Source organism: Kribbella orskensis (genome assembly GCF_004342085.1).
GTDB classification, from domain to species: Bacteria; Actinomycetota; Actinomycetes; order Propionibacteriales; family Kribbellaceae; genus Kribbella; species Kribbella orskensis.
This window is the reverse complement of sequence record NZ_SLWM01000030.1, coordinates 1-57671: the sequence shown is the minus strand read 5'-3', so window position 1 is coordinate 57671 and position 57671 is coordinate 1. Positions and strand designations below refer to the sequence as shown.

The 57671-nt window shown below is 68.9% G+C and carries 50 protein-coding genes; 33 read left to right on the top strand and 17 right to left on the bottom strand.

Annotated elements, in window-relative coordinates:
* Nucleotides 1-54: 54 nt before the first annotated feature.
* The 3 genes from EV644_RS39755 to fdhD form a co-directional block, all read right to left on the bottom strand.
* On the bottom strand, nucleotides 55-798 hold the full coding sequence (locus EV644_RS39755; RefSeq protein WP_132196147.1) for an anti-sigma factor: 744 nt from the start codon (nucleotides 796-798) through the stop codon (nucleotides 55-57).
* 5 nt (nucleotides 799-803) lie between these two features.
* On the bottom strand, nucleotides 804-1367 hold the full coding sequence (locus EV644_RS39750) for a sigma-70 family RNA polymerase sigma factor (protein WP_132196145.1): 564 nt from the start codon (nucleotides 1365-1367) through the stop codon (nucleotides 804-806).
* Nucleotides 1368-1471: 104 nt separating this feature from the next.
* Complete coding sequence (gene fdhD, locus EV644_RS39745) at nucleotides 1472-2299, bottom strand: formate dehydrogenase accessory sulfurtransferase FdhD (RefSeq protein ID WP_132196143.1); 828 nt, start codon at nucleotides 2297-2299, stop codon at nucleotides 1472-1474.
* A gap of 182 nt (nucleotides 2300-2481) precedes the next feature.
* On the opposite strand from fdhD, the gene EV644_RS39740 reads away from it, so the two are divergent.
* Nucleotides 2482-3099 (top strand): trimeric intracellular cation channel family protein, encoded by a 618-nt coding sequence (locus tag EV644_RS39740; RefSeq protein ID WP_241999360.1) that lies wholly within the window; start codon nucleotides 2482-2484, stop codon nucleotides 3097-3099.
* Here the strand turns inward: EV644_RS39740 and EV644_RS39735 are convergent.
* Entirely contained in the window at nucleotides 3082-4002 is a 921-nt protein-coding gene (locus EV644_RS39735; protein ID WP_132196141.1) for a MerR family transcriptional regulator, read from the bottom strand. The genes EV644_RS39740 and EV644_RS39735 overlap by 18 nt on opposite strands.
* A gap of 91 nt (nucleotides 4003-4093) precedes the next feature.
* Nucleotides 4094-5293 carry an MFS transporter gene (locus EV644_RS39730; RefSeq protein WP_132196139.1) on the bottom strand — a complete coding sequence of 400 codons (1200 nt, stop codon included), beginning with the start codon at nucleotides 5291-5293 and terminating at the stop codon, nucleotides 4094-4096.
* A 46-nt stretch (nucleotides 5294-5339) separates the two neighbouring features.
* Between EV644_RS39730 and EV644_RS39725 the strand changes: the two genes are divergently transcribed.
* The 4 genes from EV644_RS39725 (at nucleotide 5340) to EV644_RS39710 (ending at nucleotide 8881) form a co-directional block, all read left to right on the top strand.
* On the top strand, nucleotides 5340-6473 hold the full coding sequence (locus EV644_RS39725) for a ferrochelatase (RefSeq protein ID WP_132196137.1): 1134 nt from the start codon (nucleotides 5340-5342) through the stop codon (nucleotides 6471-6473).
* Entirely contained in the window at nucleotides 6470-7270 is an 801-nt protein-coding gene (locus EV644_RS39720) for an inositol monophosphatase family protein (RefSeq protein WP_132196135.1), read from the top strand. The genes EV644_RS39725 and EV644_RS39720 overlap by 4 nt, the downstream gene beginning before the upstream one ends.
* 278 nt (nucleotides 7271-7548) lie before the next feature.
* On the top strand, nucleotides 7549-7848 hold the full coding sequence (locus EV644_RS39715) for a DUF4193 domain-containing protein (RefSeq protein ID WP_132196133.1): 300 nt from the start codon (nucleotides 7549-7551) through the stop codon (nucleotides 7846-7848).
* Nucleotides 7849-8059: 211 nt separating this feature from the next.
* Complete coding sequence (locus tag EV644_RS39710; RefSeq protein WP_132196131.1) at nucleotides 8060-8881, top strand: DUF427 domain-containing protein; 822 nt, start codon at nucleotides 8060-8062, stop codon at nucleotides 8879-8881.
* Here the strand turns inward: EV644_RS39710 and EV644_RS39705 are convergent.
* Both EV644_RS39705 and EV644_RS39700 read right to left on the bottom strand, forming a co-directional pair.
* Nucleotides 8878-9180: a DUF4235 domain-containing protein gene (locus EV644_RS39705; RefSeq protein ID WP_132196129.1), complete on the bottom strand. Its 303-nt coding sequence runs from the start codon at nucleotides 9178-9180 to the stop codon at nucleotides 8878-8880. The genes EV644_RS39710 and EV644_RS39705 overlap by 4 nt on opposite strands.
* Before the next feature lie 30 nt (nucleotides 9181-9210).
* Nucleotides 9211-9690, bottom strand: a complete 480-nt coding sequence (locus tag EV644_RS39700) for a DUF3093 domain-containing protein (RefSeq protein ID WP_132196127.1) — start codon at nucleotides 9688-9690, stop codon at nucleotides 9211-9213.
* Between the two features lie 52 nt (nucleotides 9691-9742).
* On the opposite strand from EV644_RS39700, the gene EV644_RS39695 reads away from it, so the two are divergent.
* From EV644_RS39695 to EV644_RS39670, 6 genes are all read left to right on the top strand, one after another.
* On the top strand, nucleotides 9743-10300 hold the full coding sequence (locus EV644_RS39695) for a PaaI family thioesterase (protein ID WP_132196125.1): 558 nt from the start codon (nucleotides 9743-9745) through the stop codon (nucleotides 10298-10300).
* Nucleotides 10297-10749 (top strand): dUTP diphosphatase, encoded by a 453-nt coding sequence (gene dut, locus EV644_RS39690; RefSeq protein ID WP_132196123.1) that lies wholly within the window; start codon nucleotides 10297-10299, stop codon nucleotides 10747-10749. The genes EV644_RS39695 and dut overlap by 4 nt, the downstream gene beginning before the upstream one ends.
* Nucleotides 10750-10851: 102 nt before the next feature.
* Nucleotides 10852-11544, top strand: a complete 693-nt coding sequence (locus EV644_RS39685; RefSeq protein ID WP_132196121.1) for a DUF3710 domain-containing protein — start codon at nucleotides 10852-10854, stop codon at nucleotides 11542-11544.
* A gap of 54 nt (nucleotides 11545-11598) precedes the next feature.
* On the top strand, nucleotides 11599-11988 hold the full coding sequence (locus EV644_RS39680; protein ID WP_132196119.1) for an OB-fold nucleic acid binding domain-containing protein: 390 nt from the start codon (nucleotides 11599-11601) through the stop codon (nucleotides 11986-11988).
* Nucleotides 11981-12871: a DUF3159 domain-containing protein gene (locus tag EV644_RS39675; RefSeq protein ID WP_132196117.1), complete on the top strand. Its 891-nt coding sequence runs from the start codon at nucleotides 11981-11983 to the stop codon at nucleotides 12869-12871. The genes EV644_RS39680 and EV644_RS39675 overlap by 8 nt, the downstream gene beginning before the upstream one ends.
* A gap of 344 nt (nucleotides 12872-13215) precedes the next feature.
* Entirely contained in the window at nucleotides 13216-16896 is a 3681-nt protein-coding gene (locus tag EV644_RS39670) for a S8 family peptidase (protein ID WP_199240286.1), read from the top strand.
* A gap of 357 nt (nucleotides 16897-17253) precedes the next feature.
* Here the strand turns inward: EV644_RS39670 and EV644_RS39665 are convergent, their stop codons facing one another.
* Together EV644_RS39665 and EV644_RS39660 are read right to left on the bottom strand one after the other, a co-directional pair.
* Complete coding sequence (locus EV644_RS39665; protein ID WP_132196115.1) at nucleotides 17254-17928, bottom strand: potassium channel family protein; 675 nt, start codon at nucleotides 17926-17928, stop codon at nucleotides 17254-17256.
* Entirely contained in the window at nucleotides 17928-18590 is a 663-nt protein-coding gene (locus tag EV644_RS39660; RefSeq protein ID WP_132196113.1) for a potassium channel family protein, read from the bottom strand. The genes EV644_RS39665 and EV644_RS39660 overlap by 1 nt, the downstream gene beginning before the upstream one ends.
* A 98-nt stretch (nucleotides 18591-18688) precedes the next feature.
* On the opposite strand from EV644_RS39660, the gene EV644_RS39655 reads away from it, so the two are divergent.
* The 7 genes from EV644_RS39655 (at nucleotide 18689) to EV644_RS39625 (ending at nucleotide 31652) form a co-directional block, all read left to right on the top strand.
* Entirely contained in the window at nucleotides 18689-20716 is a 2028-nt protein-coding gene (locus EV644_RS39655; protein WP_132196111.1) for an APC family permease, read from the top strand.
* On the top strand, nucleotides 20713-21882 hold the full coding sequence (locus EV644_RS39650; RefSeq protein ID WP_132196109.1) for a class I SAM-dependent RNA methyltransferase: 1170 nt from the start codon (nucleotides 20713-20715) through the stop codon (nucleotides 21880-21882). The genes EV644_RS39655 and EV644_RS39650 overlap by 4 nt, the downstream gene beginning before the upstream one ends.
* Nucleotides 21883-21992: 110 nt before the next feature.
* The gene (locus EV644_RS44955) at nucleotides 21993-26282 is read left to right on the top strand and encodes a hypothetical protein (RefSeq protein ID WP_158293077.1); all 4290 of its coding nucleotides are present in this window, start codon (nucleotides 21993-21995) and stop codon (nucleotides 26280-26282) included.
* 10 nt (nucleotides 26283-26292) lie between these two features.
* Nucleotides 26293-27225, top strand: a complete 933-nt coding sequence (locus EV644_RS39640) for an LLM class F420-dependent oxidoreductase (protein ID WP_132196107.1) — start codon at nucleotides 26293-26295, stop codon at nucleotides 27223-27225.
* A 256-nt stretch (nucleotides 27226-27481) separates the two neighbouring features.
* Nucleotides 27482-30256, top strand: a complete 2775-nt coding sequence (acnA, locus tag EV644_RS39635; RefSeq protein WP_132196105.1) for an aconitate hydratase AcnA — start codon at nucleotides 27482-27484, stop codon at nucleotides 30254-30256.
* Between the two features lie 61 nt (nucleotides 30257-30317).
* Nucleotides 30318-31034: a sulfite exporter TauE/SafE family protein gene (locus tag EV644_RS39630; protein ID WP_132196103.1), complete on the top strand. Its 717-nt coding sequence runs from the start codon at nucleotides 30318-30320 to the stop codon at nucleotides 31032-31034.
* A gap of 60 nt (nucleotides 31035-31094) precedes the next feature.
* The gene (locus tag EV644_RS39625) at nucleotides 31095-31652 is read left to right on the top strand and encodes a HEAT repeat domain-containing protein (protein WP_132196101.1); all 558 of its coding nucleotides are present in this window, start codon (nucleotides 31095-31097) and stop codon (nucleotides 31650-31652) included.
* A gap of 4 nt (nucleotides 31653-31656) precedes the next feature.
* Here EV644_RS39625 and EV644_RS39620 read toward each other — a convergent pair whose 3' ends face one another.
* Together EV644_RS39620 and EV644_RS39615 are read right to left on the bottom strand one after the other, a co-directional pair.
* Complete coding sequence (locus EV644_RS39620; RefSeq protein WP_132196099.1) at nucleotides 31657-32073, bottom strand: HIT family protein; 417 nt, start codon at nucleotides 32071-32073, stop codon at nucleotides 31657-31659.
* Nucleotides 32073-33980, bottom strand: coding sequence for a Na+/H+ antiporter (locus EV644_RS39615; RefSeq protein WP_132196097.1), 1908 nt, complete (start codon nucleotides 33978-33980; stop codon nucleotides 32073-32075). Before EV644_RS39615 ends, EV644_RS39620 begins: the two co-directional genes overlap by 1 nt.
* Before the next feature lie 151 nt (nucleotides 33981-34131).
* Between EV644_RS39615 and EV644_RS39610 the strand changes: the two genes are divergently transcribed.
* Nucleotides 34132-35625: an alpha/beta hydrolase gene (locus tag EV644_RS39610; RefSeq protein WP_241999359.1), complete on the top strand. Its 1494-nt coding sequence runs from the start codon at nucleotides 34132-34134 to the stop codon at nucleotides 35623-35625.
* Between the two features lie 38 nt (nucleotides 35626-35663).
* Here EV644_RS39610 and EV644_RS39605 read toward each other — a convergent pair whose 3' ends face one another.
* On the bottom strand, nucleotides 35664-36158 hold the full coding sequence (locus tag EV644_RS39605; RefSeq protein ID WP_132196095.1) for a ribonuclease FAU-1 family protein: 495 nt from the start codon (nucleotides 36156-36158) through the stop codon (nucleotides 35664-35666).
* A gap of 53 nt (nucleotides 36159-36211) precedes the next feature.
* Here EV644_RS39605 and rfbB point away from each other — a divergent pair, with 53 nt between their 5' ends.
* The 4 genes from rfbB (at nucleotide 36212) to EV644_RS39585 (ending at nucleotide 40305) form a co-directional block, all read left to right on the top strand.
* Nucleotides 36212-37210 carry a dTDP-glucose 4,6-dehydratase gene (gene rfbB / locus EV644_RS39600; RefSeq protein ID WP_199240285.1) on the top strand — a complete coding sequence of 333 codons (999 nt, stop codon included), beginning with the start codon at nucleotides 36212-36214 and terminating at the stop codon, nucleotides 37208-37210.
* A gap of 392 nt (nucleotides 37211-37602) precedes the next feature.
* On the top strand, nucleotides 37603-38817 hold the full coding sequence (gene fdhA, locus EV644_RS39595) for a formaldehyde dehydrogenase, glutathione-independent (RefSeq protein WP_132196093.1): 1215 nt from the start codon (nucleotides 37603-37605) through the stop codon (nucleotides 38815-38817).
* A 138-nt stretch (nucleotides 38818-38955) separates the two neighbouring features.
* On the top strand, nucleotides 38956-39147 hold the full coding sequence (locus EV644_RS39590) for a hypothetical protein (RefSeq protein ID WP_132196091.1): 192 nt from the start codon (nucleotides 38956-38958) through the stop codon (nucleotides 39145-39147).
* 36 nt (nucleotides 39148-39183) lie between these two features.
* Nucleotides 39184-40305 (top strand): CapA family protein, encoded by a 1122-nt coding sequence (locus tag EV644_RS39585; protein WP_132196089.1) that lies wholly within the window; start codon nucleotides 39184-39186, stop codon nucleotides 40303-40305.
* Here the strand turns inward: EV644_RS39585 and EV644_RS39580 are convergent.
* Entirely contained in the window at nucleotides 40274-41245 is a 972-nt protein-coding gene (locus tag EV644_RS39580) for an aldo/keto reductase (protein ID WP_132196087.1), read from the bottom strand. The two genes, EV644_RS39585 and EV644_RS39580, sit on opposite strands and share 32 nt — an antisense overlap.
* 472 nt (nucleotides 41246-41717) lie before the next feature.
* Between EV644_RS39580 and EV644_RS39575 the strand changes: the two genes are divergently transcribed.
* Complete coding sequence (locus EV644_RS39575) at nucleotides 41718-41951, top strand: hypothetical protein (RefSeq protein ID WP_199240284.1); 234 nt, start codon at nucleotides 41718-41720, stop codon at nucleotides 41949-41951.
* 65 nt (nucleotides 41952-42016) lie between these two features.
* Here the strand turns inward: EV644_RS39575 and EV644_RS39570 are convergent, their stop codons facing one another.
* Nucleotides 42017-42523 carry a DUF402 domain-containing protein gene (locus tag EV644_RS39570; RefSeq protein ID WP_132196085.1) on the bottom strand — a complete coding sequence of 169 codons (507 nt, stop codon included), beginning with the start codon at nucleotides 42521-42523 and terminating at the stop codon, nucleotides 42017-42019.
* Between the two features lie 199 nt (nucleotides 42524-42722).
* On the opposite strand from EV644_RS39570, the gene dxs reads away from it, so the two are divergent.
* From dxs to EV644_RS39545, 5 genes are all read left to right on the top strand, one after another.
* A complete protein-coding gene (dxs, locus tag EV644_RS39565) occupies nucleotides 42723-44636 on the top strand; it encodes a 1-deoxy-D-xylulose-5-phosphate synthase (RefSeq protein ID WP_132196083.1) in 1914 nt (637 codons plus the stop codon).
* Nucleotides 44637-44712: 76 nt separating this feature from the next.
* On the top strand, nucleotides 44713-45966 hold the full coding sequence (locus EV644_RS39560; RefSeq protein WP_241999357.1) for a gluzincin family metallopeptidase: 1254 nt from the start codon (nucleotides 44713-44715) through the stop codon (nucleotides 45964-45966).
* 103 nt (nucleotides 45967-46069) lie between these two features.
* The gene (locus EV644_RS39555) at nucleotides 46070-47449 is read left to right on the top strand and encodes a gluzincin family metallopeptidase (RefSeq protein ID WP_241999356.1); all 1380 of its coding nucleotides are present in this window, start codon (nucleotides 46070-46072) and stop codon (nucleotides 47447-47449) included.
* A gap of 72 nt (nucleotides 47450-47521) precedes the next feature.
* A complete protein-coding gene (locus tag EV644_RS39550; protein WP_132196081.1) occupies nucleotides 47522-49003 on the top strand; it encodes an APC family permease in 1482 nt (493 codons plus the stop codon).
* Nucleotides 49004-49107: 104 nt separating this feature from the next.
* A complete protein-coding gene (locus EV644_RS39545; protein ID WP_132196079.1) occupies nucleotides 49108-50406 on the top strand; it encodes a hypothetical protein in 1299 nt (432 codons plus the stop codon).
* A 63-nt stretch (nucleotides 50407-50469) separates the two neighbouring features.
* Here EV644_RS39545 and EV644_RS39540 read toward each other — a convergent pair whose 3' ends face one another.
* The 3 genes from EV644_RS39540 to EV644_RS39530 all read right to left on the bottom strand — a co-directional run bounded on the left by EV644_RS39540 (nucleotide 50470) and on the right by EV644_RS39530 (nucleotide 54563).
* Nucleotides 50470-52596, bottom strand: a complete 2127-nt coding sequence (locus EV644_RS39540) for a 3-hydroxyacyl-CoA dehydrogenase NAD-binding domain-containing protein (RefSeq protein ID WP_132196077.1) — start codon at nucleotides 52594-52596, stop codon at nucleotides 50470-50472.
* Nucleotides 52593-53792 (bottom strand): thiolase family protein, encoded by a 1200-nt coding sequence (locus EV644_RS39535; protein ID WP_132196075.1) that lies wholly within the window; start codon nucleotides 53790-53792, stop codon nucleotides 52593-52595. The genes EV644_RS39540 and EV644_RS39535 overlap by 4 nt, the downstream gene beginning before the upstream one ends.
* A gap of 135 nt (nucleotides 53793-53927) precedes the next feature.
* Nucleotides 53928-54563 carry a TetR/AcrR family transcriptional regulator gene (locus EV644_RS39530; RefSeq protein ID WP_132196073.1) on the bottom strand — a complete coding sequence of 212 codons (636 nt, stop codon included), beginning with the start codon at nucleotides 54561-54563 and terminating at the stop codon, nucleotides 53928-53930.
* Between the two features lie 120 nt (nucleotides 54564-54683).
* Between EV644_RS39530 and EV644_RS39525 the strand changes: the two genes are divergently transcribed.
* The 4 genes from EV644_RS39525 (at nucleotide 54684) to EV644_RS39510 (ending at nucleotide 57438) form a co-directional block, all read left to right on the top strand.
* On the top strand, nucleotides 54684-55421 hold the full coding sequence (locus EV644_RS39525) for an SDR family NAD(P)-dependent oxidoreductase (protein WP_132196071.1): 738 nt from the start codon (nucleotides 54684-54686) through the stop codon (nucleotides 55419-55421).
* A 110-nt stretch (nucleotides 55422-55531) separates the two neighbouring features.
* Nucleotides 55532-56227, top strand: a complete 696-nt coding sequence (locus EV644_RS39520) for a hypothetical protein (protein WP_132196069.1) — start codon at nucleotides 55532-55534, stop codon at nucleotides 56225-56227.
* A gap of 33 nt (nucleotides 56228-56260) precedes the next feature.
* Complete coding sequence (locus EV644_RS39515) at nucleotides 56261-56941, top strand: dienelactone hydrolase family protein (protein WP_132196067.1); 681 nt, start codon at nucleotides 56261-56263, stop codon at nucleotides 56939-56941.
* A gap of 8 nt (nucleotides 56942-56949) precedes the next feature.
* Complete coding sequence (locus tag EV644_RS39510) at nucleotides 56950-57438, top strand: glutathione peroxidase (RefSeq protein WP_132196065.1); 489 nt, start codon at nucleotides 56950-56952, stop codon at nucleotides 57436-57438.
* Nucleotides 57439-57671: the final 233 nt, after the last annotated feature.

Sequence of the window (57671 nt, the reverse complement as noted above, 5' to 3'; positions counted from 1 at the left end):
ACTCACATCAGGCTTACCCCCTTATCTTCCGGGGGACCCGCCTTATGGCCGAGGTCAGGCCATCGCGATGAGGGCGGCTGGGGGGAGTGTGGGGGTGGTGGCGCCGGGGGAGTTCTCGACGGTGAGGCCGAAGGCGATCTTGTCGGCTACGCCGCCCTGGATGAGTTTGGACTGGTCTGATGCCTTGCCGCTGGCGAGGCCGGCCGAGTGCAAGGTGCGGGACTTGTCCATCAGCCAGAGTTGGTAGAGCTTGCCGTCGGGCAGTTTCTGGAGGCCTTGCAGCAAGACGATGGCGCGGTCCTTGCTCGGGGACATGACCACGGTCGCGCTACCGCCGCCCTTGACGTCGCCGCGGACGGTCTGCGCGTCCGACTCGGCCAGCAGCGCCGCGAGCTCCTCGTTCTGCAGCTTGGTCCGCGAGTTGTCACGGTACTGGTCGATGGCGATTCCACCCGCACCGGCGACGGCGAGACCGGCCGCGGCCAGGCCGAAGAACGAGCGGCGGTTGAAGCCCTTCTTGACGGGCGTCGGCTGCTGGGTAGCTGGTCCGTCCGGTTTGACGAGCGGGTGGAGTTGCCGGGTGGTGGCGATCTCGGCGAGGACTCGCGCCTTCAGCGCGGGCGGCGGCTCGGTAGCGACCGCCGTACCGAGTTTGTTGGCGGCCTCGCGGAGCTCTGCCACCTCCGCGCTGCAGGACCGGCAGTCGGCGAGGTGTGCCTCGAAACCGACCCGCTCGTCCTCGGGCAGTGCATTCAGTACGTAGGGTCCGGTGAGCGCGTGCACTTCCGGTGTCGTCATGGCCCTCACCTCCCCGTCACTCCCAGGCAGTCGCGCAGCCGGATCAGGCCGTCGCGCATCCGCGCTTTGATCGTCGCGAGCTTGGCGTCGAGCAACTCCGCCACTTCCCGGTACGAGTATCCGCCGTAGTAGGCAAGCGTCACCGACTCCCGCTGCAGCTCGGTCAGCGAGGACAGACAGTCCCGGACCTGTTCGACCTCGAGATTCGTGGTCACCGTCTCGGCGACCTCGTCGTACTCCGTGGTCGAGCTGGCCGCCGCGACCGCCTGCTCGCGGTCGGTGGAGGACTGTTCGGAGCGGACCCGGTCGACCGCCCGGCGGTGCGCCATGGTGAGGATCCACGAGGTGAGCGAGCCACGGTCGGCGTCGTACCGGGTCGCGGTGCGCCAGACCTCGACCATCACTTCCTGGGTCACTTCCTCCGACTGGGCCGGGTTGCGCAGCACCCGCCGGATCAGGCCGTAGACGCGGGGCGCCATCAGGTCGTAGAGCTGCGCGAACGCGGTCGAGTCACCGCGGGCGACGCGCGCCATCAGATCAGCCGGCGTACCGGCCTCCGGGTCGACCATGACGGGCCACGGTAGGGCCGTCGACTCCTCGCTCACAAGGCCGGATCCTCCCGTTAGGCGAAACTGGTCGGAGGAAGTTCGGAGCCGAGGCCTGGCCGGATGGGTCAGCGCAGGACGCGTTCCGGTGCGCTGTAGATCACGCAGCGTTCGCCGCGGGTGAAGCCGGCCAGGGTGACGTCGAACTTGCGGGCCAGGTCGACGGCGAGGCTGGACGGCGCACCGACGGCGACGATCATGCCGAGACCCGCAGCAACCGCTTTCTGGATGATCTCGTAGCCCATCCGGCCGCTCACGACCAGGACGAGGCCCTTCCGGCTGCGCTGGTTCAGCACGGTCCAGCCGACCACCTTGTCGACCGCGTTGTGCCGGCCGACGTCCTCCCGCACCACGATCTTGTCCCCGGCAGCGGTGAACAGCCCGGCCGCGTGCAGCCCACCGGTCCGCCCGAACGTCGGCTGGGCCTCCCGCAGCAGATCGGGCAACCGCAGTACGACGTCGAGCGGGACCTCCACCGGATCCACCGGGTCGTAGTTCCGCTCGGCGAGCTCGTCGAGGCTCTGCTGGCCGCACACCCCGCAGGCCGCGGAGGTGACGCCGTACCGCTGGGGTGGTTCGCGGTCGGGCGGCCCGTCGAAGCTGACGGTGACCGTGTTGAACTGCTGATCGCGGGTGAGCTTCACGTCCGTGCAGTAGGCGACCGTCGAGATCGCGCCGGCCCTTACGGCGAAGCCCTCGCCGAGGCAGAACCCGGCGGCCAGCTCGAAGTCGGAGCCGGGGGTCCGCATCGTCACCACGAGCGGCTCCGGCGGCCGCCCGGGCCACTCCAACCGCAGCTCGAGCGGCTCCTCGGTCACCACGACGTCCTCGCGCCGCGACGTCCGTGCGCCGTCCTGCACCTCGACCTTGAACCTGGTGGTGGGCCCTTTGCTCATACCTCCAAGTTAGTTCCTCAGCTCCAGTTGCGCCGGAGCTCGGGGGGTGCAGCCGGGCGGCGGTCGTCGATCCGGTCGAGCACCGGTCATGCCGCGAGCCCTAGTGCCCGGTACTCCACTGCTGCCCCCTGGTTTCGGCGGTGCTGCCCGGGCGCGGCGGGTCGCCCGGTTACGGTGCCAGGGTGAGTGGAGACGTGGCGCTGCGTGTGCTCGATCTGGTCGGCATCTTCGTCTTCGGGATCACCGGCGCGCTGGTCGGCGTACGGAAGAAGCTGGACGTGTTCGGCATCCTGGTGCTGGCGATGGTGACCGGGCTCGGTGGCGGGTTCATCCGGGACGTGCTGATCGGGGCGACCCCGCCGGCCGCGTTGGTCGACTGGCGGTATCTCGTCGTACCGGTGGCGGCCGGGCTGCTCACCTTCTTCCTGCATCCCGGGATCGGGCGGGTCGAGCGGCTGGTGAACATCTTCGACGCGGCCGGGCTCGCGCTCTTCTGTGTGACCGGTGCGCGCATTGCCCTCGACTACGGGCTGCCGCCGCTGTCGGCCGCTCTGGTCGGGACGATCGCCGGCATCGGTGGCGGGGTGATCCGCGACCTCCTGTCCGGCCGCGTTCCGGTCGTACTGCGGAGCGAGATCTACGCGACCCCCGCCTTCCTGGGCGCGACCATCGTGGTCGCCGCGCATGCCGCCGGCTACACGGCTCCCTGGATCGCGATCGCCGCAGCCGCTGTCTGCTTCGTCATCCGGCTGCTCGCGATCCGCCGCGGCTGGAACGCCCCGCTACCCCGCACGCCGTAACGCCTCGATCGTCCAGTCATAGATCGGCGCGAGTGGCTCCGGAGCGGCCCAGCCGTTGATGGTCGCCAGCAGGGTCAGGTACTGCGCCCAGCGGGGGTCGTTCGCGGTCTGCAGGAGTTCCGCGAGACGGGCTCGGAGGTGGTCGTCATCAGCCGCGCCGACCGCAGCCGCGTAGTCCGCCGTCAGGCTCCGCAGTACGGCGTCGGCCTCGGGGGAGCGCGGGTCGATCCCGGCCCGCACCGCGGGGCCAACCTGTTCGCGAATCCTGGCGACCAGGCCCGGCCGCAGCGGCACGCGCCTCGGCCCACGACCCGCCTGGTAGTCCTCAGCCATCTGCCGTACTGCGGAACGGAAGCCGAGGTCCTGGGAGAGTTCGGCCAGTTCCACCCAGGCCTTGAGCTGCACGGTCGTGGGGTGGTCGGGGAGCTCGGCGGTCAGCGTGCGCCGGATCGCGGCGAACTCGGGGTCGTCGCCGAAGACGGTGTCGAGGAAGTCCCCGATCAACCGGTCGCGTTCGGCTTCGGACAGTCGGGCCAATCGGTGCATCAGGTTCAGCTCCTCCGGAGTGGAGCCCCGCTCGGACACCGCGGTGAGGATCGCCCGGCGCAACCGCAACGTCCGGATCTGCACCGTGAGCGCCTCGGCGTGTGCCGCGGCGACGTCGGAGAGCGCGATCTCGTGATCCAGGACCCGGCGGACCGTGGTCAGGTCGAGTCCCAGTTCGCGCAGGGTGCGGATCAGGTCGAGACGGGCGACGGCAGCGAGGTCGTAGCGGCGGTAGCCGGCGGGGCTGCGGTCGGTCGGCGGCACGAGCCCGCGGTCGGAGTAGAACCGGATCGTCTTGACCGAGACCCCGGTCCGCCGCGCCAGTTCCCCGATCGAGTACAGCTCGTCGTCGTTCACGACCACACCCTCCCGTCTCCCCTCACTGGAGACTCAAGTCTCGCCCTGGACCGGACTCAGTTGAAGCAAGCGCCAGCGTTCCGGCCTGGGGTCAGTTGTGGGCGAAGCGGGTGCGGGGGCGGGCGAAGGTGACGGACACGCTGGCGACCAGGGCGCAGGCGATGCCGATGGTGACCGGGACCCAGTACGCCGTCGAGGCGCCCCAGAGGTCGACCGCATGACCGGCCGCCGCGTTGCCGGGGGCAACACCGAGGAGTATGCCGGTGACGGTCCAGGTGATCGCCTCGGTCAGCCGCTGCGGCGGGACCCATTCCTCCACGCACGCCGTCACCGCGACCATCGTCGGCGCGATCGTCAGCCCTGCCCCGAAGAGCACCGCGCCGAGCGCGAGGATGCTGCCGACCCAGGGGAGTGGCGACAGCATGACGGCCAGCGCGATCGTGCCGATCAGCAGCCGGCGTTCGACCGGCGCGCGCCAGTGCACCGACCCGTACCAGAGCCCCGCGAGCAGACTCCCGAACGCCCAGACAGCCAGTACTACGCCCGACATGTCCGGCTGCCCGACCTCCTCCGTGAAGGCGATCGTGACCACCTCGGCGCTGCCCAGCGTGGCCCCGAGGCCCAGGCCGATGAGGCTCAGCAGCAGCAGCGAGAGCCACGGGAGCGGCGCCTTCTCGGCACCCTCGGACCTCCCGCGCCCAGGTGGGTCGGACGCCTTGAGCAGGGCCAGCCAGATCCCGCCGGTGAGGCCGAGAGCCCCGGCGGCGCCCAGCGCGGCGTACGGGCTGACCTGGTTGGCGAGGACGGCGACCAGGACCGGGCCGAGGATGAAGACGACCTCGTCGCCGACCGCCTCGAGCGCGAAGGCGGTCTGCAGCGCGCGGCCCCGGCCGAGCAGATGGGTCCAGCGGGCCCGGACGAACGAGCCGATCTGCGGGCGGGTGCCGCCGGCAACGAACGAGATCAGGTAGAGCACCCAGGCCGGCGCGCCCGCGTTGACGGCGAACAGCAGGCCGGCCAGCCCGATCGTGCAGAGCACCGTCCCGACGAGCAGGAGCCGCCGCTGGCCGAACCGGTCGACGAGCCGCCCCTGGATCGGTCCCGTGAGCGCTCCGGCGACGACAGCGACGCCCGAGACCGCCCCGGCCAGGCCGTACGAGCCCTTCTCGCGGGCGATCAGGATGACGATGCCCAGACCGATCATCGAGATCGGCATACGGCCGACGATCCCGGCGGTGAAGAAGGCGCCGGCACCGGGACGGCGCATCAGGTGTACGTAGGGCTTCAGCATGGGGGACCGTGCACACCGTATCTGCCCGGCCTGAGAACATCGTTGTATGCCCGTCGACGTGTCGCCAGATCCAACCCCTTACGACGCCGTCCTGCTGCTCTCCTTCGGCGGTCCGGAGAAGCCCGAGGACGTGCTGCCCTTCCTGCAGAACGTGACCCGGGGCCGGGGCATCCCGGACGACCGGCTCAAGGAAGTGGGCGAGCACTACTACTCGTTCGGCGGCAAGAGCCCGATCAACGACCAGAACCGCGAACTGCTGGCCGCGCTGCGGACCTCCTTCGACGAGCTCGGCATCGACCTGCCGCTCTACTGGGGCAACCGCAACTGGGCGCCGTACCTCACCGACACCCTGCGCGAGATGACCGCGGACGGAGTACGGCGGGCCGTGGTGATCGTCACGTCCGCCTACCCGTCGTACTCGGGCTGTCGGCAGTACCGGGAGAACCTGGCCGACGCCGCCGCGCAGGTCGAGGGCGCTCCGGTGATCGACAAGCTGCGCCACTACGCGAACCACCCCGGTTTTGTCGGGTCGTTCGTGGAGTCCACGGCCGAGGCGCTGAGCCGGCTGCCGGAGGGAGCCGCGATCGCCTACGTCACGCACTCCATCCCGACCACCATGAACGCCACCAGTGGTCCGGACGGCAACGCCTACACCAGCTGGCACGAGGACGTGGCGGCGGAGATCACCGCCGAACTGCAGCGGCGAACAGGGGTCGAGCGCCGGACGGACCTCGTCTACTGCTCCCGCTCGGGGCCGCCGCACCTGCCGTGGCTCGAGCCGGACATCAACGACCACCTCGAGGATCTCGAGGCCGACGGTGTTCCCGGTGTTGCGGTTGTGCCGATCGGGTTCGTCAGCGACCACATGGAGGTCATCTACGACCTCGACACCGAAGCAGCCGCCAGCGCGGAGAAGCTGCACCTCCCGATGGCTCGCGCGGCTACTCCTGGCACCGACCCGCGGTTCGTGACGATGCTGCGGGACCTGGTACTGGAGCGGGCCGCCGCGGAGCGTGGCGAGCAGCCGGAGCGCCCCTGCGTCGGCAAGCTCGGTCCGGGCTGGGACGACTGCCGGCCCGACTGCTGCCCAGCCCTTCGCCGGCCCGCCGCCCCGGGCTCGACCACCCCCGACGCCGTCCAGGCCTCTACCGCCGCATCGGCACCTAAGGAAACTGCATGAGCTCCGAGAACCCCCAGGACCTGCTGAAGCTGGCCGTCGAGGTGGCCACCGAGGCGGCCCACCTGATCGTCGAGCGCCGCCGCGGCACGATCACGGTGGCCGACACGAAGAGCACCGCGACCGACATCGTCACCGCGGTGGACCGGGAGTCGGAGGAGCTGATCCGGGCCCGGGTGCTGGAGGCACGGCCGGACGACTCGTTCCTCGGCGAGGAGGGCGACGACGTCAACGGCTCGAGCGGCGTGCGCTGGGTGGTCGACCCGATCGACGGCACCGTCAACTACCTGTACGACCTCCCGACGTACGCCGTCTCGATCGCGGTCGAGTGCGACGGCCGGACCGTGGCCGGGGTCGTCGTCGACGCCCCGAAGGGCGAGGTGTTCACCGCGACGCTGGGTGGCGGGGCGTTCGTGGACGGCAGGCCGATCCGGGTCTCGGACTGCCCGGACCTGAGCAAGGCCCTGGTCGGCACCGGCTTCGGGTACGACGCGGCCCGGCGCGAGGTCCAGGCCGAAGTTGTGCAGCACCTGATCACCAAGGTCCGCGACATCCGGCGGATCGGGGTCGGCGCGATCGACCTCTGCTACGTCGCCTGCGGCCGGCTGGACGCGGTGTACGAGCGCGGCCTCAACCCGTGGGACTACGGAGCCGGCGCGCTGATCGCCTCCGAGGCGGGTGCGACCATCGGCGGACTGCACGGAGCGCCGGTTTCGCCCGAGATGTCGATCGCCGCGACCCCCGCGGTGTTCGGCCCGCTGCACGATGCCCTCGCGGCGGCGAATCCGCTCAGATCCTGAAACTGCTCGTTAGTGCGCGTAGTACGCAGTAACGAGCATTCGACTGTTCGGTGCTGTCTCAATCTGCGACACGCGGGCCAGAAGGTGGACCCCGACGCGCGCGAAGGGCCCTTCATAAGGCACAATCCCTGCCTCGGGGGCGGTGTCGATGCCGCTGCCAGCCTGTCTGTCAAGGGTTTCGGGGGACCAGGAGTTCCGGCACGGAATTTCTCGGCCGCTTTACCCGTTCAAGGGCTCAGCAGGCAACACCACGGGTACGAAGAGGGCAGGGAAACACCATGGCGACTGATTACGACGCCCCGCGCAAGACGGACGAGGACTCCAGCGAGGAGTCGATCGAAGAACTGAAGACTCGCCGTCACGACAAGAACTCCGGCAAGGTCGACGAGGACGAGGCCGAGGCCGCCGAGAGCTTCGAGCTGCCCGGTGCCGACCTGAGCCACGAAGAGCTGGCGGTGCGGGTGCTCCCGCGCCAGGCCGACGAGTTCACCTGTTCGAGCTGCTTCCTGGTTCACCACCGTAGCCAGCTCGCGAACACCAAGAACGGTCAGCTGATCTGCCGCGACTGCGCTGCCTGAGAACGACAGCACTCTCGCCCTGCTCGGCTGAGTCCGTACCGGTTGCACGGGACCGTCCCCTTCACGGGGCCGGTCCCGTCGTCATGTCCGCCCACGTTTGTCATGTCTGCCCACGTTTGTCCGGCTCCGGGAGACTCCGGGCCGAAAGACAGGCAATCGGGAGCGGGTTCTACCGATGTCCACGAGGCCGGTCAGCTCCTAATCTCGCAGTATGAGTACGAAGATGCGGGACCTCTGGTCCGAAGGATTGTCCTTGTTGCGCTACGAGCCGACCGAGATGCGGATCCGGGTCCGGCACGGCGGGCGGGTGATCGCCGACACCACCCGGGCCGCGCTGGTCTGGGAGCCGCGGCGCGTGGTTCCCTCGTACGCCGTACCGGTGGCTGACCTGAGCGTCGACCTGACCCGGTCCTCGGGTGAGGCCGTGCCGGCGCCGGACGGCATCCTGCACCCCGGCATCCCGTTCACCGCGCACTCCAGCGACGGCCAGAGCGTGGACCTGCAGGTGGGGGAGGACCGGTTGGCCGGCGCCGGGTTCCGGCCGGACGACCCGGAGCTGGCGGAGTACGTCGTACTGGACTTCAACGCCTTCGACGAGTGGCTGGAAGAGGATCAGCCTGTCCTCTCGCACCCACGGGAGCCGTATCACCGGGTGGATGTCCGGCGGAGCTCCCGGACGGTCCGGATCGAGCTGGACGGGGTGGTGCTGGCGGAGAGCTCGCGGCCGACCTTCGTGTTCGAGACCAGCCTGCCGACGCGCTTCTACCTGCCGCGCGAGGACATCGTCGCGGAGCTGGAGCCGAGCGAACTACGGACCACTTGCGCCTACAAGGGCCGGGCGATCTACTTCTCGGCCGGGGGACGCAAGAACCTCATGTGGAGCTACCCGGACCCGTTGTCGGACGCCCGGGATCTAGCTGGGTTGGTGGCCGTCTACGACGACCTCGTGGACGTGTACGTCGACGGCGAACTCCGCGGCCGACCGAGTGGACCGGTCGCGCAGGCACTCCAGCAGGAGTTCGGCCTCGTCTAGGGCGTGTCCAGGGCCTTCGTGAGCGAGTCCTCCTTCTCGTAGCCGGGCGGGAGGGTGCCGGTGGACTTCAGCCAGTACTGCGCTGCCCTGTCCTCGGCGAACCGCTTGGCGACGGCCGCGGCGGCTCCGCTGGCCACAGCCCAGGTGACCACTTCGACGTAGCCGGCCTTGTTGCCCTTCGGCGGCTCGCCGCCGGAGCCCAGCTTCCAGGCCTCGGTGACCGCCCTGTGGGCAACCAGCGACACCACGGTTGTGAATGCCATCAGTACGAGCTTCCAGCCGATCTTGGCTCCCACCACAACAGCCTCCTAGCTACTGATCCCCGACATTCAGGATCTTGCCACGCTGTCGGTCGTCAGAGCTGCTGCCAGCCGCTCCGGGTTCCTCGTGGCGATCAACCAGTACGGCGCTGGGTCCCGCGGGTCGGTGAGCTTCACCCGGACCGCCCCGGGCAGGTAGCTCCGCAGTACCAGGTATGCCGCGGGGTCACAGTCGCGGCCGAAGGCGTTCCGGGCGTCCTCGCCGGTCAGGGGCTCCGCCTGACCTAGGTAGGTCCGCTCGATGGAGGCCCGGCCGGCCCGGAACTGCTGGGCGTCCACCTCGACCACGGCACCGCCGTACCGGATGAAAAGGACTAATAGGAGGACCGCGGCGACTCCGGCGACCGCGAAGCCGGCGATGTTGCCGGCCGGTACCGCGGTGATGACCCACAGCGTCAGGACGGCGACGGCCGCGATGATCCACCAGCGAACCGGCACGCTCAGCCGCTCCCGGTAGCCGGCTCCTGCGTCAGCCCTCGCGTCACCCACAGGACCAGCCTGGCACGCGGCCTGTCGGAGTCCGTCGGTAGGGTCGCCTCTCGTGATCGAGCCACCGACGCGTACGGCGACGCCGAAGCGCGACCTGGAATCGCCCGAGCGGCACCCCGACGCTCCCGGGCCGGGCACGGTGCTGCCGTCGCACTACGAGAACTGTGTGGCCTGCGGGCCTTCCCACCCGACCGGGCTGCGGCTGGTGTCGACAGCCGGGCCCGGCGTGACCATCACTGGTGAGTTCACCGTGACCGCGGAGCATCAGGGAGCCCCCGGCCTGGCGCATGGCGGCGTACTGGCGATGGCGCTCGACGAGGCTCTAGGTGGTCTGTCCTGGTTGCTGCGCCGGCCGATGGTCACCGGGCGGCTCGAGACCGACTACATCCGGCCGGTGCCGGTGGGAGCCACGCTGTCGCTGCGGGCGGAGTGCCTCGGCTTCGAGGGACGGCGGATGTACGCGAAGGCCATCGGGCGGCTGGGCGGTCCCGAGGGAAGTGTGGCGTTACGGGCGACAGCTGTGTTCGTTGTAGTGCCGCCGGAGCATTTCATCGAGCACGGCACCGACATGACCGCCGAGAAGGTCCACGACTACGAGGTGAACCCATGACCGAGGTACTGATCCAGCGACTCGACCCGGACCTGCCCGTCCCGGCGTACGCACATCCCGGCGACGCCGGCGCCGACCTGCTCGCGACCAGCGACGTCACGCTGAAGCCGGGGGAGCGGGCCGTGGTCGGCACCGGGATCGCCATCGCGCTGCAGGACGGGTACGCCGCTTTCGTCCACCCACGCTCGGGTCTGGCCGCGAAACACGGCGTCACGCTCGTCAACGCGCCGGGCACGGTGGACGCGGGATACCGTGGCGAGATCAGGGTTTGCCTGATCAACCTGGACACCTCCGCCGAGGTCACGCTGCGCCGCGGCGACCGGATCGCGCAACTGGTGATCCAGCGGGTCGAGAAAGCCCGGTTCGTCGAGGTGGAAAGGCTGCCCGGCTCGGCCCGCGGCGAGGGTGGATACGGCTCGACGGGCGGTTTCGGTGGTGTGACACGCTGATCAGGTGCACTCCGTTGACCTGCGGAATACGCGAGACTGCGGCGGCTGAAAATCTGCCGGCCCGGTAGCCATGACTCACGAACGAGGAAGTAGGCAAGAGCAGTGATCTTCCGCCGCAAGGCCAAGAACGACGACGCCGAAGCGACCGGCCCGGCCGGCAGCGACGACGTGGTCGAGGCCCCTGTCGAAGATGAGGGCGCCGAGGAAGCCGGTACGCCGGAGGGCCGCAGCGCGGGTCCGTACGACTCCAGCGAGGTGGACGCCTCGGAGCTGGAGGCCGAGGACCGGATCGACCTGGGTGCGCTGGTGATCACCGGCATGCCGGGCATGGAGCTGCGGCTGCAGGTCGACGAGCAGAGCGGTGACGTACAGGCGATCCTGCTGGTGCTGGAGGACTCCGCGCTCGAGCTGCGCGCCTTCGCCGCACCGAAGACCTCCGGCATCTGGACCGAGGTACGCCGCGAGATCGCTGCCGAGGCGACCCGGATGGGCGGCACCGCGTCGGAGACCGACGGCCCGTTCGGTACCGAGCTCGTGCTGGTGGTCCCGGTCGAGGACCCGGACGGCCAGATCTTCAGCCAGACCTCCCGGGTGATCGGCATCGACGGGCCGCGCTGGCTGCTGCGCGCCACCGTGCTGGGCCGCGCCGCGGTCGAGCCCGAGGCCGCGCCGCCGATGGAGCAGTCGCTGCGCAACGTCATCGTGGTCCGTGGCAGCGAGCCGATGGCGCCGCGCGAGTCGCTGGCCCTGCGGCTCCCCCCGGGCGCCCAGCCGGCCGCCGAGGAAGAGGCCTGAGGGACATGTCCGGATACCGGCCGTGCACGTTCGCGAGCGGATTAGACTGTGCTCATGGGTAGCGAGAAACCCGCGGGGTTGTGGAAGCGTGCGTTCAAGGGGCTGGCGGGTGACCGCGACCAGCAGGACGCCGAGGTGCTCCAGGACTACGCGCACGACTGTGGCGCGCGGTCCATCACCGGTTGTCACGACCGCGAGATGGTGACGCTGTACGGCACGCTGCGCACGATCACCTTCAGCCCGCGGGGCGGCGTACCGGCGCTGGAAGGCGAGCTGTACGACGGCACCGGCACGGTCAAGCTGATCTGGCTCGGCCGGCGCAAGATCGCCGGCATCCACCCCGGATCGGAGCTGATCGCGTCCGGGCGGATCGGTGTCGTGGACGGGGACCGGGTGATGTTCAACCCGAAGTACGAGCTCCGTCCGACGGCCGCGCATGGCTGACCAGAACCAGGACAGCCGCCGCGACCAGCTCGACGAGGACCTGAACGAGAAGCTCGTCGAGATCCTGAAGCCCGAGTTCGAAGCCGCCGAGGCGATGGGCCCGGATGCCGACGTCTCTTCATCCGCCGGCGACGGTTCGCCTTACGCTGCGGGTACCGCGGGTACTGCTGCGTCGGAGGACGCGCCGGCTGGTGCTGACGAGGCCGAGTCCAAGACCGACGAGAAGCCGGCGACCACCGACAAGGACTTCTTCCAGGCGCTCGGTGGCTGGGGCGCGCTGCTCGACATCGGCCTGCCGTGGATCGCGTTCCTGATCGTCTACGGCGCCAGTGACCACAACCTGAGGCTGGCCCTGCTCGTCGCCGTCGTCTCCGGCGCCGCGGTCGCCCTGCTCCGGCTGGTCCGCAAGCAGCCCCTCCGCAACGTGGCCGGCGGCTTCGTCGGCGTCCTCATCTCCGCCTGGGTGGCGAACCGCAGCGGCCGGGCCGAAGACGTCTACCTCCCAGGCCTCCTGATCAACCTCGGCTACGGCCTCCTCTATCTGCTGACGGTCCTCTTCCGCTGGCCGCTGTTCGGCGTGCTCTACGGAGTCATCACCCAGACCGGCACGGCCTGGCGCAAAGACCCAGCCATGCTCAAAGGCTTCAGCCGAGCCACCCTGGTCTTCGTCGGCCTCTTCGCCATCCGCCTGGTCGTCCAGGTCCCGCTCTACCTCGCCGGCAGCCTCAACGCCCTGGGCATCGCAAAGGTAGGCATGGGCCTCCCCCTCTACGCCCTGGCCCTCTGGCTCGCCTACGCAGTCCTCCGAGGCTCCCTCCCGCCTGACAAATGGGACGAAGCCCGAGACCACGTAACCCACCTCCTCCGAGGCAACAAGAAGTAGTACCTCCCACGCGAGCGGCGTACGGAGTGACAGGTAAGTACTGCGTTGTCTGTGCGGCTCAACCGCCTGGGTAGGTGCGGAGGTTCTCGTCGCGGGCGACGTCCTCCTGTCGCTCAGTACACGGAGCTGGTGTGGCGGCGCGGAGTGGACTTCTGGTGAGGCCAGCCGGGCCGCCTGACCACCTCCCAAGCGAGCCGACGGGCTGACTACCTCGCGGCGGCCTGGGGTGTACCACCGGTGTCGCAACAGTGACGTGGCCAAAGTGGTCAGGGGAAAGTGTTAGTTGCGGGTGTGAAGGAAGCCTACGATTTCGCGACCCTTCGTCGACACCCTGTGAGGCATCCGTGACACCACGCTCTGGCCGCGGTCGGAGGCTGACTGCCTTCTCGGCGGCTGTTCTTGCCGTCGCCGCGTCCGTGACCGGCGGTTCCGCCGCTGCGTCGCCCCCATCCGCTCCGCCCGGCTCGTACGACGTCCTGGCTGGGCAGGTCGCGCCGCAGACCATCACCCTGATCACCGGCGACCAGGTGAAGGTCACCGTCGGCGCCGACGGCAAGAAGAACTACACAGTGACCGGTCCGGACGGCCGCCTGGCCGATCACGATCTGCGGGTCAAGGGAGACGACACCTATGTCTACCCGCGGTCCGCGAGCCGGTACCTCGCCGCGAAGTTGCTGGACGAGGATCTCTTCAACGTGACCCGGTTGCTCGCCGACGGCTACCGCGGCGACCTCCCGTTGATCGTCACGTACACGGACGCCGCCACCCGCTCGCGCCAGCAGCCCGTGCCGGACGGCGCCCGCAAGCAGCGCACCCTGAGCAGCATCCAGGGCGCCGCCCTCAGCACCAGCGACACCGCTGACTTCTGGCGTTCACTGACTGCCGGGAGCACCGCCCGCTCGACCGGCGCGGCCACCTTCACCGGTGGTGTCGCCAAGGTCTGGCTGGACGGCAAGTTCAAGGCCGACCTCGCCGACAGTACGGCGCAGATCGGCGCGCCGGAGGTCTGGCGGGGCGGCAACATCGGCCAGGGCGTCGACGTCGCAGTACTGGACACCGGCGTCGACCTCGAGCACCCGGACCTCGACGACCGGGTGACCGCGTCGACGAGCTTCGTCCCGGACCTGGACGTCACCGACCGGCACGGGCACGGCACCCACGTCGCGTCCACCATCGCCGGCACGGGCGACGCGTCGGGCGGAGTCGAGCGCGGTGTCGCGCCCGGTGCCCGGCTGCACATCGGCAAGGTGCTCGACAACGAGGGCAGCGGCCAGGAGTCCTGGATCATCGCCGGGATGGAGTGGGCCGCCCGCGACCAGCACGCCAAGGTCGTCAGCATGAGCCTCGGCGGTGGACCGACCGACGGCACGGACCCGATCAGCCAGTCGCTGAACGAGCTGTCCGCCGAGACCGGAGCTCTCTTCACGGTTGCCGCCGGCAACTACGGACCCGGGTACTACACCGCGACCGCGCCCGGTGTCGCCGACGCGGCGTTGACGGTGGGTGCCGTGGACGGCGCCGACAAGCTCGCCGACTTCTCCAGCTGGGGCCCGCGCGTGGGTGACGGCGGGTTGAAGCCGGACATCACCGCCCCTGGCGTCGACATCCTCGCCGCGCGCTCGCAGTACGCGGCCGAAGGCACCGGTTCCTACCAGCTGATGAGCGGTACTTCGATGGCGACGCCGCACGTCGCCGGAGCCGTGGCCCTGCTGGCCGCGCAGCACCCGGACTGGACCGGGCAGCAGCTCAAGAACGCGATCGTGAGTACTGCGAAGCCGACGCCGCAGTACATCCCGTATCAGGGCGGCAACGGGCGGCTGGACATCGCCGCGACCAGCAAGGCGTCCGTGTTCGCCACGTCGAGCGCGTACTCCGGCTTCTACGGCTGGCCCGTCGCGGCCGGCAAGTCCGTCGACCGCATGGTCACCTATACGAACACCGGTGATGCGCCGGTCGTGCTGGACCTGTCTACCCAGGTGAACGACGCCCCGGCGGGCCTGTTCACGCTGTCGACGCCGAAGGTCACCGTGCCTGCCCACGGGACGGCGGACGTCACTCTGACCGCCAAGGTGGATGTCGCACCGGTGGACAAGCAGCTGTCCGGCCGCCTGATCGCTACCGGCGCGAACGGCCTGCAGTTGAGCACGATGATCGGTATCGGCCGGGAAGGCGAGCGCTACCAACTCACCCTGAACGCCAAGGACCGTAGCGGCCGCCCGCTGGCCGGTGACGCGATCCTGATCGGCCGGGGCTCGTACGGCCAGTTCACCGTCGAGGAGAGCGGCACCGAGCTTCGCCTTCCGCCTGGCGACTACACGACCTGGCTGACCGCGGATGTGCAAGGTGCGAACGGACCGTCGTCGCGAGGTCTCGCAGTACTGACGCTGCTCGACATCCACCTCGACAAGGACCGGACTGTCACGTACGACGCGCGCAAGGCCCAGCAGCTGAAGGTGGTGACTCCGCAAGCGACCAGCCTGGGTGAGGTGCGGGTGAACACCTATCGCGACTTCGGCCGGGACTTCTCGGTCGGATCGTCCCGCTGGCCGGATCCCAGCTACGACAGCGCTTGGGTGTTGCCCACGGCAAAGGTCACCGACGGCACCTTCACCGCCGGCGCTCGCTGGCGGATGGAGCAGCCCGCTCTGACGCTGGCCGCTTCGTCCCTGTCGTTCCCTGACCTGAGGGTCCGTCAGGCGGCGACTCCGCTGCCCAAGGGAAAGCAGCAGCTCGACGCTGTGTTCGCCGGCGACGGCGGCCCGGCCGCGAGCAAGACGGTCGGCGAGCGGGGCAAGGCGGTCGTAGTACGGCGCAATGACAGCGTCTCGCTGCAGGACCAGGCAACTGCTGCTGCGACCGCCGGCGCCAAGCTGCTGGTGGTGGTGAACGACGGCATCGGCAAACTGTCGCCGTGGGGCGACTCGATCTGGGCGCCCAACCCGCCGCCGATCACGGTCGCGACCGTGACGCACGACGAGGGCGAGCAGCTGATCTCCCAGCTGGAACACGGCAAGCGCACGCTGACCGTCGATTCGAACCCGGCGATGGCGTACCAGTACGACGTGTCGCACTTCTCGGACCAGGTGCCGGCCGACCCGTCATACCGGCCGGGTTCGGGCGACCTGGCCCGGCTCGACCTCTCGTACCGGAACTTCCGCCAGGGCCAGGTGACAGAGAACCGGTACGACGTGTGGAACGTCGACTGGGAGTCCGCGATGAACACCTGGGGGACGGCCGCCCAGGGGGAGCGGACCGAATGGGTCACCGCGGGCGTGCCGTATCAGGGGCACGCGGAGATCGTGCGGGAGCTCCAGCAGGCCGACGCGGGCTGGATCGCTTATCGGGCCGGTAGTCGTACGGCCGTTCAGTGGTTCGGGCCGATCCAGCGCCCGCGGCTGAGCAAGGACCTGTCGCCGAGGCGGCTCGAGGATGGTCTCGCCATCGTTGCGCCTGGCTGGGGCTCCGGCGGTGACCACTACGGCACCGCGTTCGGCAACTTCGACCTCACCCAGAAGGTGAGCCTCTTCCAGGGCTCGACGCTGGTGTCCGAGGCCGACCGCGACCAGCTGAGCGTGACCGGCCTCAAGCCCGAGCGCCTGCCTTATCGGCTGGTGGTGGACAACACCCGCGGCACCTTCCCGAACCCGTACTCGACCGCGACCCGGACCGAGTGGGGCTTCAACTCCGGTGCTCTCGCCGAGGCGGCTCCGGTGTCGCTGATCCAGCTCGACTACTCGGTCGACACCGACGCAGCGGGCCGAGCCGGTCGCCGCGACGACCTGACCATCTCCCCGAAGTGGTCGGTCGACTCGTCGACGACGGGCCTTCGCCAGCCATCGGTCGACATCTCGTACGACGACGGCAAGACCTGGCGCCGGGCTTCCGTGAAGCACACGTCGAACGGCTGGACCACCCAGCTTGACGCACCCCGCTCGGCCTCCTTCGTCACCCTGCGGACCCAGGCAGAAGACGGCGCAGGCTCCACCATCAACCAGCAGATCACCAGGGCCTTCGGCCTGAAGTAAGCGCGGTGGCGTCGCGGTCCGGGCGGCCGCGACCCTTCGGACGTGCTGGGTGGCGGTTCTCCCTCACCCAGCACGTCCTCCAAATCCCCTGCGCCGCAGCCCTGGGCAGCACGGCGCAGGCAAGGGGACCTCGGACACCTTCACGAGACCTCGGACACCTCGCCCCTGCCCGAGCCTCCCGAGAAGTGCCCGAGGTCCCCGTCCAATTGCTGAAGCTGGGCGGGCGGCGTACGGAACGCAGGGACGTACTGCGTGCTCGGTGCGCCTCGACCGTCTCGGCAGGTGCGGAGGTTGGTGTCGCGAGCGACCTTTTCCTGTCGTTCGGTACAGCCGTGCCCGGAGTAGGCGCCCGGCGGGTTACTGGGGGCGGCGGTGGTGGGGGGAGAGCATGTCTTCCAGTTGTTCTTCGGTCTCGTCGGCGGCTACGAAGAGGAGTTCGTCGTTGAGCTCGAGGGTGCCGTCGGGGTCGGGGCGGAGGACTCGGCCTTCGCGGATGATGGTGACCAGGGCGGTGTCGATGGGCCAGTCGATGTCGCCGACGCGGAGGCCGATCATCGGGGAGTCCTCGGGCAGGGTGAGCTCGACGAGGTTCGCGTCGCCCTGGCGGAAGGTGAAGAGGCGGACCAGGTCGCCCACGGACACGGCTTCCTCGACCAGCGCCGACATGATCCGCGGGGTGGAGACGGACACGTCCACACCCCAGGCCTCGTTGAACATCCACTCGTTCCGCGGGTGGTTGACCCGGGCAACGGTCCGCGGTACGCCGAACTCGGTCTTGGCCAGCAGCGAGACGACCAGGTTGGTCTTGTCGTCACCGGTGCTCGCGATCGCCACCTGGCACCGCTGCAGCGCGGCCTCCTCCAGCGAGGACAGTTCGCAGGCGTCGGCGAGCAACCACTCGGCGCGCGGTACGGATTCGGCCTTGATCGCGCGCGGGTCCTTGTCGATCAGCAGGACCTCGTGGCCGTTCTCCAGGAGTTCCGCCGCGATCGATCGCCCGACGTTCCCCGCGCCGGCGATGGCTACCCGCATCACAGCTCCTCAGGCTTGGTACCTAGCTGGGACTCGATCGCGTCCGCGTCCCGCTCCAGCATGACGACGTGGACCAGGTCACCCTCCTGGATGACCGTGTCCGCCTTCGGCAGCAGACCTTCGCCGAGCCGGGTCAGGAACGCGACCCGGGCGCCGGTGGCCTTGTCGATGTCGAGGGCGAGCCGACCGACCCAGCCGGAGTGCACGTGCACCTCGGCCAGCCGGACGGTGCCGGACGGGTCGCGCCACTCGGGCTCCGAACCGCTCGGCAGCAACCGCCGGATCATCTGGTCGACGGTCCACCTCACCGTGCCGACGGTGGGGATGCCGAGCCGCTGGTAGACCTCGGCGCGGCCTGGGTCGTAGATCCGGGCGACGACGTTCTCGACGCCGAAGTTCTCCCGCGCCACCCGGGCGGCGAGGATGTTGGAGTTGTCGCCGTTCGAGACGGCCGCGAACGCCTCGGCGTCCTCGATGCCGGCCTCGATCAGCACCTCACGGTCGAAACCCATACCGGTGATGGTGCGGCCGGAGAAGTTGGGGCTCAGGCGGCGGAAGGAGTCTGCGGACTGGTCGATGACGGCGACCGTGTGGCCGCGTTTCTCGAGCGTTCGGGCGAGCGTCGACCCGACGCGGCCGCAGCCCATGATGACGACGTGCACTCCGTGATCACTCCTTGCCCCTCTCGCAGGGGCCGCTGGCATCGGTTCGGCAGGGATAGACGCTACACCGGCCCTCGCATCCCTCTAACATCACCGGTGTGACTCCCGCTCTAAGCGATATCGGCAAACGCATCCTCATCGGACGCAAGCTGCGCAGTACGCAGCTCGGCGAGACGCTGCTTCCGAAGAAGATCGCACTCCCGGTGTTCGCCAGTGACGCTCTGTCGTCGGTCGCCTACGCCCCGGACGAGATCTTCCTGACGTTGTCCCTGGCCGGTCTGGCGGCCTACTCGTACTCCTGGAAGATCGGCCTGCTGGTCGCCTTCGTGATGCTCGTCGTGGTCGCGTCGTACCGGCAGAACGTGCACGCCTACCCCTCCGGCGGCGGCGACTACGAGGTCGCCACGGTCAACATCGGCCCGAACGCCGGCCTGACCGTGGCCAGCGCGCTGATGGTCGACTACGTGCTGACCGTCGCGGTGTCGATCTCCTCGGGGGTGCAGAACGCCAAGTCGGCCCTGCCGTTCCTGGCGGGCCACGAGGTCCCGTTGGCGGTAGCGCTGGTGGTGATCCTGACGGCGTTGAACCTGCGCGGTGTCCGGGAGTCGGGCGCGCTGTTCGCGGTCCCGACGTACATCTTCATGGCGTCCATCATCGGGATGGCGATCTGGGGCATCATCCGGCTCACCGCCGGGAACCTGCCGCTGGCCGACAGCGCCCAGTACGAGATCCGGCCCGAGCCCGGGCACGAGGTGTTCAGCGGGCTCGCGGCGGCCTTCCTGCTGGCCCGGGCCTTCTCGTCCGGGTGTGCCGCGCTGACCGGCGTCGAGGCGATCAGCAACGGCGTACCGGCGTTCCGCAAGCCGAAGAGCAAGAACGCGGCGACCACCCTGCTGCTGCTCGGCACGATCGCCATCACGATGCTGATGAGCATCATCTTCCTGGCGGACAAGATCAAGCTCCGGTACGCCGAGGATCCCGCGACCCAGCTGCTTCTCAACGGGGAACCGGTCGGCGACAGCTACACCCAGAAGACGGTGATCGGCCAGATCGGCGACTCGGTCTTCTCCAACTTCCCGGCCGGGTTCTACCTGGTGATCGGCGCGACCATGCTGATCCTGGTGCTGGCCGCGAACACCGCGTTCAACGGCTTCCCGGTGCTGGCCTCGATCCTGGCGAAGGACGGGTACCTGCCCCGGCAGCTGCACACCCGGGGCGACCGGCTCGCGTACAGCAACGGCATCATCCTGCTGGCGCTCTGCGCGATCGGCCTGATCATCGCGTTCGACGCCGAGGTGACGAAGCTGATCCAGCTGTACATCGTCGGGGTGTTCGTCTCGTTCACACTGAGCCAGTTCGGCATGATCCGGCACTGGACCAGGTACCTGAAGACGGAGACCGACTCGGCCAAGCGCCGGAAGATGATGCGGTCGCGGAGTATCAACGCGGTCGGCCTGACCCTGACGGGCATCGTGCTGGTGATCGTGCTGGTCACCAAGTTCACCCACGGCGCGTATATCGCGATCATCGCGATGGCCGTGCTGTTCGTGCTGATGAAGGGGATCCGCAAGCACTACGACACGGTCGGCCGCGAGATGGCTGTCGACGCCGGCGACAAGTTGATGCTGCCGGCCCGGGTGCACGCGATCGTCCTGGTCTCCAAGCTGCACAAGCCGACCCTGCGGGCACTTGCCTTCGCCAAGGCCGCCCGGCCGTACATACTGGAGGCAGTGACGGTCGATGTCGACCGTGACGAGTCGGACCTGCTGCAGGCCGAGTGGGACCGCCGGGACATCCCCGTACCGCTCAAGCGGCTGGCCTCGCCGTACCGGGAGATCACCCGGCCGATCCTGCAGTACGTCCGCGACATCCGGCGCCAGTCGCCGCGGGACGTGGTGATGGTCTACATCCCCGAATACGTGGTCGGACACTGGTGGGAGCACATCCTGCACAACCAGAGCGCACTGCGGCTCAAGGGCCGGCTCTTGTTCACACCTGGTGTGATGGTTACGTCCGTTCCGTACCAGCTGATCTCTTCGCAGGCGGCTGAGGAGCGGCAGGACCGTGAAGAACGCGTAGCCGGCCAGGTACGGCGCGGCGCGCGCAAGAGTTCAGGAGACCGGTGACGGCAGAAGAGATCGTCGGGACGCTACTCGAGCTCGAGGTGGGACCGGTAGCGCACGGCGGGCACTGCGTCGCGCGCTACGAGGGCCAGGTGGTGTTCGTCCGGCACGCGTTGCCGGGGGAGCTCGTGCACGCCCGGGTGACCGAGCAGAACGCGAAGTACCTGCGGGCGGACGCGGTACAGATCCTCACCCCGTCGCCGCACCGGATCGAACCGCCCTGCCCGTACGCCGGACCGGGGCGTTGCGGCGGCTGCGACTTCCAGCACGCGAACATCGTCGAGCAGCGCCGGCTGAAGGCGACCGTCGTGTCGGACACGCTGCGGCGGATCGGCGGGATCGAGCGCAACGTCGTGATGGAGTCACCGGGCGACGACGGGCTCGGCTGGCGGACCCGGATGCGGTACGCCGTGGTCGGCGGCCGGCCCGGGATGTTCGCTCATCGCTCGCACGACCTGGTTCCGATCGACCGGTGCCTGATCGCCCACCCGGACACGCCGCCCGTGCTCGACCAGCGGTGGCCCGGGGCTTCCTCGGTCCAGGCGGTCGTGTCGTCGGAGGGCAAGACCGCCGTCCTGACCGACGAGAACTCGGCCGGACGCGTCGTCGAGGTAGTTCGCGACCGGCGGTTCCGGGTGGAGGCCAGTGGCTTCTGGCAGGTCCACCCGGCGGCTCCGTCGATGCTCGTGGACGCAGTACTGGCCGGGCTCGAGCCTGTTGCGGGGGAGACCGCGCTGGACCTGTACTCCGGGGTCGGCCTGTTCGCGGCGTTCCTGGCGGAGGCGGGGTGCGCGGTACTGGCTGTCGAGGGGGACCGGGACGCCGTCAAGAACGCGCGGCGGAACCTGCACGATCTGCCCGCGGTGACGCTGGAGCAGGGCGACGTCGACAAGGTGCTGAACAACGCGGCCGGGCAGGGGCTGGAGTCGGTCGACCTGGTCGTTCTCGACCCGCCTCGCACCGGCGCGGGCAAGGCCGTCGTACGCCGGATCGCGGCGCTGTCGCCCCGCAAGATCGCGTACGTCGCGTGCGACCCGGCCGCGCTCGCCCGGGATCTGAAGACCTTCGGGGAGCTCGGTTACGGCATCAGCTCGCTGCGGGCGTTCGATTTGTTCGGGATGACGCATCACATAGAGTGCGTGGCGGTGCTCGAGCCACGACCTGACTAGTGGGTCGTGGGCGTCTCGGGTACCGTTCTGGCCTGGATCTGACCCCGGAGCCGGAGCGGGCCCTCAGCTGGGGCCGCCTGAGCTGGATTGGCACCTGAGCAGGAGACCCGATGCCGCTCGTCGACCTGGACGACCCGGAGGAGCTGCGCGCCCGCTGGAGCGCGCTGGCTGCGGTCGCCCATGCGACGGGATTCGACCGCCGCTGGTACGCCGACGAGAACGGCTGGTACCACCAGGACGAGACCGGCAGCGACCTGCGCATGGTCAAGCTCGAGGGCGGCCGGGCGGTGCTGTTCGGGTTCCACACCCAGCACAGCCGGACAGCCGAGGCCGATCTGCTGGCCGGGTCGCCGGACTGGATCGGGCAGCCCGAGGTCAAGCGGCGGATCGCGGCGGGGCAGCTGGGGTTCGTGTACGGGAGCTTCAAGGGGACGTGGGCTCGCGCCTCGTATCCGGGGGATCCGTGGCAGCCGCTGGACGACGGGTTCCTGCCGATCGCGGAGTGGGTGACCTCGGACGAGGAAGCCGCACGCGAGATGATCGAGTGGGCCGCGGGGTGGGCCGACTATCCCGGTGGGCTGGACGAGTTGCTGCCGATCGGGATCCGGCTGATTCGTACCGCGGGCTCTACTGGGCTCACGCCGCACGCGCTGCAGGAGTTGTTCGACCGGCTCGGGATCGGGCCGCGATCGCCGCAGCAGCCGGATCTGCGGGCCGCCTTGGTGGCGGCAGGGCATTTCAATGGCACGGCTGCTGATCCTGTGATCGGTACTGCGGGCCCGGCTGCCGCTCCTGCTCCGGCTGCCGCTCCTGCTGCGGCGGCTCCTACCGTTGCTGCTGTTCCGGCTGGACCTCCGCCGGCTGCTGAGGCCCAAGCGGAGCCGCGGTTCGAGCCGGACGAGGGCCGGTACGAGCCGGACGAGGGCCGGTACGAGCCGGACGCCGGTCAGTACGAGGCGGACGCCGGTCAGTACGAGGCGGATGCCGGTCGGTATGAGCCGGATGGGGGCCGGTATGAGTCGGATGCGGCTCGGTACGCGGATGACGATGAGGAGGACGAGGAGCTTTTCGTCGTTCCGCCGGGGATCAGCCCGTTTACGGGTCAGCCGATCGGGTACGACGCGAGCCTGGTCATCGGAGGCGCCGAGCCGTTCGCGCCGGAACCGCCGCTGACCCCGGAGTCGCCGTTCCGGCCGGATTCGCCGTTCGCTCCCGAGCCGCCGTACGCGCCGCCGCCAGCCGAGTCGCAGTACGGGGCTGAGGCTCCGGCGGCTCGAGGGGACGACTACGGGGTCACCGGGCGCAAGCGGAGATTCCGGCGCAAGAAGCGGGATGAGGACGACGGCGAGGCTCTTGCCCGCCTCGGTCTGGTCGGCCCGGAGCCGGAGACTGCTGAGCCGCCGCGCCCTCAACCGCCTGCCGAGCCGCCCCGGTTCCAGCCGACGGCTTACGCGCAGAGCACGCCGGCGCCACTAGGACCGCTGCCGTCCTCGGAGCCGCCGCGCGTCGGTGGTGAAGGCGAGGGCGAGGACTTCTACGCCAGCCTCTTCGCCGACGCTCCCGCCGCGGCTACCTACACCCCCGACGTACGCCCTGACGCGCCGCGGGACTGGAATGCCCGCGAGCAGTCGGCCCAACCGGATCAGCACGGGCAGTCCGAGCCGTCGGCCTGGTCCGCCGCCGACGACGCGACCAGCGAGTTCACCCCCTTCACCGACGACACCGCCGCCACCCCGATCGTCGAGGACGACATCGCCCCGCCGGCCCCCACCGACGACGGGCCGCCGGCCGCCACCGATGACGGGCCGCCGGCCGCCACCCCGGACGACGACACCGGCGTGGTCGACCCGGTCCCGGCGGACGAAGCGGAATACATCCCCGACCAGCCGGACTACGACGGACCGACAGATGCGTTCGACGTCCTACCGGATGCGAAAGACGGCCAGCCGGACTACGACGGGCCGACAGACGGGTTCGACGTCCTACCGGATGCGGAAGACGACCAGCCGGACTACGACGGACCAACAGACGCCTTCGACGTCCTACCGGATGCGGAAGACGACGAGCAGGTTGCGGCCTCGCAGCAGGTGAGCGACGAGCAACCTGTTCAGCAACCCAGGCGTGGGCAGCAGCCGCCGGCCGAGCGCGAGTGGGTCGGCGGTGCCTGGATCAACGGCGAATGGGTCGAGGACGTCGCCGGCTACCTTGCCGCCCAGCAAGACGCCGCCCAGCAAGAGGCCGAGGAGCCGCCGACCGAGGAACACCTCGTCAGAGCCCAGGCCGAAGCCGAGCCTTCCGCTGATGAGTCTTCCGCGGGCGAGGCGGCTTCCAGCGACGAGTCTGTTGAGAACGGCACCGAAGACGCCCCGACGGCTGAGATCGCCGCGGTACTGGACGCCGACTCGAACTCTGGCGACCCGGCAGAAGACGAGTACTACCTCTCCGGCCCGTCGCCCTTCGCCACCGCGGACGGCCCCACCGGCCGCGACCTCCCACCCAATGGCTTCAGCAGCATCACCCCGGAGGAGCTGAAGCCGGGGGAGTACGCCTACGAGCTCGACGGGCAACTATTCCACGACGAGATCCTCGGCGACGCCGACTGGACCGCCGACCAGCTCGCCGATCTCCCGCCCCCCACCACGGCGCCGGCGCCCGGCCGCACTCCGACGTCACCCGCCGCCCAGGACCCGGTCGCCACCGCGCCAGAGCCGGTCGCACCCGCCGAGGCGATCGACGATCCCGCCCGGACCAACGCCGCGTACGCGGCCGAGGCTCCTTCCACGCCCGATCACCAGGCCGACGCGTCGGGTGCCGCGCAGGGGGCCGCCGAGGGGCAGTCACAGGCCCCTCAGGCGGATGTCGAGGAACCGTTCAACCTGGACGACCTACGCCCGATGACCGGCTACAACGCCGAGCAGCTGGCCGCGCTCAGGTCCCTCGCGGCGCCAGTTCAGATAGGCCCTCGCCCTTTCCACGAGCCCGGCCGAACCAAGCAACCCGACCAGCAGCCGCCCGTCGCGCCGGAAGCCGTCGCGCCGGAAGCCGTCGCGCAGGAAGCCCCCGCGCCGGAAGCTGCGGCGCCGGAAGCCCTGGCGCCGGAAGCTGTAGCGCCCCAAGACCAGGCTGACGGTGGTTGGGGTGACCAGTCCGCGGTCGAGATCACAGCCCAGCTCGAAGCCGTCCAGGACGACTCTGCGGATCCTGCCGCTGACGATTCCGGCGAGCCGGCGCCCGATCGCGAACAGGCCGGTCGCGGACAGTTCGATCGCGGACAGTTGGATCGCGAGCAGCTCGATCGCGAGCAGCCGGATGCTCGGCAGCCGGATGCGGCGGTGCACGAAGCAGGCTTGGGATCGGCGGAGGCAGGTCCTCTCTGGCAGCGCTCTGCGCTTGACGACACCATGGAGCGGCAGCCGTTCGGGCCGATAGGGGACTTCGCACCCGGCGCCGATGACCGGTCGACCGCTGAAGCTGAAGTGCAGGTTGAGGCCTGGCAGCAGGAAGTCTCCGCCGACCAGGCATCGGAGACTGAGGCCGACTCGGCCTGGGCAGTAAACCCGGGGCAGATGCCGGAGGCTGAGGTGGGCTCTGCCTGGGCAGTGAGCCCGGAGCAGGCGCCGAAGGCTGAGGCGGACACCGACTGGGCCGCAAACCGGGAGCAGGCGGCGGAGGCTGAGGCGGTTCCTGACCTGCACCAGGCGCAACGTGAGGTGGTACCTGACCCGGAGCAGGCGGCATTTGAAGCGGTTCGTGAGTTTGGCGTTGTTGCCTGGGCGTCTGATGGTGATGGTGAGGTTGACGGGGTCCCGGACCGGGCGGAGGCTGCCGGGCGGCGGGAGGAGTTGGTGGCGCCGCCGGCCGGTTCGGCGGTGGAAATTCCGGGGCTGGGCATTGTCGGGGGTGAGGCGGCTGAGGTTGAGGCTGAGCCTGGGTCTATCGAGGAAGCCATGCGGGCTGAGTACGAGCGGCCTCGTCCGCGTCCCAAGGAGTCCGAGGCGTTGAAGGCCCTGCGGGAGTGGTGCCGGGTTCGGACGAAGATCGTGCCGTCCGGGTTCACGATCCAGGTGCAGGTGCTGGATCCGGCGGCGCCGTCCTACCGGTTCGATCTGGAGCCGCCGGAGGTCGACGACCCGCAGTACGGGGCTGAGCGGCTCAGTGGGTTGCTCGGGGAGTTGTGGCTGGCCGAGTCGCAGGGGGAGCAGGGTGGCTGGCTCTTCGCGCGCGTCGATGCGGCCGGGCGGACCGTGCGGATCGACCGGTGGTACGACCAGGTGCCCGACTGGTGGGACAACCCGGTGGAGCCGCGGCTCGACGTACTCCGGCTGGTCCGGCGGCTGAACGACCGCGGCCCGGACTGGCAGCCGTCATACCTGGAGAAGTTGTACACGACGGCGAGATAGCGTTGTCCGCATGTTGCTCAGGATCTTCACCGAACCCCAGCAAGGCGCCTCGTACGACGACCTGCTGGCGGTCGCGCGCAAGACGGAGGAGTGCGGTTTCGACGCGTTCTTCCGCTCCGACCACTACCTGGTGATGGGGGACCAAAACGGCCTCCCCGGTCCGACCGACGCGTGGATCACGCTGGCCGGCCTCGCCCGCGAGACGAGCCGGATCAAGCTCGGCACCCTCGTCAGCTCGGCCACCTTCCGCAACCCCGGTGTGCTCGCGATCTCGGTCGCGCAGGTGGACCAGATGAGCGGCGGACGCGCTGAGCTCGGCCTCGGCGCCGGCTGGTACGAGGCGGAGCACGCGGCGTACGGCCTCGACTTCCCGGATACGCCAGGGCGGTTCGACCTGCTGACCGAGCAGCTCGAGCTGATCACCGGACTGTGGGACACGCCGCTGGGGGAGACGTACGACTTCGCCGGCAAGCACTACCAGCTCAAGGACTCCCCGGCGCTGCCGAAGCCGGTGCAGCAGCCGCACCCGCCGGTCATCGTCGGTGGCGCGGGCAAGAAGCGGACGCCGGCCCTCGCGGCGAAGTACGCGGCCGAGTTCAATGCGGGCTTCCGGTCGGTCGAGGAGACGCAGGTGCTCTTCGATCGCGTCCAGGAGGCCTGCCGGGCGATCGGGCGCGACCCGCAGACCCTGGCGCTCTCGACCGCCCACACCGTTGTCGTGGGCAAGGACGACGCGCAGGTCAAGCAGCGCGCCGCGGCGATCGGCCGTGACGCCGACGAGCTGATCGAGAACGCGGTCGCCGGTACTCCGGCGCAGGTCGTCGACCGGCTGGGCCGGTTCGCCGAGGCGGGTTCACAGCGGCAGTACGTCCAGATCATGGATCTCGCGGACCTCGACCACCTCGACCTGATCGCCGCCGAGGTCCTCCCGCACGTCTCGTAATTCCGCCCCTCGCCGGCCGCCGCATCACTAGCCCGGTCAGGGCGTACAGCGCGGCGGACCCTGCGAGGGCCCCTCTTGTCGGGAGTACGCGGGCGTGATGCGGTGAACTGGGTGCGACGTGATGACTCGATGTCGTGTATCTTGATGTCGAGAGACTTTGCGGGGTGGGAGGTTAGGGCAGCCTGATCTCCCGGCCGGGCCGGTGGCTCGGCAGGATGTGCTTCAGCGGAACAGGACCGGATGGAGGAGCAGGTTGATGGCCAGCGTCGACAGCTTCGGTGCCAAGGGTGCACTCGAGGTCAGCGGACAGTCGTACGAGATCTTCAGATTGGCGGGAATCGAGGGCGCGGAGACGCTGCCCTACTCCCTCAAGGTGCTGCTCGAGAACCTGTTGCGCACCGAGGACGGCGCGAACATCACCGCCGACCACATCACCAAGCTCGGCAACTGGGACCCGAACGCGGCGCCCGAGACCGAGATCCAGTTCACCCCGGCCCGGGTGATCATGCAGGACTTCACCGGCGTGCCGTGTGTCGTCGACCTGGCCACGATGCGCGAGGCGGTCGCCGAGCTCGGTGGCGACCCGGCCAAGATCAACCCGCTGGCTCCGGCCGAGCTGGTGATCGACCACTCCGTCATCATCGACGTGTTCGGCCGCCAGGACGCGTTCGAGCGCAACGTCGAGCTGGAGTACGGGCGCAACCGCGAGCGGTACCAGTTCCTGCGCTGGGGCCAGTCCGCGTTCGACGAGTTCAAGGTCGTCCCGCCGGGCACCGGCATCGTGCACCAGGTCAACATCGAGCACCTGGCCCGCACCGTGATGGTCCGCGACGGCCAGGCCTACCCCGACACCTGCGTCGGCACCGACTCGCACACGACGATGGTCAACGGCCTCGGCGTGCTCGGCTGGGGCGTCGGCGGCATCGAGGCCGAGGCGGCCATGCTCGGCCAGCCCGTCTCGATGCTCATCCCCAAGGTCGTCGGCTTCAAGCTGAGCGGTTCGGTCCCGGCCGGCGCCACCGCGACCGACGTGGTGCTGACGATCACCCAGATGCTGCGCAAGCACGGTGTGGTCGGCAAGTTCGTCGAGTTCTACGGTGACGGCGTCGCCGCGGTCCCGCTGGCCAACCGCGCCACGATCGGCAACATGAGCCCGGAGTTCGGCTCCACCTGCGCGATCTTCCCGATCGACGACGTGACCCTGGAGTACCTGCGCCTCACCGGTCGCAGTGACGACGACGTCGCCCTGGTCGAGGCCTACGCCAAGGAGCAGGGCCTGTGGCACAACGCCGAGGTCGAGCCGCGCTTCTCGGAGTACCTGGAGCTTGACCTGTCCACGGTCGTGCCGTCGATCGCGGGCCCGAAGCGGCCGCAGGACCGGGTCGCGCTGAGCGAGGCCAAGGAAGGCTTCCGCGGCGCGCTCACCGACTACGCCACCGAAGAGCTGGACGTCGACCCGTCGGAGACCGGCAGCTTCCCGGCCAGCGACGCGCCGAACGGCCACGGCAATGTGAACGACGAGCCGCACGTGCCGCATGGCGCCAACGGCCGGCCGTCGAAGAAGACGAAGATCAGCCTGAACGGCCAGGAGGTCGAGCTAGACCACGGCCACGTCGTGATCGCCAGCATCACCTCCTGCACTAACACCTCGAACCCTTCGGTGATGCTTGCCGCCGCGCTGTTGGCGAAGAACGCGGTCGACAAGGGCCTGTCGAGCAAGCCCTGGGTGAAGACGTCGCTCGCGCCCGGCTCGAAGGTCGTCACCGACTACTACGAGAAGGCCGGCGTCACGCCGTACCTGGAGAAGCTCGGCTTCCACCTGGTCGGCTACGGCTGCACCACCTGCATCGGCAACTCGGGTCCGCTGCCCGAGGAGGTCTCGGCGGGCGTGCAGGAAGCCGACCTGGCCGTCGTCTCGGTGCTGTCCGGCAACCGCAACTTCGAGGGCCGGATCAACCCGGACGTGAAGATGAACTACCTCGCGTCGCCGCCGCTGGTGATCGCCTACGCGCTGGCCGGCACGATGGACTTCGACTTCGAGACCGACGCGCTGGGCCAGGACACGGACGGCAACGACGTGTTCCTGAAGGACATCTGGCCGGCCGCGGACGAGGTGGAGAAGGTGATCGCCTCCTCGATCAACAAGGAGATGTTCACCAAGGACTACGCCGACGTGTTCGCCGGTGACGAGCGCTGGCAGTCGCTGCCGACACCCGAGGGCAAGACGTTCGACTGGGACGCCGACTCGACGTACGTGCGCAAGCCTCCGTACTTCGACGGCATGGCGAAGGAGCCGTCGCCGGTCACCGACATCGCCGGCGCCCGGGTGCTGGCCAAGCTCGGCGACTCGGTCACCACGGACCACATCTCCCCGGCCGGATCGATCAAGGCCGACAGCCCGGCCGGCAAGTACCTGGCCGAGCACGGTGTGGACCGCAAGGACTTCAACTCCTACGGCTCGCGCCGCGGCAACCACGAGGTGATGATCCGGGGCACGTTCGCCAACATCCGGCTGCGCAACCAGATCGCGCCGGACACCGAGGGCGGCTTCACCCGCGACTTCACCAAGGAGGACGCGCCCGTCACGTCGATCTACGAGGCCTCCGAGGCGTACGTCGCCGCCGGTACGCCGCTGGTGATCCTGGCCGGCAAGGAGTACGGCTCGGGCTCGTCGCGCGACTGGGCCGCGAAGGGTACGGCGCTGCTCGGCGCGAAGGCGGTCATCACCGAGTCGTTCGAGCGGATCCACCGGTCGAACCTGATCGGCATGGGCGTCCTGCCGCTGCAGTACCCGGAGGGCGAGAACGCGGAGTCCCTCGGCCTGACCGGCGAGGAGACCTTCGACATCACCGGTGTCACGGCCCTGAACGACGGCGAGATCCCGCGCACCCTGCAGGTCAAGGTCACCGGCACGGACGGCGCGGTCAAGGAGTTCGACGCGGTCCTGCGCATCGACACCCCGGGCGAGGCGGACTACTACCGCAACGGCGGCATCCTGCAGTACGTGCTCCGCTCGCTGATCGCCGGCTGACCCCTGCCCCTGTACGGCGTACGTCGTACAGGTTGATTCCGACGGAGAGGCCGCCCGCAGCATGGATCTACACATCCTGCTGCTGGGCGGCTTCGCTGTCATTGTGGCCGCGATGGTCCAGGGGACGCTCGGGCTCGGGCTGTCGCTGGTGGCGGCGCCGGTGGTGGCCTTGCTCGACCCGACGTTGATGCCGGGAGCCATGCTCGTGCTGGGCATGGTGATGCCCTCCATGACGCTGGCGCACGAGTGGCGGCATGTCGCGTGGCGTCAGGCCGGCTGGCTGACGGGTGCCCGGGTCGCGACTACTCCTCTCGGTGTCCTCGTGCTCGCCTGGGTGCCGGCCCGGGCGATCGGCGCTGTGGTCGGCGTGGTGGTGCTGGGGGCCGTGGCCCTCACGGCCTGGCGCCTCAAGCTGCGGCCGAGTCGGCGTGGCCTGATCGCGGCGGGAGCCGTCGCCGGGGTGTCCGGTACGGCGGCGTCGATCGGCGGGCCGCCTGCCGCGCTGGTGCTGCAGCATGAGCAAGGGCCGCGCCTGCGAGCGACTCTGGCCGCGTTCTTCCTCGTCGGCTCGATCGTGTCCCTCTCCGCCCTCGCCGTCAGCGGGCAGCTAACGCACCACCAACTCCTGTACGGCGCGTCGCTCATCCCGGGCCTGGCGATCGGCTTCGCGCTGGCAGTTCCTCTGCAACGACGCTTGCACGGCCCCCGTCTCCGCCAGGCGGTGCTGCTCCTCGCGGCGCTCTCCTCGATCGTCGTGATCATCCGGTCGATCGCCTGAGCGGCCCGCATCTCTCGGTCGATGTCCGGAAACTGTCGGACCGGCGCGCTTTACTGAGCTATGGCCGTCCGGGAGCGGGAGCATCCGCGCGAGGTGATCCGCGGTTCGTGCGCGAAGCACGGGACTGACGAGGTGATCGACTGGTGTGTCGCTTTGCTGACGAGCGAGGTCTCGCCGGAGGAGGCGTTCGGCCCGCTGCTGCCGAAGCTGAAGTGGATCACGGGGCCGTCGGCCGGCGGCTGGGCGTCGATCGACCCGGTGAACTTCTACTGGGTCCGGGTCTGGGCCGCTCGGGCCTTCCTTTACGTCTGGCGTGACGACGTGGTCGACGCGTTGCTCGTAGCCGCCGACGACCCGGCCTGGCGGGTCCGCGAACACGTCGCCCGCATCACCGCCCAACGCGAGCTCGGCCAGCTGGTCGACTCGCTCCTGCCGATGCTCGACCACGAACTACCTCGCGTCCGCGCGGCCGCAGTACGGGCGATCGGCGCGGCCGGTGAGTTCGAGCACGCCGAGGCTGTGGTCGAGCTGCAGGACGACCCTGACCAGGCCGTCCGAGCCGCCGTCGAACGCGCCCTCCGGCGACTGGAGACCCGCCTGGACCGCCCGGTGACCTGAGCAGCTACCCCTCCAGCGCCTGGCGGAGTTTCGTCGCGTACTCCGCCGCCTCGGCGTCGTCAGCGTACTTGGTGCGGGGCCAGAAGAAGCCGCGCAGGCCGTCGCCCTTGGTCCGCGGTACGACGTGGACGTGCAGGTGCGGCACGGACTGCGAGACCACGTTGTTCACGGCGACGAACGACCCCTGCGCGGAGTACGCCGTACGGACCGCGGCCGCGACCGAGCGGGCGGCGCCGAACAGCGGCACGGTGAGCTCGTCGGGCATCTCCACCATCGTCGCGATGTGCTCGCGCGGCACCAGCAGGGTGTGGCCCTTGAACACCGGGCGGGCGTCCAGGAAGCCGACCACCTCGGGGGTGTCGAGTACGAGGTGAGCGGGTGTGGAGCCGGCGATGATCGAGCAGAACAGGCAGTCCGCCATCAGCCGAGCTTCTCGTCCACGAAGCACCAGCGCCAGTTCTCACCCGGCTCGAAGCTGCGCATCACCGGATGCTGGGTGCTGGAGAAGTGCTTGCTGCCGTGGCGTCCCTGCGAGGAGTCGCAGCAGCCGACGTGGCCGCAACCCAGACACAGCCGCAGGTGTACCCAGGTGCCGCCGTCGATGAGGCACTCCTCGCAGCCCTCGGGCGTGTTGGGGGTCAGCACCATCGGCGCCTTCTCCAGGTGCTCGCAGGCGCCGGCCGGCGACGGCGGTACGCGAAGGTCCTCTGATTGTCCGCCGACGTCGTCGGCCTCTGCCCGGTCCAAGATGGACTCCTCGATGTCGAGTGCGATCTGGGCCCGTTGCAACACCTCGTCGGCGACGAGGCCGTCGTCCCGGACCTTCAGGATGTGTTCCCGCTCAGCCTGCAGCATCGCGGTCCTGAGCCGACGATAAGCCTCACTGGGTGTTTCGTACTCCGTCTCGGGTCGTCCCAGCCGCTCCCAGGCCGCCAGGGCGCGGGCCTCACCGCGCTGCCGGAGCAGGTCGATCACCTCGGGCGGGTCGTCCGGGCCGGCGATCCGGTCGAGTTCCTCCTCGCCCGCCTTGTGCGCGCCTTGCAGGACCGCCGCCTCCTGGAGCGCGTCCTCGGCGGGATCGGGGCCCGGCAGCCGCATCATGCGGACCAGCCAGGGCAGCGTCGAACCCTGTAGCAGCAGCGTCCCGGCGGTGACGACCAGGGCGATGAAGACGAGAACCTCACGGTGCGGCGTGGCCTCCGGAAGGATGAACACGGCCGCCAGGGTGACCACACCGCGCATCCCGGCCCAGGAGATGATCGCCAGGCTCTGCCAGGTCACCGGTCCGGGCCGGGACCGGCCGAGGATCCGCCGGGACAGGTAGGTCGTCGGGAAGACCCAGATCGGCCGGAGCAGCACGACCGCCAGGAACACCCCGATGGTGGCGAGCGCGATGGTCCCGGCCGACAGCGGGCTCATCGAGACGTCGTCCAGGATCCAGCGGGTCTGCAGCCCGATCAGCAGGAACACGGCGTTCTCGAGCAGGAACTGGATGGTGCGCCAGTTGGTCCGCTCGGAGATCCGGGAGGCGGCCGACTGGATGATCGGCGCCTTGTGCCCGAGGATCAGGCCGGTCACCACGACCGCGAGTACCCCGGAGGCGTGCACGTAGTGGTTCTCGGCCGCGACGTACGCGATGAAGGGAGCGGTCAGGCTGAGCGTGGTGTCGAGCACCGGATCCGTGAACTGCTTGCGAATCTTGGCCAGCACGATCGCGACGACGAAGCCGACCAGGACGCCGCCGCCGGCCGCGCGGAGGAAGTCGAGACCGACCTCGAGGACCGTCGGCGTCACCGCGGCGGCCGCGAGGGCGGTCCGCAGGCAGACGAGCGCGGTCGCGTCGTTCACCAAGCTCTCGCCCTCGAGGATCGTCACCACCCGGCGGGGGAGTCCGACCTTCTTGGCGATCGCTGTGGCCGCGACCGCGTCCGGGGGAGCGACGACGGCGCCGAGCGCGAAGGCGGCCCAGAGCGGGAGGTGTTCCTGACCATCGGCCTCGGCGCCCACGTTGAACAACCAGTAGGCGACCAGACCCACGCCCACGGTGGTGAACGCGACCAGGCCGACGGACAGCAGGCCGATCGACCGGCGGTGCTTGGAGAAGTCGACCAGGCTGGTCTTGATCGCCGCCGAGTACAGCAGTGGGGGCAGGAACCCGACCAGCACGACCTCGTGGGACAGCTCGACCCGCGGTACGAACGGCAGGTACGAGAGCCCGATGCCGACGACGACCAGGAGCAGGGGAGCCGAGATCCCGATCCGCCGGGCGAGCGCCGCACCGGCCGCGACCACGGCGACCAGGGCAACGATCTCGATCGCGATATCCACCGGCACATTCTGGCAGGCGGGGACCCCGCTCGTGACCTGGTTCGCCCACAGCGGAGCGCAGGCTCCGCGAACGGGTGGGGAGTGTGATCTGTTCTCCCGGACCGAGGTCGTCTAGCGTGTGCGCACCGGAACAACATGATCACTGGGGGTCATGCGCCGCCGCCACGCAGCCTTCCGAGTCACCACAGCCCTGACCTTGCTCGCGGCCGCCACCCTCCTGCCTGCCACCGCGCAGGGCGCGAGCAGCGCTGTCGTGACGACCAACGGCTGCGTTGCGAGCGTCCCAGAGCCCAGTACTGCGACCCCGGTGCGGATCTGCTACTCGCTGTTCCAGCCCGAGGGGGCATCCGCCCGGAAGACCGTGCCGCTGATCTTCCACAGCCACGGCTGGGGTGGCAGTCGGACCAAGGACCCGGCCGCGTTCAAGTCCTGGCTCGACGCCGGGTACGGAGTACTGAGTTTCGATCAGCGGAGCTTCGGTGAGAGCACCGGCGTCGCGCACGTGATGAACCCGGATCTCGAAGGACGCGACGTGATCAAGTTGGTCGACCTCGTGGCCGGCCTGGACTGGGTGACCAAGCAGCGGCCGGGCGATCCGCTGATCGGCGCGATCGGCGGCTCGTACGGAGGCGGGTATCAGTTCGCCGGCGCGTTCACCGAGTTGCGGGACAAGGGCAGATCGCGGTTCGACGCGCTCCCGCCCGAGGTCACCTGGTGGGACCTCAAGCAGAGCCTCGCGCCGGATGAGGCGGCCCGGACGATGTGGCTGACCATCCTCTTCGCGGGCGGCGGCACGCACCTCCCGCCGGCCGTGTCCGCGAGCTTCGTCGCTCTGATCACCACGGGCACCTGGCCGACCGGGCAGGCCGGCCGGGACCTGGACGCGTTCTTCGCCAAGAACGGCCCGGCCTGGCACGTCAAGCACGGGCGCAAGCTGGACATCCCGGTCCTGATCGGTCAAGGCATCTCGGACAACCTCTTCAACCTGAACCAGGGGCTGCAGAACTTCGACAAGGCGCTCACCTCCCGGGCCCGGTCGCGATCGCTGTTCGTCGGCTACAACGGCGGGCACGCGCTGCCGAGCGTGCTGCCGCCCGGCTTCGCGACTCCTGGTGATCCCTGTTCGATCGCGCTCGGCAGCCCGAACTTCGGGGCGCTGGCGCAGCGGTTCATGGCGCTCAACCTCAAGAAGCAGGACAGCGAACTGTCGGGCTTCGGCCGCTACCACCTCGCCACCGCCGATGGTCGTTGCCTGACCCAACGGAACCTGGCGCCGAACAAGCGGTACCAGCTGGGCCGGCTCGTGACGACCACCGGACTCGGCGTACCGCTCAACCTCGAGGTGGCGAAGGGGCCGATCACCGTGGCCGGCATTCCGCAGCTGGAGGCCAAGGTGAGCTCGCTGCTGCCGGACTCCGGCGCCTTCTTCGCGCTGAGTGTCGGCACGACGCCGCTCGACGCGAGGATCGTGCAGAACAACACGATGCCGTTGCGCGAGAAGCGGGTCGTCCACAACGCCCGCCGGTCGATCGAGCTGCCCGGCATCGCCGTCGACGTGCCGGCCGGGAAGTCGCTCTTCCTGTTTCACCGGTCGCCGACATGTACGCCGGTCAGAACGGCCGCCTGCCGGCTCCGCTCACCCTGACCAACCCGACGTTGACCCTCCACCGGGTCCCGTGAAGGTCAGCGGACCTTGTCGAGGTAGGTCTTGTAGACCGTGAGGAACGGCTCCTCGGTGGTCACCGCGGTGACGAGCCAATCGCAGGTCGCCTGGGCCTGGGCGATCACTTCGGGCGGGTAGCCGAACTGCACCTGGTGCTCGGCGAACTCGTCCTCGTCGTCCACGATGACCTGCCCGTCGCGCTTCCGGATCACGTCGAGGTCGAGATCCACCATGGTGACGACGTCGTCGCTGAACTCCGCCGGCGTGGTGATGTCGGCGTAGATCTCGGTCGACCGCGGCTCGTCGTTGAAGATCGCGGTGAACCAGCGATCCCGCGAGAACAGCTGGACATGCGCCTGCGAATGGGTCACCTCAGGCTCGGAACCACGCTGCGACACGGAGTTCGGCGGTGCGCCGAGCCAGAGGCCGTACTGGTCCTCGCCGAGGTACTGCATCCACTGGTGCCAGTGCAGTCTCTCGTCGTACTTGCGGTAGACCACCCGGACGTTACGCATGGCGTCACCGTACCGGCGGCGACGGTCACCGCCGTACTGGATATCCTCACCGCATGAGGCGGATGCTCGTGACCGGGGGAGCCGGCTTCATCGGTGCGAACTTCGTGCACGACACGGTCCGCCGCGACCCGGATGTCGAGCTCACCGTGCTGGACAAGCTGACGTACGCCGGCAACCGGCGCAACCTCGATCCGGTGTCCGAGCGGATCACCTTCGTGCACGGCGACATCTGCGACGCCGACCTGGTCGACGACCTCGTCCGCGGTATCGATCTGGTGGTGCACTTCGCCGCCGAGTCGCACGTGGACAACTCGCTCAACGACCCGTCGCCCTTCATCCAGACGAACATCGTCGGCACCTTCACCCTGCTCGAGGCGGTCCGCCGGCACGAGAAGCGGTTCCACCACATCTCCACCGACGAGGTGTTCGGCGATCTCCCGCTGGACTCGGAGGACCAGTTCACCGAGCGGACGCCGTACGACCCGTCGAGTCCGTACTCCGCGAGCAAGGCGAGCTCCGACATGCTGGTGCGCGCCTGGGTCCGCTCGTACGGCGTGGCGGCGACGCTGTCGAACTGCGCGAACAACTACGGCCCGTACCAGCACGTGGAGAAGCTGATCCCGCGCCAGATCACCAACATCCTGGTGGGCGACAAGCCGAAGCTGTACGGCACCGGCGAGAACGTCCGCGAGTGGACCCACGTCGACGACCACAACGACGCGGTGCACCGGATCATCGCCGACGGCCGGATCGGCGAGACCTACCTGATCGGCTCGGGCGACGAACGCAGCAACCGGCAGATCGTCGAGAAGATCCTCACGCTGATGGACCTCCCCGCCGACGACTACCTCCTGGTCGACGACCGGCCCGGCCACGACCTGCGCTACTCCAACGACTCCACCAAACTGCGCACCGAGCTCGGCTGGACGCCGAAGTACCCCGACTTCGACACCGCCCTGGCCGCCACCATCGACTGGTACCGAACCAACCCGACCTGGTGGAAACCCCAGAAGACCCCCACCGAGGCCAGCTACAAACTCCTCGGCCGCTGAGTCCCCGGACCTGTTCGCCGGCTCCCTCGAAGTCAGGTTGCTGCGTCCGGAGCAGCCAGTACTGGTTGGGATTTCGGACACCCGGATAGCGAACGGGAGCGCGTTGACGCGTCCGGTGGACGGGACTAGCGTCGGGATCAATCCCTCGGAACGACGCCGACCTTTGCAAGCAGAGGTTCGCTGTCGTGTGGGGACTCACCTGGTACGGGGCAGGCGATGACCGCATCGCTCAACCACAGGGCGGTCGCGGTCCGCGATCGAAACAGCGAGGCCTGGTCGAACTCGGATGTATGAGTTGGTGATGCCGCTGCTCCATCGGACATCGCAACAGGCCTTATCGCAGGCTCCACAGCGTTCAGCGACGGAGCCTTCCCCGGAGAGGAGCACTACTCGTGCCAGGCAACAGGGCAGTTATCTACAGGGGACCAGGGGAAGTGGCGGTCGAGACGATCGACTACCCGAGCCTGGAACTCAAGGACGGTCCAGGGGTCAATCCCGCCAACGTGGGACGGCAGGTCCCGCACGGGGCGATCCTCAAAGTCGTCGCCAGCAACATCTGCGGCAGCGACCAGCACATGGTGCGCGGCCGGACCACGGCGCCACCAGGACTCGCTCTCGGCCATGAGATCACTGGTGAGGTGGCGGAGGTCGGCCGGGACGTCGAGTTCATCAAGGTCGGCGACCTGGTGTCGGTCCCGTTCAACATCGCGTGTGGGCGATGCATCAACTGCAAGGAGGGCAAGACCGGCGTCTGCCTGAACGTGAACCCGGACCGACCGGGTTCGGCGTACGGGTATGTCGACATGGGCGGCTGGGTCGGCGGCCAGGCGGAGTACGCGCTGGTGCCGTACGCCGACTGGAATCTGCTGAAGTTCCCCGACAAGGACCAGGCGCTCGCGAAGATCCGCGACCTGGCGATGTTGTCGGACATCTTCCCGACCGGGTACCACGGCGCCGTCACCGCCGGCGTCGGGACTGGTTCCACTGTGTACGTCGCAGGTGCCGGACCCGTCGGCCTGGCCGCGGCGACGTCGGCGTTCCTGCTCGGCGCGGCAGTCGTGATCGTGGCCGATCTGCAGAAGGAGCGGCTGGAACAGGCTCGCAGTTTCGGCTGCGAGACGATCGATGTGTCAGCGGGCGAGCCGAGGGACCAGGTCGAACAGATCCTCGGTGCGCCCGAGGTCGACGCTGCCATCGACGCGGTCGGGTTCGAGGCGCACGGCCACGGCTCCGACGCCCAGGCCGAGCGTCCGGCCACCGTGCTGAACGCGGTCATGGACGTCACCCGGGCCGGCGGCGCGGTCGGCATCCCGGGGCTCTACGTCACCGGAGACCCCGGTGCGAGTGACGATGCCGCGAAGACCGGTTCGCTGTCCATCCGCCTTGGCCTCGGCTGGGCGAAGTCGCTGGCGTTCACGACCGGGCAATGCCCCGTCATGCGCTACAACCGTCAACTGATGATGGCGATCCTGAACGACCGCACGCAGATCGCGAAGAACGTGAACGCCACGGTCATCCCGCTGGACCAGGCGCCACAGGGGTACGCGGAGTTCGACAAGGGAGCGGCTCGGAAGTACGTGCTCGACCCGCACGGATTGATCAAGTAGCCGGCAGGACGGGAGCGGGGCCACCAGCCCGGCTCCCGTCGCGCTGGAGATTTACTCGTGACCGCGGCGAAATACGGCGGTAACGATGGTCTGGCCATACTGCAGATGAGGGGGCAGATCTTCACGAGAGCGACTTTCATGAGCAGTGACAACCGGCTGGACCTCGAGTTCGCCTACACCAGATACCAGGACTCCTGCCGCGATCTCTATTCGCCGCACTATTACTGCCGCCGGCCGATCGGCCACGAGGGCGTCCACGCCGCGGGCTTCGGTTCGAGCCGGCTGCGCTGGGAACACGAGCCTGACCATGCCCCGCACATGCTCTCCTAGCCCCCGGCGACAGCACGGCGGAATCTAGAAGGAACTGTGCTCGACGGCGCTGTGACGCTGTTCCTGGGCGGCGATGTGATGCTCGGCCGAGGGATCGACCAGATCCTTCCACACCCGGGCGACCCGACGTTGTGTGAGCGCTCCGTCCGCGACGCCCGCACCTACGTCGAGCTGGCGGAGGCCGTGAACGGTCCGATCCCGCGGCCCGTCGGCTATTCCTGGCCGTGGGGCGACGCCCTGGTGATCCTCGACCGCTTGCGGCCCGACATACGGCTGGTGAACCTGGAGACCAGTGTCACCCGGAGCGAGCACTTCGCCACCGGCAAGGGCGTCCACTACCGGATGAGCCCTGACAACCTGCCCGCCCTGTCTGCTGCCCGGCCGGACGTCTGCTCGCTCGCCAACAACCACGTCCTCGACTTCGGCATCAGCGGACTCGAGGAGACCCTCGACGTGTTGAGCCGGGCAAGGATCTCAGTCGCAGGAGCGGGTCGGGATGCGAAGGAGGCAGCCCAGCCCGTGATAGTGCCAGGCGATGGTGGGCGGGTCGTCGTGTTCTCCTTCGGCACGACGTCGAGCGGCGTACCGAGGAGCTGGGCCGCGACGGCGAACCGTCCCGGTATCTCCCTGCTTCCCGATCTGTCCGACGACACCGCGGCCGCGATCACCGCGCAGGTGTCACGGGTGAAGCGCCGCGGCGACGTTGTCATCGCCTCGGTCCACTGGGGACCCAACTGGACGTACGCCGTCGCGCCCAGACAGGTCCGCTTCGCTCACCGGCTGGTCGACGGCGGTGTGGACCTGGTCCATGGACACTCCGCACACCATCCGCAGTCCATCGAGATCTATCGGGACCGGCTCGTGCTCTACGGCTGCGGCGACCTGATCGACGACTATGAAGGCATCGCCGGCTACGAGCAGTACCGCGACGACCTGCGCCTGCTGTACTTCGCCACGGTCGAACGCTCGACCGGCCGGCTGACCGCCCTGCGGATGGCACTGATGCAGACACACCAGCTACGACTCCGCACTGCCGCGCCGAAGGACTGCCTGTGGATGTGCCAGACCCTCAACCGGCTAGGTCGCGGCACATGGATCGCGCTGGACGCGATCGGGCTACTCGAGCTCACCGACCGTTCGCCCTCGTCGCTTGGCTGAGCGCTTCCACTTCCTCGTCGTCCAGCGTGAAGGTGAGTGCTCCGGCGTTCTGGGCGGCCTGAGTTGCGTTCTTGGCGCCGGGAATGGGCAGCACGCCGTCCTGCTGGATCAGCCACCGCAGGGCGACTTGGCTAGGACTCCTCTCGTGGCGGCCACCGATTTCGCCGAGCAGATCGGCCACTCGCTTCAGATTCACCAGGTTCTTGTCGCGGAATGCGCCGCTGTAGCGCCGCCATCCGGCCGGTCGGGTGGCGGCCGAGTACTTGCCGGTCAGCGCACCCGAGGCCAGCGGCATGTAGGCGATGAGAGTGATGCCCAACTCCCGGCACGCGCCGAGTACGCCGTCATTCTCGGGGGCCCGGTGCAGCAGCGAGTACTGCACCTGGTTGGAGGCGAGCGCCAAGTCTCTCCGAGCGAGTTCGGCATGGGCGGTTCGCATCTGTCCGGCGCTGTAGTTGCTCACCCCGACTGTGCGGATCTTCCCCGCCTCGACGGCGTCTGCCATCAGGTTCATCAACGTCGGGATGGACATCCACCGGACGGGGAAATGGACCTGATAGAGGTCGATCCTCGTCCGCTGCAGCCGGGCGAGGCTGTCCTCCAACGTGGCTGGCAGGCTGCTGGCACGGGAGAAGAATCCGAACGGGAACTTCGTCGCCACCACAACGTCCTCGCCCGTGGTCAGCTCACCCACCCGGCGCTCGGAAGCCCCCTTGCCATACATCGCCGCGGTGTCGACGAAATTCACGCCGGCAGCCAGGCTCACCTCCAGCGCCGCTCGCTGCTCCTCGGCTGTGCTGGTCGGACCGTAGACGTTACGAGCAGGATTCCACCGCGGTGCGGTCGACATGTCACCCCAGACCATCGCCCCGATGCCAAGCCGCGACACGCGAAGATCCGTCTGCCCCAGTGTCATCGAGTGCCCACCTGGCTCGGTCATCCCGGCCACCTCAGCTCTGCAGCAGGTCCGCCCCGTGCCTGCCTTCAATGGTGCCACCGGGCAGGCGCCGACCCGCAGTGATGACCGCTGTCCTCGTACGGCTGATCGAGTCGGCCGCAGCTCACGAAGTGGGGGCCAGGGAGCGGACCTTCTCGAGGTAGGCGATTCAGGGGATCCGGTGGTCGAAGCAGGCCCTTGCGGCGGTCAACGGCACGACGAAGGGCACCGACGCCCGCGGTGAGCTTGCATCACGGAGAGGTACGACCCGTTGTCGCCATCGCCGAGACCTACTGGAGGAACAACGACCGCGACCGAGCGGATGTGCTGGACCTACCTGGATTCGTTCGACCGCGGAGAACTCGTGACCACGGACGGTCGCCGCGTCCGTGCACTGCGTCCTAGAGCCTGACAATGACGAGGAAGCAGCCTCGCAAACCGCAGATTGGTTCATCGAACTGGTGGGTGGCGTGTGATGGACGCTGGCAAGCGCGCGCAAATGGGCCCGAAGACGGAGGTCTTGATGGTGGCTGACGAATTCTCGCTCAGGTTGTCTCGTGACCAAGCGCTGGTGCTCTTTGAGTGGCTGGCGCGAACGAGCAGCGCTGGGGCGCCGGTCGGCTTCGAGGACCAGGCCGAGCAGCGCGTGCTCTGGGATCTGGAATCTGCGCTAGAGCGTGTTCTGATCGAGCCGCTCAGCGCGGCCTAGGTCGGCTGGCCAGGCGCACAGCGGTTGTGCTGACTGGGGCGGCGGTGTAGACGGCGCTGGAGCTGCTAGCCGGCGGGCGTCAGTGCTCTGAGCTGGGTCAGGTAGGTCTTGTAGACAGTGGTGAAGGGTTCCGACGAGGAAATGTTGGCGACAACCCAGGCGCAGGAGGCGCGGGCTGCGGCGATCACCTGGGGTGGGTAGGCGTAAAGCTGCTGGTGGGACTCGAACTCGTCCTCGTCCATGACCTCGACCCGGCCGTCGCGGTACCGGCGGATGTCCAGGTCCAGGTCGACGGTGGTCACCGAGTCGACGCCGAACTCGGCGGGCATGGTGATGTCGCAGTACACCTCGGTGGGGTGGGGAGCGTCGTTGAAGAGGGCGCTCCACCATTCGCCGCGGGGGTAGAGGCGAACCCGGTGGTGGTCGATGGAGACCCACCTGCCGTCGGCGCGCTGGCCGCGGGAGCCGGGGACGGAGCCGACCCAGAGGCCGTGCTCGTCCTCGCCGAGCCTGATCGATTCCAGCAATCGGTGCGGGCGCCCGTCGTACTTGCGGAAGAGTGTCCTCACCATTCTGAGATCTTTCCCCACCCCGCCGCCCCGGTCTGGCTCCATGCCGATCACTGTAGGTGAGGCCGGCATCACGAGCGACCAGGCTCCACGCGAGGGTGTCCCGGAGTGTGAGATTCGCCCGACCCCGCAGGTCACGTTCGGAAACCGGCGGACAGGTGCATACACTCAAGCATTCGAGGACAACCTGCGGAGGAGCTCGATGGGCGTGCTGGAGACGGTCGGAGGACCAGCGGACCTCAGGGGGATGACCGATCATCAGCTCCGTGAGCTGGCCACGGAGATCCGTGACGTGTTGGTGGAGACGGTCTCGCGGACCGGCGGCCACCTGGGCCCGAACCTGGGCATGGTCGAGATCACCCTGGCGATGCACCGGGTGTTCGACTCCCCGCGCGACCGGCTGGTCTACGACACCGGTCACCAGACCTACGTGCACAAGCTGCTCACCGGCCGCGCGCCGCAGTTCGACTCGCTCCGCCAGCAGGGCGGCCTGTCCGGCTACCCGAGCCAGGCCGAGTCCGAGCACGACGTCGTGGAGAACAGCCACGCCTCGACCTCCCTGTCGTACGCCGACGGCCTGGCCAAGGCGTACAGGCTGCGCGGTGAGGACCGGCACGTGGTCGCGCTGATCGGCGACGGCGGTCTCACCGGCGGGATGGCCTGGGAGGCGCTGAACAACATCGCCGCCGCCAAGGACCTGAAGCTGGTCATCATCGTGAACGACAACGGGCGCTCGTACAGCCCGACCGTCGGCGGCCTCGCGACCCACCTGACCAGCCTGCGCACCAACCCGCGGTACGAGAAGATCCTCGACCTGATCAAGAGGAACCTCGGCCGCACGCCGTACGTCGGCCCGCCGATGTACGAGGTGCTCCACGGGGTGAAGAAGGGGCTGAAGGACATGCTCGCCCCGCAGGGCATGTTCGAGGACCTCGGCCTGAAGTACGTCGGGCCGGTCGACGGCCACGATCGTCAGGCGATGGAGGACGCGCTCGCCAAGGCGAAGGCGTTCGGCGGCCCGGTGATCGTGCACGCGGTGACCCAGAAGGGCTTCGGGTACGCGGCGGCCGAGCAGGACGAGGAGGACAACTTCCACCAGGTCCGGCCGAAGAACAAGCCGCGCGGGTGGACCGAGGTCTTCGCCGACGAGCTGGTCGAGATCGGGCACCGCCGGCCGGACGTGGTCGCGATCACCGCGGCGATGCTGCACCCGACCGGGCTCGCGCCGTTCGCCCAGGAGTTCCCGGACCGCATCTTCGACGTCGGCATCGCCGAGCAGCACGCCGTCACCAGCGCCGCGGGTCTCGCGATGGGCGGTATGCACCCGGTCGTCGGGCTGTATGCGACCTTCCTGAACCGCGCCTTCGACCAGTTGCTGCTGGACGTCGCGCTGCACAAGTGCGGTGTCACCTTCGTGCTCGACCGGGCCGGGGTCACCGGTGACGACGGAGCCAGCCACAATGGCATGTGGGACATGTCCCTGCTGCAGCTGGTCCCCGGCCTCCGGCTGGCCGCGCCGCGCGACGGCTCCCGGCTGCGCGAGCTGCTGAACGAGGCGATCGAGGTCGAGGACGCCCCGACCGTACTGCGGTACGCCAAGGGCGAGGTGTTCCCCGACATCGAGGCGGTCGACCGCGTCGGGGACTGCGACGTGCTCGTCAAGACCGGCACGAGCGTCACCGCCGGCGCCGACGTCCTGCTGGTCGGGATCGGCTCGATGGCCGCCACCGCGGTGGACGTGGCCACCCGGCTCCAGGACCAGGGATTCGGCGTCACGGTCGTCGACCCGCGCTGGGTGAAGCCGGTCGATCCGAAGCTGGTCGAGCTGGCCGGCAAGCACAAGTTCGTCGTCACGATCGAGGACAACGGCCGGGCCGGCGGCTGCGGCTCGGCGATCTGCCAGGCGCTGCGCGACGCCGGCGTCACCACACCGGTCCGGGACTTCGGGATCCCGCAGCAGTTCCTCGACCACGCCAAGCGCGACGCGGTGCTGACCGCGATCGGGTTGACGGGCCAGGGCCTGGCTCGGGACGTGATAGAGATGATCGCCAAGCATCAGGGGGACGCGATCACCAGTGAGCCAGACACCGCGAGCGGCAGGCCGGGCGGGGCCTGAGCCCGGCCGGGCGCGTCAGTCCGCGGCTGCGCGGCGACGGCGCCTCTGGCCGCTGCTCCTGTCGCTGGTCCTTGTTGTGGGTGCCACCGCAGGTGGGCTGGCCCTGCACCTTTCCGGCGCCTCGGACCGCCCCGACAAAGCGACAGCCAGCGGACCCGGCAGTACTGCGAGCCTCGACCTGGCGGCGCGCTCCGCAGGGGTGGAGAAGGTGCTGGCCGCTCGTGCGGAGGCTGTCAGGCTGAACAAGCCGGCCGCGTTCCTCGCCAACGTCGACCCCGGCAACAAGAGCCTGGTCGCCCGGCAGGAACTGCTCTTCAGCAACCTGAGGCAGTTCGGTTTCGCGAGCCTGCGGTACGAGCAGTTGCGCGAGCAGTTCGACCAGACGCTGGTCGACAAGTACGGCCCGTCGACGTATCTGGTCGCGGTGGCGATGACGTACCAGATCAAGGGCATCGACCCGCAGCCGGTCCGGACGATGCTCGGCTACACCTTCACCGAGAAGCCGGGCGGCGGCTGGATGCTGGTGTCCGACACGGACCTGGACCACCTGCTGCCGCGCGGGTCGCACCAGGAGGCCTGGGACATCGGGGAGGTCCTGGTCAAGCGCGCTCCGAGGGTGCTCGTCGTGGTCGAACGCGGCCAGACCAGGCTCGCGGACAGCCTGCTCGCGAAGGCCGGGAGCGCGGTGAAGGCGGTCAGCAAGAGCTGGCCGGGCGGCTGGACCGGCTCGGGCGTGGTGATCGCGCTCGACGACAAGGTGGTCCGCGGCGCCGACTACACCCTGCCGATGAACGCCGAGGACGCGCTGGCGATGGCCACCTGGGTCTACCGGACGTTGCCGGGCGAGGTCAGCGGGACGGGGGAGCGGGCCGACTCCTACGTGGTGATCAATCCGCGCAACCGGTCCAAGGTGGACGCCCGCACCCTGGCGCACGAGTTCACCCACGTCGCGACCGCGCCGTACGGGCCGTATGCGCCGCGGTGGCTGGTCGAGGGGGCGGCGACGTACGTCGAGTTCCTGCCGATGGACGGCGCGACGAACCTGGCGCTGGACAACTACCGCCGGGAGGTCCGGACCAAGTACCTCGCGAAGGCGAAGTCGCTGCCCGCCGACAACCTCTTCTTCCAGAACTCCACCAGCTCGTACCCGTTGTCCTGGCTCGCCGTGGACTACCTGTTCACGAAGTACGGCGGAACGGAGGTCGGCACCCTCTACCAGGAGATGGCCGCCCTGGGCTCTACCCAGGCGGAGCGCAACAGGATCATGCTGGAACATGTCGGAATCACCGAAACAACCCTCTTCCAAGCCCTCAGGGCAGCAGCGGCCTGATCGGGGCATTGTTGTATGCCCGGCGTGTCGGTGGTGGATCTCACATAAGCGAGTAGGGTAGCGGGGCTGTGACAGACGGGCGGACCGGAGGAATCGACCCGACGTGAGTGTGACACCACCCAGCGCCGCCCCGCCCGGCGCTGGCGCCCCGCCCCACGGGCCCCGCCGCTGGCTGGGCCTGGTTGTTGCCGTGGCCCTGGTGTCCGGTGGCGTCGCCTACGCGGTCGAGCAGCGGCAGGAGGATGCCCGCAGCCGGCCCACGGCGACCGTCACTCCGCCGACCATCCGGCCGAACCAGGGCACCAAACCGCCCTCGAAGACCGCCGCCGCGATCGCTGCCCGGCGGGTGGCCATCGACACCATCCTGCTGCGCCGTGCGAAGGCGGTCCGGACCGTCGACGAGCGGTTGTTCCTGCAGGACGTCGACCCGGCGAACGCGAAACTGCGGCAGGCCCAGAAAGTGCTGTTCGCGAACCTGGTCGAGATCGGCTTCCAGGAGATCGGCTACAGCCAGGCCGAGGAGCGGTTCGACGCCGCCGCGGCTCGCGAGCACGGCCCCTCGACGTACCTGGTCCGGGTGCTGATGCGCTACCAGATCCCCAACGTCGACCTGACCCCGGTGACCACCGAGCTCGGCTACACCTACGTCAACCGCGGCGGGCGCTGGATCATGGCCGATGATGACGACCTCGACAAGGACCTCGGCCCGGGGGCTCATCAGGAGGCCTGGGATCTCGGCCGGATCGAGGTGCACCGCGGCCCGCGGGTGCTCGTGCTGGTCGAGAAGGGCGACACGCAGCGCGGCCGGACGATCGTTGCCGAGGCCGCTGAGGGGCTCACCCAGGTTACGGCGTACTGGCCGCGGCGCTGGCGTGGCACCGTCCTGATCGCCGCGCTCGACGAGACCGAGGTGCGCGACGCGCGGTTCAGCGACGAGGATGTGGAGTCGGCCGCGAGCGCGGGATCGACCTTCTCCTCACTGCCGGGCCAGGACACCGCCGACGGCACCGTGGCCGGCGCGTACATCGTCATCAACCCCAAGGAGCGCGATCGAGTCGACGAGATCCTGCTGTCGCACGAGATCACTCACGTGGCCACGGCGGACCTCGGCGGGTACGAGCCGCTCTGGCTGGCGGAAGGCGCCGCGGAGTACGTGTCCTGGCGGGGGATCGAGGCGATCAGCGGGCCCGGCGAGGTCGGCAAGTGGGAGCAGGAGATCATCGACGACGCGCTGCCGGCGTTGCCGGCGCTGCCGTCGGACGCAGGCTTCTACCAGAACACCGCCGACGTGTACGGCGTGAGCTGGCTGGCCGTTCGCTTCCTGGTCAGCCGACTGGGGCTGCCCGCGGTCGAGGAGTTGTACGAGGACCTCGCCCGGCACGGCACCGACCTGGCGTCCCGGGACCGGATCCTGCTGACCCGGACCGGCTTCAACGAGGCGTCGCTGTGGGTGTACCTCAAGGAGTACGAACCACAACGCTGAGTGGCGGTTTGACCTCGCACTGTCAGAGGGGCAGGCTCGGTTTGATCCGTCCGAGTTCGAGGAGGCGTGCAGATGAGTCTGTTGCGGAAGAAGACGATCGAGCAGTCGATCGCGGACACCGACGAACCGGAGTACCAGCTCAAGAAACGGCTGACCGCCCTCGACCTAACGGTTTTCGGCATCGGCGTCATCATCGGCGCGGGCATCTTCACGCTGACCGGCCGGGCCGCCCAGGCCTACGCCGGTCCGAGCATCGCGCTGTCGTTCGTGCTCGCCGCGATCTGCTGCGGACTGGCCGCGCTCTGCTACGCGGAGTTCTCCTCGACCGTGCCGGTCTCCGGCTCGGCGTACACGTTCTCCTACTTCTCCCTCGGCGAGATCTTCGCCTGGATCATCGGCTGGGACCTGCTGCTCGAGTTGATGCTCGGGGCAAGCGTGGTGGCGCAGGGCTGGTCCACCTACGCGGCGTTGTTCCTGGAGGAGATCGGCCTCGGCTGGCCGGACTCGATCGGCCCGGACAGCAGTGTCAACGTGCTGGCGATGCTGCTGGTGATCGTGCTGACCATCCTGGCCACGATCGGTATCAAGGAGTCGCTGCGGGTCAACCTGGCGCTGGTCGCGGTCAAGCTGTTCGTGGTGCTCTTCGTGATCGTCGCCGGTCTGTTCTACGTCCAGGGCGACAACCTGACGCCGTTCATCCCGCCGCGCGTGCCGGCCGAGAGTGGCGACGTCACCATCACGACGCCGTTGTTCCAGGCGATGTTCGGGTTCACCCCGTCGACCTTCGGCCTGATGGGCCTGGTCTCGGGCGCGTCGCTGGTGTTCTTCGCGTTCATCGGGTTCGACGTGGTCGCGACCACGGCGGAGGAGGCCAAGAACCCGCAGCGCGACCTGCCCCGCGGCATCCTCGGCTCGCTGGCGATCTGCACGGTGCTGTACGTGCTGGTCTGCATCGTCATCACCGGCATGGTCAACTACAAGGACATCAGCAGCGAGGCCGCGCTGGCGGAGGCGTTCCGCTCGGTCGGCAGGCCGGGCTTCGCGACGCTGATCTCGGCGGGTGCCGTGGCGGGTCTGACCACGGTGGTGCTCACCTTGATGATCGGCGCCGCGCGCGTCGTCTTCGCGATGAGCCGCGACCACCTGGTGCCGTCCAGGCTCGGCAAGACGCACCAGAAGCTCGGTACGCCGTACCGGCTGACCCTCGGCATCGGGCTGGTGGTGGCGATCGTCGCCGGGCTGACCCCGATCGGCAAGCTCGAGGAGATGGTGAACATCGGCACGCTGGCCGCGTTCACCCTGGTCTCGATCGCGGTGCCGCTGCTGCGCAAGCGCCGGCCGGACATCGAGCGGTCGTTCACGGTGCCGGGCAACCCGGTGATCCCGATCCTGTCCGCGGTGATCTGCGTCTACCTGATGCTGAACCTGTCGATCGAGACCTGGCTGCGGTTCGCGATCTGGATGGTGCTCGGTTTCATCGTCTACGCGTTCTACGGCTTCCGGAAGAGCCGGGTGGGCGAGACGGAACGCACCGGCGAGAGCACCAGGGCCTAGCGGCGTCACGGGGGAGAACCTGGCACAGCCGGGCTGCGCCGGTCGAAAGGTTTGCTGGAGTAGGATCCAAGCGGCTGGACTGGGGCGGGCGAGGGGTGCGGGACATGGTGAACCAGCGGGGGCGGCTGCTGGCGGGAGTTGCGGCGCTTGCGCTGGTCGGTACCGCGGGCTTCGTGGTGGCGACCAGATCCGACCAGGGCGTCGCGCCGGGCGGTACTGCGGTCGCGGCCGAGGCCCGGAAACCAGGAGTGGACCCGGCGGTTCGGAAGCGTCAGCTCGACGCGATCCTGGCGCAGCGCTCGACGGCGGTCGTCAAGGGTGACCTCAAGACCTTCCTGGCCGCGGTCGACCCCAAGCAGCCGAAGCTGGTTTCCCGGCAGAAGCTGCTGTTCACCAACCTGCGGAAGTTCCAGTTCGCCAGCCTGCGGTACTTCGTCGCGGACGAGCGCGAGGCGCCGGCACAGGTGGACAAATTCGGCCCGACCACCTATTCGACTCGGGTCATGATGCGGTACCGGCTGACCGGGCTCGACCCGAAGCCGGTGCAGACCGACCTCGGCTACACCTTCGTCCAGCGGGCCGGCCGGTGGATCCTGGTCGCGGATGACGCGATCGACGAAACGCTCAGCGAGGACGGCCACCGCCAACCGTGGGACTACCAGGAGATCGCCGTCGTCCGCAAGGACAAGGTGGTCGTGGTGGTCGACAAGCGCGAGGCCGCCCTCGGCAAGAAGATCGCGCAGGTCTCCGAGGACGCGGTCGAGGGCGTCCGCCGGCACTGGCCGCGGCCATGGAACGGTGCCGTCATGGTGGTCGCGATGTCCGAGCCGCGGGTGCTGTCGACGGTCTGGACCGCCGGCACCGGAGCCGGCTGGACGATCGCCGCGAAGGCGGTCACCCTGTACGACGGCGAGCCGCTCGGGCTGAAGACGGTGGCGCCGGTCGGCAGCCGGATCGTGGTCAACCCGGCCGTCCGCAAGGACCTCGAGCAAGACCTGCTGGTGCACGAGATGACGCACGTGGCGACGGTCCCGATCGGGATCCGCACGCCGATCTGGCTGGTGGAGGGCGTCGCGGAGTACGTCCGCAGCCACGCGATCGAGGACGACCCCCACTGGACCGTCGACCCGTACCGCAGGACCGTCCGAACGAAGTACCTCCCCTCGATGAAGGTGCTGCCCGGCGAAGCCGAGTTCGACCAGAACGGCGACCGCTCCTACGGCCAGGCCTGGTGGGCCACGGAATACCTAGCCTCGAAGCTAGGCAAGAAGGGCGTAGCCGCCCTCTACACGGACCTGGCTCTACACGACCTCAGCCCAACGACGTATGCGTCCATCATCAAGAAACACACCGGCCAGACGCCAGCCCAGCTCACCGCTGCGGTGAAGAAGTTCAAGGGGTAGCGAGAAGGTTACTGGGGGACGGCGCGGGCTTCCGGCTCCGCACCGACCCCCAGCAGTTCTTGGTCAGGCGAGGCTGGCGACGCCCCTGGGAAGGAACCGCTTGCCGTTGACCTTCTCGGCGATGCCGCTGCGGTCCAGGTACGGCGTGATGCCGCCCAGGTGGAACGGCCAGCCGGCGCCGAGCAGCAGGCACAGGTCGATGTCCTGCGCCTCCGCGACGACGCCCTCGTCGAGCAGGATCCGGATCTCCTCGGCCAGCGCGGCGAGCACCCGGCTGCGGAGTTCCTCGGCGGTGGACGGCTTGTCCCCGACGGTGACGAGCGCCTCGACCTCGGGGTCGACCGACGGCTTGCCCTCGGCGCTCCAGACGTAGAACGAACTCTTGCCCGCGGCAACCACCTTGGCGAGGTTCTCGGACACCGCGAACCGGTCCGGGTAGGCGCAGTTCATCGTCTCCGCGACGTGCAGCGCGACCGGCAGGCCGACGAGCTGCAGCAGCACGAACGGCGGCATCGGCAGACCGAGCGCCGACAGCGCCTTGTCCGCCGCCGGGATCGGCGTGCCCTCGTCCACCGCGGCGCTGACCTCGCCGAGGAAGCGGGTGAGCAGCCGGTTGACCACGAAGGCCGGGGCGTCCTTGACCAGCACACAGGACTTCTTCAGCGTCTTGCCGACCGCGAACGCCGTCGCCAGCGACGCGTCGTCGGTCTGGTCGGCCCGGATGACCTCCAGCAGCGGCAGGACCGCGACCGGGTTGAAGAAGTGGAACCCGACCACGCGCTCGGGGTGCGCCAGGTCGGCCGCCATCTCGGTGATCGACAGCGAGGACGTGTTGGTCGCCAGGATCGCGTCCGGGCGGACGATCTTCTCCAGGTCGGCGAAGATCGTCTTCTTCAGCTGGAGCTCCTCGAACACGGCCTCGATCACGAAGTCCGCGTCCGCGAAGACGGCGCGATCCACCGAGCCGGTGACGAGCGCCTTCAGCTGGTTGGCCTTGTCCGGGCGGATCCGGCTCTTGCCGAGCAGCTTGTCGATCTCGCCGTGCACGTAGCCGACGCCACGGTCGACCCGCTCCTGGTCGAGGTCCGTCAGCACCACGGGCACCTCGAGGCGGCGTACGAACAGCAGCGCGAGCTGGCCCGCCATCAGGCCGGCGCCGACGACGCCCACCTTGCTGACCGGGCGGGCGAGCGACTTGTCCGGCGCACCGGCCGGACGCTTGGCCCGCTTGTTCACCAGGTCGAAGGAGTAGACGCCGCTGCGCAGCTCCTCGCTCATGATCAGGTCGGCGAGCGCCTCGTCCTCGGCCGCAAAGGCGGAGTCGCGGTCCCATTTGTCACTGTCCTTGGCCGCCGCGATCAGATCCAGTGCCCGGTACGGCGCGGGCGCCGCGCCACTCACCTTGAGGTCGGCGAAGCCCCTGCCTCGGGCAACAGCTGCGTCCCAGGCGTCGCCTCGGTCGATCTCCGCCCGCTCGACCGTGACCTCACCCGTCAGCACCTTGCTCGCCCACAGCAGCGACTGCTCGAGAAAGTCGGCGGAGTCCAGCAACACGTCGCCGATGCCGAACTTCACCGCCTCGGGGCCGCTGAGCATCTTGTTCTGGTTGAGGGCGTTCTCCACCACGACCTTGACGGCCTTGTCCGCGCCGATCAGGTTCGGCAGCAGGAAGTTGCCGCCCCAGCCCGGGATCAGGCCGAGGAAGACCTCGGGCGTGGAGATCATCCCCGCCGCGACCGACACGGTCCGGTACTGCGCGTGCAGCGCGACCTCGAGACCGCCGCCCAGCGCGACACCGTTGACGAAGGCGAACGAAGGCTTGCCGCCGTCCTGCAGCTTGCGCATCACCCCATGCCCGATCCGGCCCAGGTCGAGCGCCTGCTCCCGATCGGTCAGCTTCGGTACGCCGGTCAGGTCCGCGCCGGCGGCCAGGATGAACGGCTTGCCGGTGACGCCGATGGCGACCACGTCCTCGCGGGCCAGGGCCGCGTCGATCGCCTTGTTCAGCTCGGCCAGACCCTTCGGCCCGAAGGTGTTCGGCTTGGTGTGGTCGTGCCCGTTGTCGAGAGTGATCAGCGCCATCGTGCCGGCCTTGTTCGGCAGCACCACGTCGCGGCTCGGCGCCAGCGTGACGACCTCGTCGGTCTCGATCGCGACAGCGGCGTCGATCAGCTGCTGCAGGTCACTCATGCCTTGTTCCCCTCGAAGTTCGGGTTCTCCCAGATCACAGTGCCGCCCATGCCGAGACCGACGCACATCGTGGTCAGGCCGTAGCGGACGTCGGGGCGCTGCTCGAACTGCTTGGCCAGCTGGTTCATCAGCCGTACGCCGGATGAGGCGAGCGGGTGGCCGTAGGCGATGGCGCCTCCGTACGGGTTCACGCGTGGGTCGTCGTCGGCGATGCCGTAGTGCTCCAGGAAGGCCAGCACCTGGACGGCGAACGCCTCGTTCACCTCGAAGGCCTGGATGTCGTCGATGGTCAGGCCGGCCAGCTTCAGCGCCTTCTCGGTCGCTGGGACCGGGCCGATACCCATCACCTCGGGCTCGACGCCGACGAAGCTGTAGGAGACGAGCTTCATCTTCGGCTTCAGACCGAGCTCCTCGGCCGTCTCGGCGGAGGTGAGCAGGCACGCCGTCGCGCCGTCGTTGATACCGGCAGAGTTGCCCGCCGTTACCCGTCCGTGCGGGCGGAACGGAGTCTTCAGCTTGGCCAGGTCCTCCATCGTGGTGCCCGGGCGCATCGGCTCGTCGGTGGTCGCGTAGCCCCAGCCGAGCTCGGCCGAGCGGGTCGCGATCGGCACCAGGTCGGGCTGGATCAGGTCGTTCGCGTAGGCCTTGGCCGCGCGCTCCTGGGAGGCGACGGCGAACGCGTCCACGCGCTGCTTGGTGATGGTGGGGAACCGGTCGTGCAGGTTCTCCGCGGTCGAGCCCATCACCAGCGCGGAGGTGTCCACCAGCTTCTCGGCGATGATCCGCGGGTTCGGGTCGACGCCCTCGCCCATCGGGTGCCGGCCCATGTGCTCGACCCCGCCCGCCACGACCACGTCGTACGCGCCGAACGCGATGCCGGCGGCGGTGGTGGTGACGGCGGTCATCGCGCCCGCGCACATCCGGTCGATGGCGTAGCCGGGGGTGGTGTTCGGCAGACCGGCCAGCAGAGCGGCGGTCCGCCCGATGGTCAGGCCCTGGTCACCGATCTGGGTGGTGGCCGCGATCGCGACCTCGTCCACCTTCTCCGGGGGCAGCGACGGGTTCCGCCGCAGCAGTTCACGGATGCACTTGATCACCAGGTCGTCGGCGCGCGTCTCGGCGTACTGGCCCTTGGCCTTGCCGAACGGGGTGCGAACGCCGTCGACGAACACGACATCGCGGATCTCACGGGGCACGAGGCCCTCCTCTTGTGGTCCAGGACTTGGAAGCAAGCCTGATGCTACCCGTCGGTAACACATCGCCCCAAGATGGCGCGCCTGTGCGACTCCTCACAAGATCCCGGGGAGATCAGGTCAGCCCGGGAGATCAGCTCAGCCCAGGGGATCTGTGAGTTGCAGGCGGTCGGGTGGCCGATGTGGCAGTTCGCGGGCGTTGGTGGTGGTCAGCCCGTCGAAGGCCAGTTCGAGGTACCGGCGCCAGATCTGTGGCTGCGTGTCCAGCACGGGTGCCGCTGTCTGGTGGATGCCGCCGAGCAGCAGCACGACGTCCGTTCCGGTGATGTCGTTGCGGATGGCGCCTTGTTCACGAGCCCGGGCCGTGAGTACCTCTACGACGTCGGCGAGGCGTGCGATCGCCTTCCGTACCTCGGAACTCTGCAGTGACGGCCGTCCGACCACCTCACAGAACGCGCGGTCGGCAGCAAGCATCTCGACGCCGGCGGTCATGAACTCCCGAAGCGCCTCGGTTGCGTCGTCGGCCTCCAGCAGGCGGTTTGCCGAGCCGATGAGCTGGTCGAGCAACTGGAGCGTGATCGCCGCGAGCAGGTCCTCCTTCGAGGCGAAATGCCGGAACACCGTGCCTTTGGCGACGCCGGCGCGCTGCGCGATCTCGCCCATCGACACGTCCACCCCGCACTCGGCGAACGCCTCGGTCGCGGCCCCGATCAGCAGGCGCCGGTTGCGCACCATGTCCGCTCTCGGGCCCGGCGTCGTTGCCCTCTCGCTCATCTGTTCTTCCTCCTGGTGTGAAGCCTACCACTCAACATGACCGGCCGGTCAGGTTAGCTGCTACGCTGAACATGACCAAGCGGTCACTTTTGGATTCATCGAACTCCTGGAAGGAAGAACGTGAGCAATACCCTTGAAGGAAAGGTCGTTCTCGTCACCGGCGCGTCCTCGGGCATCGGCCAGGCCACGGCCCTCGCCGTGTCGAAGGCCGGGGCCCGGGTGGCTGTCGGGGCTCGTCGGGCCGATCGGCTGAAGACACTGGCGGAGGACGCTCCCGGCGAGGTACTGGTCCTCGAACTGGACGTCACCGACCGCCAGTCGGTGCAGGACGCGGTCGCGGCGACCATCGAGCGTTTCGGCGCCCTCGACGCCTTGGTGAACAACGCGGGCGTCATGCTCAGCGGCATGATCCTGGACGCGGACACCACGGAGTGGACGCGCATGGTCGAGACCAACCTGCTCGGATCGATGTACGCGGTCCATGCCGCGCTGCCGCACCTACTCGCATCCAAGGGCGCAGTCGTGCAGATCTCCTCGACCTCGGGGCGTGCGTCCTCCGCCGCGAGTGGCGTGTACGCCGCCACCAAGTTCGGCATCACCGCCTTCTCGGAGGCGTTGCGTCAGGAGGTCACTACGCAGGGCGTCCGCGTCATCGTCGTCGAGCCTGGATTCGTCTCGACCGAACTGGCCAGCCACATCACCGACCCGGACATCCAGGCGATGGCCAAGACCATGGCCGAGTCCATGCGGACCCTCCAGCCCGAGGACATCGCCGGCGCTGTTCTGTACGCGCTCACCCAGCCCGAGCACGTCGCAGTCAACGAGATCCTGATCCGGCCGACCGACCAGACCCGCTGAACTGTGGTGGCGGACTCGGTCTGGTGCGGTGGGCCGAGTTCCGGTAACCCGTGGCGTCGCGGCGCGATCCGGCGCATGCTGAGTGGACGAGAGACTTCTCTGGAGCCGCAATGAACAATTTCGATCTCGCTGTCCCGGTTCTGTCCCGGGGCAAACACCGGAATCCCCGCAAGGGCGCCTGCTTCATGGAGTTCGCGTCGTACCTGGCAGGCGAGCCGTGGTCGGATCACCCGGCCTGCACCCACCAGTTGCTGGCCGGCGTGGCCCGCGACGTCAACGACTGTACGACGGACGCCGGCCGGTCTCGGCTGGCTCCACTGATCCCCTCGGTGATCGGCCTGACCCCGGACGACCCGCACGTCGTACCGCGGGTCACGGCGGTCTGCATCCAGCGGGCGCTGCCAGTGGTGTCACAGGAGAGGCAGTACATCCTCGCTGTCGCTCTGCTGGTGGGGGAGCGGCACCTGGCCGCGATGGACGGGCGTCCCTTCGACAGCCTCGAGCCCGCGTCCAAGGAAGCCCTGGACTCGGTCCCGGCGGCCACCAAGTGGGCCCGGGCCTTCACCGCACGACCACACCGCGGTACGCCGGACTTCGCCCGCCGGACTGCGCCGCGAGCCGTGTCGTGCGCGGTGGAGGGCATCTCCCAGGCCTGCGTGTCGAACCCGGACGAGCGGCTGTTCGACCTGCTGACCGCGGCTATCGCCGAGTGCGCGGCCTGGATGCCGGCGCCTGTTGCCGACATCAAGCCTGCTCCTGTGGCCGACACCGACATGGTCCGGAAGGAGTCTGTGGACGCCAGGTAACTGCTGTTGCCGGATCGACGTAGGCTCGCCTCTGTGGCTTTGGAGATCGATACCGGCACGGGGTTGATGCCGGCACACGTTTGGGAACCTGCAGGCGGCTCTGGTCCGGGCCTGCTGCTGCTCCAGGAGATCTTCGGGGTCTCGGAGTACATCAAGCAGCGGGCCGAGGATCTGGCCTCACTCGGCTACTACGTGGTTGCGCCGGAGATCTACTGGCGGCTGGACGACGTCTCGCTGGACGAGGACGCTCCGGATCTGCTCGACCGCGCCCTCGAGGTCATGGGACGGCTCGACTGGTCCACGGCTGTGTCGGACTCGGTGGCGGCGCTGGATTATCTGCGCAGCCGTGAGACCGCTGTCGGCGTGGTCGGATTCTGCTTCGGCGGAGGACTGGGCTTCAACGTTGCCGCTGCGTCCTCGCCTGAAGTCCTGGTGAGCTACTACGGCTCCGCCCTGCCCAACCTGCTCGACCTCGCGCCGAAGGTCGACGCGGTCAGCCTGCACCACTTCGGCGACGCCGACGACTACCTGAGCCCTGCCACGGTCGACCAGATCGTCGCGGCCGTGAACGGCCCCGACAACGAGATCTACCGGTACCCCGGTGCCGGCCACGCCTTCGACAACCCGATGCCCGCTTTCCACCACCCAAAGGCCGCCGCCCTGGCGTGGAGCCGTACCGAGTCCTTCCTGTCCCGCCGTCTGCCTACCTCCTAAGGATCTGCATGAGCCTGTACGACATCCCGCTGCGCACCCTGTCCGGCGCGGAGACCTCGCTGTCCGCCTACAAGGGCAAGGCCGTCCTGGTGGTCAACGTCGCCTCGAAGTGCGGCCTGACCCCGCAGTACGAGGGCCTCGAGAACCTGCAGAAGCGCTACGCCAGCCGCGGCTTCACCGTGCTCGGCGTGCCCTGCAACCAGTTCGGCGGCCAGGAGCCCGGAACGGCCGAGGAGATCGAGACCTTCTGCTCGACCACCTACGGCGTCACCTTCCCGATGCTCGACAAGCTCGAGGTCAACGGCGACAACCGCCACCCCCTCTACTCCGAGCTCACCCAAACCCCCGACGCCGAAGGCAACTCCGGCGACGTCCAGTGGAACTTCGAAAAGTTCCTCCTGACCCCCGAGGGCACAGTCGCCGCCCGCTTCCGCCCCCAAACCCTCCCGGAGTCAGACGAGATCACTGGCCTGATCGAGACCACGCTGCCTGCCTGACCCGCCGTACGCCGTACCGCGAAGCCGCCGGATCCACGTGGAGCCCGGCGGCTTCGTCGGATATTTGGACGGGGTGAGCGGGTCGAGCGCCAGGGGGTGGTTCCCCGGCGCAGGTTCGGGTGCTTCCGCGGCATACGTGGAGGTGGTTGCGTCCCCGGGCTGCGTGATGGTGCTAGTCGGGCCGGTGTGCGTCAAGAGCGCTTCGCGTCCCTTCGGGATCGAGCAAGCTCGAC

What these genes read in the sequence shown, in the direction of transcription:
- fdhD (WP_132196143.1), bottom strand. Translation starts at nt 2,299, where the DNA reads ATGAGCAAAGGGCCCACCACCAGGTTCAAGGTCGAGGTGCAGGACGGC.
- EV644_RS39730 (WP_132196139.1), bottom strand. Translation starts at nt 5,293, where the DNA reads ATGCTGAAGCCCTACGTACACCTGATGCGCCGTCCCGGTGCCGGCGCC.
- EV644_RS39540 (WP_132196077.1), bottom strand. Translation starts at nt 52,596, where the DNA reads ATGAGTGACCTGCAGCAGCTGATCGACGCCGCTGTCGCGATCGAGACC.
- EV644_RS39720 (WP_132196135.1), top strand. Translation starts at nt 6,470, where the DNA reads ATGAGCTCCGAGAACCCCCAGGACCTGCTGAAGCTGGCCGTCGAGGTG.
- EV644_RS39625 (WP_132196101.1), top strand. Translation starts at nt 31,095, where the DNA reads ATGGCCGTCCGGGAGCGGGAGCATCCGCGCGAGGTGATCCGCGGTTCG.
- EV644_RS39675 (WP_132196117.1), top strand. Translation starts at nt 11,981, where the DNA reads ATGGCTGACCAGAACCAGGACAGCCGCCGCGACCAGCTCGACGAGGAC.
- EV644_RS39710 (WP_132196131.1), top strand. Translation starts at nt 8,060, where the DNA reads ATGAGTACGAAGATGCGGGACCTCTGGTCCGAAGGATTGTCCTTGTTG.
- EV644_RS44955 (WP_158293077.1), top strand. Translation starts at nt 21,993, where the DNA reads ATGCCGCTCGTCGACCTGGACGACCCGGAGGAGCTGCGCGCCCGCTGG.
- EV644_RS39580 (WP_132196087.1), bottom strand. Translation starts at nt 41,245, where the DNA reads ATGACCGAGCCAGGTGGGCACTCGATGACACTGGGGCAGACGGATCTT.
- EV644_RS39725 (WP_132196137.1), top strand. Translation starts at nt 5,340, where the DNA reads ATGCCCGTCGACGTGTCGCCAGATCCAACCCCTTACGACGCCGTCCTG.
- EV644_RS39640 (WP_132196107.1), top strand. Translation starts at nt 26,293, where the DNA reads ATGTTGCTCAGGATCTTCACCGAACCCCAGCAAGGCGCCTCGTACGAC.
- EV644_RS39630 (WP_132196103.1), top strand. Translation starts at nt 30,318, where the DNA reads ATGGATCTACACATCCTGCTGCTGGGCGGCTTCGCTGTCATTGTGGCC.
- EV644_RS39605 (WP_132196095.1), bottom strand. Translation starts at nt 36,158, where the DNA reads ATGCGTAACGTCCGGGTGGTCTACCGCAAGTACGACGAGAGACTGCAC.
- rfbB (WP_199240285.1), top strand. Translation starts at nt 36,212, where the DNA reads ATGAGGCGGATGCTCGTGACCGGGGGAGCCGGCTTCATCGGTGCGAAC.
- EV644_RS39550 (WP_132196081.1), top strand. Translation starts at nt 47,522, where the DNA reads ATGAGTCTGTTGCGGAAGAAGACGATCGAGCAGTCGATCGCGGACACC.
- EV644_RS39715 (WP_132196133.1), top strand. Translation starts at nt 7,549, where the DNA reads ATGGCGACTGATTACGACGCCCCGCGCAAGACGGACGAGGACTCCAGC.
- EV644_RS39590 (WP_132196091.1), top strand. Translation starts at nt 38,956, where the DNA reads ATGAGCAGTGACAACCGGCTGGACCTCGAGTTCGCCTACACCAGATAC.
- EV644_RS39755 (WP_132196147.1), bottom strand. Translation starts at nt 798, where the DNA reads ATGACGACACCGGAAGTGCACGCGCTCACCGGACCCTACGTACTGAAT.
- dxs (WP_132196083.1), top strand. Translation starts at nt 42,723, where the DNA reads ATGGGCGTGCTGGAGACGGTCGGAGGACCAGCGGACCTCAGGGGGATG.
- EV644_RS39570 (WP_132196085.1), bottom strand. Translation starts at nt 42,523, where the DNA reads ATGGTGAGGACACTCTTCCGCAAGTACGACGGGCGCCCGCACCGATTG.
- EV644_RS39575 (WP_199240284.1), top strand. Translation starts at nt 41,718, where the DNA reads ATGGACGCTGGCAAGCGCGCGCAAATGGGCCCGAAGACGGAGGTCTTG.
- EV644_RS39665 (WP_132196115.1), bottom strand. Translation starts at nt 17,928, where the DNA reads ATGCGGGTAGCCATCGCCGGCGCGGGGAACGTCGGGCGATCGATCGCG.
- EV644_RS39545 (WP_132196079.1), top strand. Translation starts at nt 49,108, where the DNA reads ATGGTGAACCAGCGGGGGCGGCTGCTGGCGGGAGTTGCGGCGCTTGCG.
- EV644_RS39520 (WP_132196069.1), top strand. Translation starts at nt 55,532, where the DNA reads ATGAACAATTTCGATCTCGCTGTCCCGGTTCTGTCCCGGGGCAAACAC.
- EV644_RS39680 (WP_132196119.1), top strand. Translation starts at nt 11,599, where the DNA reads ATGGGTAGCGAGAAACCCGCGGGGTTGTGGAAGCGTGCGTTCAAGGGG.
- EV644_RS39510 (WP_132196065.1), top strand. Translation starts at nt 56,950, where the DNA reads ATGAGCCTGTACGACATCCCGCTGCGCACCCTGTCCGGCGCGGAGACC.
- EV644_RS39750 (WP_132196145.1), bottom strand. Translation starts at nt 1,367, where the DNA reads ATGGTCGACCCGGAGGCCGGTACGCCGGCTGATCTGATGGCGCGCGTC.
- dut (WP_132196123.1), top strand. Translation starts at nt 10,297, where the DNA reads ATGACCGAGGTACTGATCCAGCGACTCGACCCGGACCTGCCCGTCCCG.
- acnA (WP_132196105.1), top strand. Translation starts at nt 27,482, where the DNA reads ATGGCCAGCGTCGACAGCTTCGGTGCCAAGGGTGCACTCGAGGTCAGC.
- EV644_RS39610 (WP_241999359.1), top strand. Translation starts at nt 34,132, where the DNA reads ATGCGCCGCCGCCACGCAGCCTTCCGAGTCACCACAGCCCTGACCTTG.
- EV644_RS39530 (WP_132196073.1), bottom strand. Translation starts at nt 54,563, where the DNA reads ATGAGCGAGAGGGCAACGACGCCGGGCCCGAGAGCGGACATGGTGCGC.
- EV644_RS39620 (WP_132196099.1), bottom strand. Translation starts at nt 32,073, where the DNA reads ATGGCGGACTGCCTGTTCTGCTCGATCATCGCCGGCTCCACACCCGCT.